This is a genomic window from Pseudomonas citronellolis (assembly GCF_900112375.1).
In the GTDB taxonomy this organism is placed as follows: domain Bacteria; phylum Pseudomonadota; class Gammaproteobacteria; order Pseudomonadales; family Pseudomonadaceae; genus Pseudomonas; species Pseudomonas citronellolis.
Map to the genome: position 1 here is coordinate 1 of NZ_FOLS01000037.1, position 54861 is coordinate 54861.

50 protein-coding genes and 1 pseudogene (1 of these 51 only partly in view) are annotated in these 54861 nt (G+C 68.2%); 17 read left to right on the forward strand and 34 right to left on the reverse strand.

Translation table 11 applies throughout. The features are described from left to right. Window positions 1-143: 143 nt before the first annotated feature. Window positions 144-358 (forward strand): annotated as a pseudogene (locus tag BM060_RS33410) (RHS repeat-associated core domain-containing protein); the annotation flags it as partial. A gap of 422 nt (window positions 359-780) precedes the next feature. After that, entirely contained in the window at window positions 781-1206 is a 426-nt protein-coding gene (locus BM060_RS32665) for a hypothetical protein (RefSeq protein WP_135499902.1), read from the forward strand. 966 nt (window positions 1207-2172) lie between these two features. On the opposite strand, the gene ppa is transcribed toward BM060_RS32665, so the two are convergent. The 3 genes from ppa to BM060_RS27365 all read right to left on the reverse strand — a co-directional run bounded on the left by ppa (window position 2173) and on the right by BM060_RS27365 (window position 4271). Continuing rightward, the gene (gene ppa, locus BM060_RS27355; RefSeq protein ID WP_009615962.1) at window positions 2173-2703 is read right to left on the reverse strand and encodes an inorganic diphosphatase; all 531 of its coding nucleotides are present in this window, start codon (window positions 2701-2703) and stop codon (window positions 2173-2175) included. 82 nt (window positions 2704-2785) lie between these two features. Beyond that, a complete protein-coding gene (locus tag BM060_RS27360) occupies window positions 2786-3604 on the reverse strand; it encodes a M90 family metallopeptidase (RefSeq protein ID WP_074984931.1) in 819 nt (272 codons plus the stop codon). Window positions 3605-3611: 7 nt separating this feature from the next. Continuing rightward, a complete protein-coding gene (locus BM060_RS27365; protein WP_074984933.1) occupies window positions 3612-4271 on the reverse strand; it encodes a DedA family protein in 660 nt (219 codons plus the stop codon). 191 nt (window positions 4272-4462) lie between these two features. On the opposite strand from BM060_RS27365, the gene BM060_RS27370 reads away from it, so the two are divergent. Beyond that, the gene (locus BM060_RS27370; protein ID WP_074984935.1) at window positions 4463-6043 is read left to right on the forward strand and encodes a PP2C family serine/threonine-protein phosphatase; all 1581 of its coding nucleotides are present in this window, start codon (window positions 4463-4465) and stop codon (window positions 6041-6043) included. Here the strand turns inward: BM060_RS27370 and BM060_RS27375 are convergent. The 5 genes from BM060_RS27375 to eat form a co-directional block, all read right to left on the reverse strand. Next, window positions 5939-6829, reverse strand: coding sequence for a substrate-binding periplasmic protein (locus BM060_RS27375; RefSeq protein WP_074984937.1), 891 nt, complete (start codon window positions 6827-6829; stop codon window positions 5939-5941). The two genes, BM060_RS27370 and BM060_RS27375, sit on opposite strands and share 105 nt — an antisense overlap. A gap of 92 nt (window positions 6830-6921) precedes the next feature. Further along, a complete protein-coding gene (locus tag BM060_RS27380) occupies window positions 6922-7386 on the reverse strand; it encodes a GNAT family N-acetyltransferase (RefSeq protein WP_009615966.1) in 465 nt (154 codons plus the stop codon). Window positions 7387-7924: 538 nt separating this feature from the next. Further along, a complete protein-coding gene (gene eutC, locus BM060_RS27385; protein WP_074984940.1) occupies window positions 7925-8737 on the reverse strand; it encodes an ethanolamine ammonia-lyase subunit EutC in 813 nt (270 codons plus the stop codon). A gap of 10 nt (window positions 8738-8747) precedes the next feature. Then, window positions 8748-10142, reverse strand: a complete 1395-nt coding sequence (locus tag BM060_RS27390) for an ethanolamine ammonia-lyase subunit EutB (protein ID WP_074984943.1) — start codon at window positions 10140-10142, stop codon at window positions 8748-8750. 52 nt (window positions 10143-10194) lie between these two features. Beyond that, window positions 10195-11559 (reverse strand): ethanolamine permease, encoded by a 1365-nt coding sequence (gene eat, locus BM060_RS27395; protein ID WP_074984945.1) that lies wholly within the window; start codon window positions 11557-11559, stop codon window positions 10195-10197. 283 nt (window positions 11560-11842) lie between these two features. Between eat and qhpR the strand changes: the two genes are divergently transcribed. Next, window positions 11843-12892 carry an AraC-like transcriptional regulator QhpR gene (gene qhpR, locus BM060_RS27400; protein WP_074984948.1) on the forward strand — a complete coding sequence of 350 codons (1050 nt, stop codon included), beginning with the start codon at window positions 11843-11845 and terminating at the stop codon, window positions 12890-12892. Between the two features lie 349 nt (window positions 12893-13241). Here qhpR and exaC read toward each other — a convergent pair whose 3' ends face one another. Continuing rightward, complete coding sequence (exaC, locus tag BM060_RS27405; RefSeq protein WP_009615972.1) at window positions 13242-14762, reverse strand: acetaldehyde dehydrogenase ExaC; 1521 nt, start codon at window positions 14760-14762, stop codon at window positions 13242-13244. A 304-nt stretch (window positions 14763-15066) separates the two neighbouring features. On the opposite strand from exaC, the gene BM060_RS27410 reads away from it, so the two are divergent. From BM060_RS27410 to BM060_RS27425, 4 genes are all read left to right on the forward strand, one after another. Continuing rightward, window positions 15067-16977 (forward strand): sigma-54-dependent Fis family transcriptional regulator, encoded by a 1911-nt coding sequence (locus tag BM060_RS27410; RefSeq protein ID WP_074984950.1) that lies wholly within the window; start codon window positions 15067-15069, stop codon window positions 16975-16977. 208 nt (window positions 16978-17185) lie between these two features. Beyond that, a complete protein-coding gene (gene mpl, locus BM060_RS27415; RefSeq protein WP_074984953.1) occupies window positions 17186-18538 on the forward strand; it encodes a UDP-N-acetylmuramate:L-alanyl-gamma-D-glutamyl-meso-diaminopimelate ligase in 1353 nt (450 codons plus the stop codon). A gap of 1 nt (window position 18539) precedes the next feature. After that, window positions 18540-19169 (forward strand): flavin prenyltransferase UbiX, encoded by a 630-nt coding sequence (gene ubiX, locus BM060_RS27420; protein ID WP_064584270.1) that lies wholly within the window; start codon window positions 18540-18542, stop codon window positions 19167-19169. Between the two features lie 16 nt (window positions 19170-19185). Continuing rightward, window positions 19186-19446, forward strand: a complete 261-nt coding sequence (locus tag BM060_RS27425) for a YceK/YidQ family lipoprotein (RefSeq protein ID WP_009615977.1) — start codon at window positions 19186-19188, stop codon at window positions 19444-19446. Window positions 19447-19853: 407 nt separating this feature from the next. Here BM060_RS27425 and BM060_RS27430 read toward each other — a convergent pair whose 3' ends face one another. From BM060_RS27430 to BM060_RS27440, 3 genes are all read right to left on the reverse strand, one after another. Further along, window positions 19854-20495 (reverse strand): oxidoreductase, encoded by a 642-nt coding sequence (locus BM060_RS27430; RefSeq protein WP_074984955.1) that lies wholly within the window; start codon window positions 20493-20495, stop codon window positions 19854-19856. A gap of 42 nt (window positions 20496-20537) precedes the next feature. Next, window positions 20538-22052: a C13 family peptidase gene (locus tag BM060_RS27435; RefSeq protein ID WP_074984958.1), complete on the reverse strand. Its 1515-nt coding sequence runs from the start codon at window positions 22050-22052 to the stop codon at window positions 20538-20540. Window positions 22053-22141: 89 nt separating this feature from the next. After that, complete coding sequence (locus tag BM060_RS27440) at window positions 22142-22597, reverse strand: MaoC family dehydratase (protein ID WP_009615980.1); 456 nt, start codon at window positions 22595-22597, stop codon at window positions 22142-22144. Window positions 22598-22749: 152 nt separating this feature from the next. On the opposite strand from BM060_RS27440, the gene BM060_RS27445 reads away from it, so the two are divergent. The 3 genes from BM060_RS27445 to BM060_RS27455 are packed head-to-tail and all read left to right on the forward strand — an operon-like array spanning window position 22750 to window position 24430. Continuing rightward, window positions 22750-23118 carry a CidA/LrgA family protein gene (locus tag BM060_RS27445; protein WP_009615981.1) on the forward strand — a complete coding sequence of 123 codons (369 nt, stop codon included), beginning with the start codon at window positions 22750-22752 and terminating at the stop codon, window positions 23116-23118. Beyond that, window positions 23111-23824: an LrgB family protein gene (locus BM060_RS27450; RefSeq protein WP_043273208.1), complete on the forward strand. Its 714-nt coding sequence runs from the start codon at window positions 23111-23113 to the stop codon at window positions 23822-23824. Before BM060_RS27445 ends, BM060_RS27450 begins: the two co-directional genes overlap by 8 nt. A 15-nt stretch (window positions 23825-23839) precedes the next feature. Continuing rightward, entirely contained in the window at window positions 23840-24430 is a 591-nt protein-coding gene (locus tag BM060_RS27455) for an LON peptidase substrate-binding domain-containing protein (RefSeq protein ID WP_074984961.1), read from the forward strand. 238 nt (window positions 24431-24668) lie between these two features. Here BM060_RS27455 and prpD read toward each other — a convergent pair whose 3' ends face one another. The 6 genes from prpD to BM060_RS27485 all read right to left on the reverse strand — a co-directional run bounded on the left by prpD (window position 24669) and on the right by BM060_RS27485 (window position 33289). Further along, window positions 24669-26153: a 2-methylcitrate dehydratase gene (prpD, locus tag BM060_RS27460; RefSeq protein WP_074984963.1), complete on the reverse strand. Its 1485-nt coding sequence runs from the start codon at window positions 26151-26153 to the stop codon at window positions 24669-24671. Window positions 26154-26465: 312 nt separating this feature from the next. Next, a complete protein-coding gene (gene prpF / locus BM060_RS27465) occupies window positions 26466-27653 on the reverse strand; it encodes a 2-methylaconitate cis-trans isomerase PrpF (protein ID WP_074984965.1) in 1188 nt (395 codons plus the stop codon). A 135-nt stretch (window positions 27654-27788) separates the two neighbouring features. After that, window positions 27789-30398, reverse strand: a complete 2610-nt coding sequence (gene acnD, locus BM060_RS27470; protein WP_074984967.1) for a Fe/S-dependent 2-methylisocitrate dehydratase AcnD — start codon at window positions 30396-30398, stop codon at window positions 27789-27791. 2 nt (window positions 30399-30400) lie between these two features. Continuing rightward, a complete protein-coding gene (prpC, locus tag BM060_RS27475; RefSeq protein WP_074984969.1) occupies window positions 30401-31558 on the reverse strand; it encodes a bifunctional 2-methylcitrate synthase/citrate synthase in 1158 nt (385 codons plus the stop codon). 127 nt (window positions 31559-31685) lie between these two features. Next, the gene (gene prpB / locus BM060_RS27480; RefSeq protein WP_009615988.1) at window positions 31686-32570 is read right to left on the reverse strand and encodes a methylisocitrate lyase; all 885 of its coding nucleotides are present in this window, start codon (window positions 32568-32570) and stop codon (window positions 31686-31688) included. Next, window positions 32567-33289, reverse strand: a complete 723-nt coding sequence (locus BM060_RS27485) for a GntR family transcriptional regulator (protein WP_074985029.1) — start codon at window positions 33287-33289, stop codon at window positions 32567-32569. The genes prpB and BM060_RS27485 overlap by 4 nt, the downstream gene beginning before the upstream one ends. A 195-nt stretch (window positions 33290-33484) precedes the next feature. Here BM060_RS27485 and BM060_RS27490 point away from each other — a divergent pair, with 195 nt between their 5' ends. Next, a complete protein-coding gene (locus BM060_RS27490; RefSeq protein ID WP_058070652.1) occupies window positions 33485-34096 on the forward strand; it encodes a class I SAM-dependent methyltransferase in 612 nt (203 codons plus the stop codon). A 7-nt stretch (window positions 34097-34103) separates the two neighbouring features. On the opposite strand, the gene BM060_RS27495 is transcribed toward BM060_RS27490, so the two are convergent. From BM060_RS27495 to ada, 11 genes are all read right to left on the reverse strand, one after another. Continuing rightward, window positions 34104-34343, reverse strand: a complete 240-nt coding sequence (locus tag BM060_RS27495; RefSeq protein WP_009615991.1) for a hypothetical protein — start codon at window positions 34341-34343, stop codon at window positions 34104-34106. Window positions 34344-34518: 175 nt separating this feature from the next. Further along, complete coding sequence (locus BM060_RS27500; RefSeq protein WP_009615992.1) at window positions 34519-34749, reverse strand: hypothetical protein; 231 nt, start codon at window positions 34747-34749, stop codon at window positions 34519-34521. A 111-nt stretch (window positions 34750-34860) separates the two neighbouring features. Continuing rightward, complete coding sequence (locus BM060_RS27505) at window positions 34861-35313, reverse strand: hypothetical protein (protein ID WP_069863417.1); 453 nt, start codon at window positions 35311-35313, stop codon at window positions 34861-34863. 275 nt (window positions 35314-35588) lie between these two features. Next, entirely contained in the window at window positions 35589-36917 is a 1329-nt protein-coding gene (gene aauR, locus BM060_RS27510) for a two-component response regulator AauR (RefSeq protein ID WP_074984972.1), read from the reverse strand. Continuing rightward, window positions 36914-38800, reverse strand: coding sequence for a sensor histidine kinase (locus BM060_RS27515; RefSeq protein WP_074984975.1), 1887 nt, complete (start codon window positions 38798-38800; stop codon window positions 36914-36916). Before BM060_RS27515 ends, aauR begins: the two co-directional genes overlap by 4 nt. A 157-nt stretch (window positions 38801-38957) precedes the next feature. Further along, window positions 38958-39692 (reverse strand): amino acid ABC transporter ATP-binding protein, encoded by a 735-nt coding sequence (locus BM060_RS27520; RefSeq protein ID WP_058070655.1) that lies wholly within the window; start codon window positions 39690-39692, stop codon window positions 38958-38960. Beyond that, a complete protein-coding gene (locus BM060_RS27525) occupies window positions 39689-40357 on the reverse strand; it encodes an amino acid ABC transporter permease (RefSeq protein ID WP_174672455.1) in 669 nt (222 codons plus the stop codon). The genes BM060_RS27520 and BM060_RS27525 overlap by 4 nt, the downstream gene beginning before the upstream one ends. Beyond that, complete coding sequence (locus BM060_RS27530) at window positions 40354-41100, reverse strand: amino acid ABC transporter permease (protein ID WP_074984980.1); 747 nt, start codon at window positions 41098-41100, stop codon at window positions 40354-40356. The genes BM060_RS27525 and BM060_RS27530 overlap by 4 nt, the downstream gene beginning before the upstream one ends. 186 nt (window positions 41101-41286) lie before the next feature. After that, a complete protein-coding gene (locus tag BM060_RS27535; protein ID WP_058070656.1) occupies window positions 41287-42195 on the reverse strand; it encodes a glutamate/aspartate ABC transporter substrate-binding protein in 909 nt (302 codons plus the stop codon). A 455-nt stretch (window positions 42196-42650) separates the two neighbouring features. After that, the gene (locus BM060_RS27540; protein ID WP_074984983.1) at window positions 42651-43292 is read right to left on the reverse strand and encodes a phosphatase PAP2 family protein; all 642 of its coding nucleotides are present in this window, start codon (window positions 43290-43292) and stop codon (window positions 42651-42653) included. An 81-nt stretch (window positions 43293-43373) separates the two neighbouring features. Beyond that, window positions 43374-44432, reverse strand: coding sequence for a bifunctional DNA-binding transcriptional regulator/O6-methylguanine-DNA methyltransferase Ada (gene ada, locus BM060_RS27545; protein WP_074984985.1), 1059 nt, complete (start codon window positions 44430-44432; stop codon window positions 43374-43376). A 122-nt stretch (window positions 44433-44554) separates the two neighbouring features. Here ada and BM060_RS27550 point away from each other — a divergent pair, with 122 nt between their 5' ends. From BM060_RS27550 to BM060_RS27570, 5 genes are all read left to right on the forward strand, one after another. Beyond that, a complete protein-coding gene (locus BM060_RS27550; protein WP_074984987.1) occupies window positions 44555-46918 on the forward strand; it encodes an ATP-binding protein in 2364 nt (787 codons plus the stop codon). 19 nt (window positions 46919-46937) lie between these two features. Then, a complete protein-coding gene (locus BM060_RS27555) occupies window positions 46938-48119 on the forward strand; it encodes a response regulator (protein ID WP_024128460.1) in 1182 nt (393 codons plus the stop codon). Window positions 48120-48211: 92 nt separating this feature from the next. After that, a complete protein-coding gene (locus BM060_RS27560) occupies window positions 48212-49105 on the forward strand; it encodes a PA4780 family RIO1-like protein kinase (protein ID WP_074984989.1) in 894 nt (297 codons plus the stop codon). Beyond that, window positions 49102-49653 (forward strand): nucleotidyltransferase family protein, encoded by a 552-nt coding sequence (locus BM060_RS27565; protein ID WP_074984991.1) that lies wholly within the window; start codon window positions 49102-49104, stop codon window positions 49651-49653. The genes BM060_RS27560 and BM060_RS27565 overlap by 4 nt, the downstream gene beginning before the upstream one ends. Before the next feature lie 89 nt (window positions 49654-49742). Next, entirely contained in the window at window positions 49743-50633 is an 891-nt protein-coding gene (locus tag BM060_RS27570; protein ID WP_074984993.1) for an EamA family transporter, read from the forward strand. A 298-nt stretch (window positions 50634-50931) separates the two neighbouring features. Here the strand turns inward: BM060_RS27570 and BM060_RS27575 are convergent, their stop codons facing one another. The 5 genes from BM060_RS27575 to BM060_RS27595 form a co-directional block, all read right to left on the reverse strand. Continuing rightward, window positions 50932-51258: a type II toxin-antitoxin system HicB family antitoxin gene (locus BM060_RS27575; RefSeq protein WP_074984995.1), complete on the reverse strand. Its 327-nt coding sequence runs from the start codon at window positions 51256-51258 to the stop codon at window positions 50932-50934. Further along, the gene (locus BM060_RS27580) at window positions 51255-51509 is read right to left on the reverse strand and encodes a type II toxin-antitoxin system HicA family toxin (protein ID WP_074984997.1); all 255 of its coding nucleotides are present in this window, start codon (window positions 51507-51509) and stop codon (window positions 51255-51257) included. Before BM060_RS27580 ends, BM060_RS27575 begins: the two co-directional genes overlap by 4 nt. Before the next feature lie 254 nt (window positions 51510-51763). Further along, window positions 51764-52165 carry a Cu(I)-responsive transcriptional regulator gene (cueR, locus tag BM060_RS27585; RefSeq protein ID WP_074985000.1) on the reverse strand — a complete coding sequence of 134 codons (402 nt, stop codon included), beginning with the start codon at window positions 52163-52165 and terminating at the stop codon, window positions 51764-51766. After that, window positions 52152-54575 carry a heavy metal translocating P-type ATPase gene (locus BM060_RS27590; RefSeq protein WP_074985002.1) on the reverse strand — a complete coding sequence of 808 codons (2424 nt, stop codon included), beginning with the start codon at window positions 54573-54575 and terminating at the stop codon, window positions 52152-52154. Before BM060_RS27590 ends, cueR begins: the two co-directional genes overlap by 14 nt. Window positions 54576-54684: 109 nt before the next feature. Beyond that, window positions 54685-54861, reverse strand: partial view of a hypothetical protein gene (locus BM060_RS27595; protein ID WP_058070664.1) — the final stretch only. 228 nt of this gene lie beyond the right edge of the window; only the last 177 of its 405 coding nucleotides appear in the window; its start codon lies beyond the right edge, outside the window — the gene reads right to left on this strand; it ends in the stop codon at window positions 54685-54687.

Consider the following 54861-nt stretch of genomic DNA (forward strand, 5'->3'; position numbering starts at 1 on the left):
GTTTTATATGCCTTGAATATAAGGATTTCACGTTCGACGCAAGACTAGCGTGGCTGCACTTACGGGGGGATATTCTAATATTTCAATTTTTCGAGACCTGCAAGAACGGAGTTATTTAAATCACTCGATATTACGCCTAGAGTAATGTCACCTGCTTAGAAGTGGCGGGAATTGACAGCATACCGCGATTCCTGGGGTGGTACAGCCTGCACTCCAACCGGCATCGTTACTACAATCCCAACCCGGCCGTTTCCTGACCCCGGACCCGATCAAGCTGGCGGGTGGGTTGAACCACTACCAGTACGTGCCTAACCCGACGGGGTGGGTGGATCCGTTGGGGTTGAACAATTGTCCGGGTAGCGATGGCCGTAAGCCTCGGGAGGGGGACGATCCGGCGGCGCTGGTTGTACCTTACGAAAATATCCCTGTATTGCCTGATGCGGAGCCTGGTGTATACCTCTATAGAGGCGTCTATAAAGGGCATCCTGCCGAAGTCGATGCCCAAAAAGGGAGGGTTGTTCCAGGGCGCGTCAATGGTGACGTTACACCTGAAACGCATAATCGTGGTGGAGTCTCGGCTGAGAGTCCATATACATCGTGGACGCACTCTCCCTCGGTTGCCAGAAGTTGGGCTAGGGAGGGTGGGCTAGTTCTAAGGGCTAGAGTTGGTGCCCCAAGACCTGGGGACAGTTGGTCATTGACTATGTCAGAAGATATATGGGGGGAGAGAGAGGTTCTCTTGAAGGGGGTTAGAGAGGGGGATATAGAGGTGTTTAGACCATGAATTTGCTTGATTTGCTCTTGAGAAGGTTCTTGCTGGCTTCGGAAATGATGAAATTTATTTCGGGGATTGATTTTAAAATCCGAGAAGGCTTTTCATTTCGAGATGGATATGTTGTCAGAAAAACTATTGGTCGTTTTCTAATCGAGTCTACCACTCAGAGGGATAATGCTGTTTCCACTGGTGTTGAAATTATTGGTTTTGATGTTTTGATTGATTCCTTATCTGAAAGGGATGGGGGTGAGTTGGTCAATATGATTGTGCTGGGGAGTGAAAGTTGGGGAGGGCAGGCTTATTTTTGTGATGATAATAGTTTGCTAGGTGTTGTGTTGGGGAGGAAGAGGCGAAGTGGTTGGGTTACTCCATCTAAATGGAATGGTTCTGAAGAGATGTTGGTTGAGCATAATGTAAATTTAAGTGACTAGGCGACTGGAGTTTTATCTGCGGATGATGAGCTTTCAACTAATTAGATCACTTAGATACCCGCAGGAACTGACCAGCTATGGCGGTGAAATCCTCTAGTCGGCCCGCTACCGCGCATAGCTTGCCTGGAAGTAGCGGAAATCGACAACCCGCTGTGGTTTCAGAAGCAGTATTACGCTGCTCATAGCGCAGCACGTCACTTACTGAAGCTTCTTTCCCGAATACTTCACTCTCTGCTTCCTTGGCGCTATTCGTCATGGCCATTGTCGCAATGAAACGAGCATCTTCCCTTCTGCTGGTTAGTCTGAAGGCCTTTACGGGCGCTCAGTGAGGGGAATCATGGGATGCGATCTTCAGGGGCGGGTGATCGCCGCCACCTGCGCATTCGGTAGCCTTGGCCTGGCGTTGGCCGAGGTGGCGCGGGTAGGAGCTGCCGGGGGGGCTGATGGGGGCGGCGCTCCTCGGGGCTAGGCGTGGTGATGCTGCTGGTACCGGACGGCTCGTCGCTGGCGGTAAACCTGGCGCTGCTGGCCATCGCCAGGGCCACTTTGTTCGCTGCGGCGGGACTGCTGGTGGAGGGCATGCGGCGGATGGTTCGGCGTGCAGCGTGTGGGTATCTTCCACCTGGGCTTGGCGCTGGCCGTCTGATGCTGAGGTTGAGCCGAGTTGAGCGGCCAGAGCAAAGCTGGCGCAAGGCCGGCGTTTCCCGCAGGCATTAAAAAAGCCGGCTTGTGGCCGGCTCTTCAGGGGGTGGCCCGTCCTTACTTCTGGTAAGCAGCGACCGCCTTTGAATTCTGTGGACGCGGCTCTGGGACCGGCGTCGTGGGCGCGCACTTTAGCAAATTCGGCCGGGCTTGCCTAATGGCTTTTCCGCCAGGCGCCGTCGTTGCGACGAGCGTGCCCGTCGCGCGCAGAAAAAAGCCCCGCGCGAGGGCGGGGCTTCTTCGTGGCGGGTTGCCCCGCGACCATCACTTGGCCTGGAAGGCGGCGACGGCCTTGGTGATGTAGGAGCGCGCTTCTTCGGCGTTGCCCCAACCTTCGACCTTGACCCACTTGCCCTTCTCGAGGTCCTTGTAGTTCTCGAAGAAGTGCTTGATCTGCTCCAGCAGCAGGGCCGGCAGGTCGGTGTATTCCTTCACGTCGTGGTACAGCACGCTCAGCTTGTCGTGCGGTACGGCGATCAGCTTGGCGTCGCCGCCGGCTTCGTCGCTCATGTTCAGCACGCCGACCGGACGGGCGCGGATCACCGAACCCGGGGCCACCGGGTAGGGGGTCACGACCAGCACGTCCAGGGGGTCGCCGTCGTCGGCCAGGGTGTTGGGGATGAAGCCGTAGTTGGCCGGGTAGAACATCGGGGTGGCCATGAAACGGTCGACGAACAGGCAGTCGGTGTCCTTGTCGATCTCGTACTTGATCGGCGCGTGGTTGGCCGGGATCTCGATGGCGACGTAGATGTCGTTCGGCAGGTCTTTGCCAGCCGGGATGCTGCTGTAGCTCATGGACGACTCCAAGGGGGTTGGTCGGGCCGAAAAAGTGCGGCGGATTATAGGCAGATTGCCGTGGCCAAGCCACAGACATCGCTCAGTGCGCCGGAGTTTCCTGATAGTCGGGGTGCTCGCGCTGCAGTCGTTGCAGGCGCGCAAGCGGATCTTGCCGGTAGAACAGCCCCAGTTGCTCGTAGACCTTCGGATAGGCCCGGTGCAGCAGGTCCGGGGCGGTGAAGAAGTATTCGCTGGTGACGGCGAAGAATTCCGCCGGGTTCTCCGCCGCGTAGGGATCGATGGCGGTGTGCGCCTCGGGATGGCGGTCGAGCTTGCGGTTCATCTCGTCGTAGGCCGATTTCATCGCCGCCGACCAGTCGCCGATGCGCATGTCGCGGTGCAGCGGCGGCAGGCCGTTGGCGTCGCCGTCGAGCATGTCCAGCTTGTGCGCCAGTTCGTGGATCACCAGGTTGTAGGCGTCCCAGCCGCCGCCGTTTTCCACCCCGGGCCAGGCCAGCACCACCGGGCCCTGCAGCGAGGTTTCGCCGCTGCGCTCGTCGTCGAACTCGTGGATCACCCCGGCCGGGTCGCGGTGCTTCTGCGGGCTGAGGAAGTCGTCCGGGTAGAGCACCAGCTCGTGGAAGCCGCCGTACCAGTTCAGCTCCGGCAGGTGCAGCAGCGGCAACTGGGCCTGGGCCGCCAGCAGCAGGCAGCGGAAGTCGTCCAGCTCGACGCCGGGCAGGGCGGTGAGGTGCTTGTCGCGCAGGAACAGCAGCGCCCGCTCGCCGAGCAGGCGCAGTTCCTCTTCGCTCAGGCCGTCGAGGATTGGCAGGCGCCGCAGCACCTCGGCCCACAGCTGGGCGTCCAGCGGGTGGCGGGCGAGGAAGCGCCGGCGGCGCCAGGCGCTGAACGACCACATCGCGGTATCAGCGCTCCGAGGCCTGCGGCTTGCCGTTGCGCGCCAGCTTGTGGCGGATCACGCCGATCAGCATGGGCACCAGGGAGAAGGCGATGATGGCGATGATCATCACCGAGAGGTTCTGCTTGATGAAGGGCACGTTGCCGAAGAAGTAGCCCAGGGTGACCAGGCCGCCGACCCAGGCGACGCTGCCGGCGACGCTGAAGAACAGGAAGCGCAGGTAGGGCATGTAGGCCATGCCGGCGACGAAGGGGGCGAAGGTGCGCACGATGGGCAGGAAGCGCGCGAGGGTCACGGTCTTGCCGCCGTGGCGCTCGTAGAAGGTGTGGGTCTGGTCCAGGTAGTCGCGGCGGAACACCTTGGAGTCCGGGTTGCTGAACAGGCGCTTGCCCAGGGTTCGGCCGATCACGTAGTTGGTGCTGTCGCCGCTGATGGCCGCGAACAGCAGCAGGCCGCCCAGCACCCACGGGTCCATGCCGCCGGTGGCGCAGATGGCGCCGGCGATGAACAGCAGGGAGTCGCCGGGGAGGAAGGGCGTTACCACCAGGCCGGTTTCGCAGAAGATCACCAGGAACAGGATGGCGTAGATCCAGGCCCCGTAGTTGTTGACCAGCAGCGAGAGATAGGTGTCGAGATGCAGAACGAGGTCGATCGGGTTGAAATCCATGAGGCGCCTTGAAAACCGCGTGGTGAACTGCCGAGCCCGGCATTATAGGCACCCCCGCGTTGCAGTGGGGCGCGCTTTGTCGCAGGCGTCTGCCTAGGACAGGTTGCAGGATATTACAGCGCGCGAGTGAAAAGACTGTCGGCATGAAGGCTGCAGTTCTGCAGTGGAAATCTCTGTCGGAACCTCGCCCCATGTCCCTGCGTCTTGCCCATTCGCCCCTGCCCGGTGTCGCCCTTGGCGCCGGGCCCGATCTGCCGGCCCAGGCGGCGCGGGTGCGCGCCGAGTGGCTGGGTGGGCGCCAGGGGCGGCCGGCGCTGTTCATGCTGGGGCTGCTCTGGGGGCGCGGCTGCCCCAATCTGGTGCAGGAGTTGGAGGTGCAGCTGGATGCGCTCTTCGCCGATTTCGCCTGCGCGCCCGACGCCTGGTCCGAGGCCCAGGCGGTGCGCCAGGTGCTGGCCTCGCTGAACATGCTGAATTTCCGCCGCGCCCGGGCTGGCCGGCCAAGCGCCGAACTGGCCGCGGGCGTGCTGTTGGTGCAGGGCGGGCAGGCGCATTTCCTGCGTTGCGGCAACATCGGCCTGCTGCGTTACCGCGCCGGTGAGCTGCAGGCCCTGCCCGGCCGGGAGGATGGCAGCCTGGGCGCTCAGGCCGAGCTGCCGCTGACCCAGCACAACCTGCCGCTGCAGGCGGGCGAGGCCTTACTGATGGCGCCGCAGCCGCTGCTCGAGGTGATCGATCGCCGGCCGTTGCTGGAGGGCCTTGGACGGTGTGCCGAGGCTGAGCTGCCGGTGCTGCTGGAGCCGCTGCTGCGGGCGCCCGGCGCCGCCGCGCTGGTGCTGCCGCAGCGCCTGGTGGCGCAGCCGGGCCTGCCCGTGCCCACCGGCTGGCCGGCGCCGCCGGTGCTGCGGCCGGGGATAGCGCTGGAAGGCTGGCGGCTGCTGGAGGCCTGCCCCTATGGGCCCGAGGGGCGGCTGTTCCGCGTGCGTCACGAGGATGGCCGCGAGGCCTGGCTGCTGGCCGCGGCACAGGCCGCCGACCAGGCCTTCTGGCTGCGCGAATGGGCGTTGCGCGGCTGCAAGGTGGCGAGCCTGCCCGACGTGCTCTCGCCCCGTGTGCCGCGCCAGCATGCCTACCAACTGTTCGCCCTGCCGGCGGGGCGCTGGCGCAGCCTGGCGGATTGGCGCGGCGCCTGGCGCAAGCCGGGCCCGGCGGAGCTGCTGGGCTTGCTGCGGCAACTGGTGGAGGCCCTGCGGGCTTTGCAGCGGCGGGGCATGCAGGGGCTGTGGATATCTCCGCGGCAGATCGTGGTGGATGAGCGCGGGCACTTGCTGTTGCTGCCAGAGCTGGCGGCGATCGTGCCGGGCTGCCCGCGTCAGGCGTTGCCGGCCGATGTGCTGCCGCTGGCGCCGGAGCTGCGCGCGGGTGGCGCGCTGGACAGCCGCGCCGAGCAGTTCGTGGTGGCCGCCTACGCCTACTGGCTGGCCAGCGGGCGCTGGCCCGAGCCGGCCTTGCCGGAGGCTGGCGCGGCAGTGCGTTATCAACCCCTGGCGGACCTCGGGGTGGCCGTGCCGCCCGGCTGGGATGGTTGCCTGGCGCGGGCCCTGGCGCCGGAGCCGGAAAACCGCTTCGAGGCGCTGTCGGAACTGGTCCAGGCCCTGGAGGCCGGGTTAGCGCAGGCTCGCCTGCCAGTCCAGGGTTGGCGCCGCTGGGCGGTTGTCGGCGCCTTCGCGGGCGCGGTCGTGGCCGGCGGCGCCTGGTACCTGCTCGGCTAGCGGGTGTTCGGCCACGGCGCGCATGCCCTGGGCGGTTTCCAGGTGGGCGTCGGCGATCAACTGTTGCAGGCGACCGCTTTGGCGCAGCGTACGCAGGCCGCGGTCGAGGTTGGCGGCCAGCGCCTCGCCGCCGGTGCGGGTCTTGGGAATCAGCACGTAGAGGGGCTTGACCTCAAGCGGCGGCTCGATGAATTCCAGCTGTTCGCGCAGCGCCGGGGCGTTGCGCGCCAGCAGGTGGTAGCCGGTGTAGCGGTCCACCACCGCCAGGTCGAGGCGCCCGCGCAGGAGTTTTTCCAGGTTCTGCCAGTCGTTGTTGACCACTTCCTTGGTGAGGAAGTCGGCCTTGTCGAAGTCCGCCTGGTTGACGTAGCCGCGCACCACGCCGATGCGGTAGGGGCGCAGGCTGTCGAGGTCGCCGGCGCGGTAGGCGATGGCGCGGTCGCGGCGGTGGAAGAAGCCCAGCTGCGAGTCCAGCAGCGGCATCGAGGTGTAGAAGTCGCGGCTGCGGTCGGCCGACAGGTAGGCCGGCATCAGGGCGTCGTAGTGGCCTTCGCGGGTTTCGTTGAGGGCCCGCTGCCAGGGCAGGAACACCCGTTCGGCGCGGTCGCCGTTGAGCGCCAGGGCCTCGTCGAGGATGCGGCTGGCCAGGCCCTGGCCGGGCAGGTCGGCGCCGACGTAGGGTTCCCAGTCGAGGGTGGCCACGCGCAGGGTATCGGCCTGGACGGTGCCCAGGCCGAACAGCAGGAGCAGGGTGAAGTGACGCAGTAGACGCTGGGGATTGCCCATGGAGCCCCTTAGCCGCCGAACGCCGGGCGGCACGTGCGATGCTTCACTGTAATGCTGGCGTTAAGCCATTGCCAGCGTAATGCGCCCTCGGCTTAGACGAGATCGTCACTGATGGGCAGGATGTAGTTCTTGAACTCGGTGTCCTCGCGGAAACCGATGGACTCGTAGACCTTCTGCGCCACCTCGTTGTTGGTGCTGGTGGACACGCGCATGCGCACGGCGTTGGTTTCCCGCGCCATCTGCCGGGCGTGCTGCAGCAGGTGGTCGGCCACCAGCTGGCGGCGGGCGTCCTCGGCGACGTAGATGTCGTTGAGGATCCACACGCGCTTGAGCGACAGCGAGGAGAAGCTCGGGTAGAGCTGGCAGAAGCCCAGCAGCTTGTCGTCGCTGTCGTCCGGCAGCGCCAGGTAGATCACCGACTCCTTGCGCTTCAGGCGCTTCTCGAGGAATTTCCGCGAGGATTCGGGGTAGGGCAGCATCCCGTAGAACTCACGGTACTTGACGAACAGCGGGGCGAGCAGGTCGAGGTGATCGAGGGTGGCTTGCACGATGCGCATGGGCGGATCTCTGCGTTCGGTGAATGGGCTGCTGTCACGATGCAGGTGCTGTGCCAGCACAGCACTGCCCGGATGCTGCACCAGAAATCGTTGAAAGCGCAATCCAAGCGAGCGTTTGATCGACAGTGGTGTTTCGGTGTGCGTGTGGGGTGGCGGTGTTCCGGCCAACGGCGGATAACCGCGAATGGTTATGCGCCCTACGTTCCATGGGCTCGGCCGTAGGAGCGGATTCATCTGCGATAGCCGGCCACGCACCCCGCTCCTACGCCCTCCGGCAAACACAAGACCCGTAGGATGGCGTTGAGCGAAGCGATACCCATCACCACGACCGCATGGGTTTCGCCAAGGCTCAACCCATCCTACGAAAAGCGCCTTGGCGCAGCCGGCAAGACAGTTGCTCCTACCGTACGGGCAGGCCCGGCTTCTCGTAGGAGCGAGCTTGCTCGCGAACAGACGCCGTGCCATGCGGTTCGCGAGCAAGAACTAGGCGTCCCCCTCGATCCTACGAAGGAAGAAGGGCGCTTCGGCGCAGCCGGCCTCAGCGCCCGGCCAGCAGGAAGTTGGCCCCCGGCCCCTGGCCTTCCAGCGTCGGCAGTTCCGCCTCGTCCTTCAGGTTCACCCCCGAGAGCTGGCGGCGGCAGGCTTCGCGCATCAGGTACAGCAGGCGGTGGGCGGCCATGCCGTAGCTCAGGCCTTCCAGGCGCACGTTGGAGATGCAGTTGCGGTAGGCGTCGTTCAGGCCCACCTTCGGCGCCCAGGTGAAGTACAGGCCGAGGCTGTCCGGCGAGCTGAGGCCGGGGCGTTCGCCGATGAGGATGACCACCATCTTCGCCCGCAGCAGTTCGCCCACCTCGTCCGCCACCGCGACGCGTCCCTGTTGCACCAGGGCCACCGGCGACAGGCTCCAGTTCTCGGTTGCGGCCATGTCCTCCAAGCGTTCCAGGAAGGGCAGGGCATGGCGCTGCACGGCCAGCGCGGAGAGACCGTCGGCCACCACCACGGCCAGGTCGTAGCCCGCGGGGTTGGTCTCGCCGTGCTGGCGCAGCAGGGTCGCCGAGTCTTCGTCCAGGCGGCGGCCCAGGTCGGGGCGCTGCAGGTAGGTGTGGCGGTCGGCGGCGGCGCTGTGCAGCAGCAGGCTTGCGCGCCCGCGTTCGGCCAGGGCGGCGCTCAGGCCGGCGTGGTCGAAGGGCAGGTGCACGGCGTCGCGGGCCTGGGCGTGGGCGAACTGGAAGTCCAGTTGCGCCCTGGTCGGCAGGCTGGTGCCGGCGCGGCCCAGGGCGATACGCGCGGGGGTCAGGCGGCGCAGTTCCTGCCAGGGGTTGGGGGTGGCGGTGGACTTCTCTTCGCTCATCCGCGCGTCCTCAGTTCAGTTGCGCCAGGGCCGGGCGGAACGCCGGCGGCAGTTGCTCGGCCAGGCGCACCTTGCCTTCGCGCTGCTGCAGGATGTGCATGCGTTCCAGCCATGCCTCGAACTCCGGCGCCGGGCGCAGGCCCAGGCTCTGGCGGGCGTAGAGGGCGTCGTGGAAGGAGGTGGTCTGGTAGTTGAGCATCACGTCGTCGGAGCCGGGGATGCCCATGATGAAGTTGATGCCGGCCACGCCCAGCAGGGTCAGCAGCATGTCCATGTCGTCCTGGTCGGCCTCGGCATGGTTGGTGTAGCAGATGTCGCAGCCCATGGGCACGCCCAGCAGCTTGCCGCAGAAGTGGTCCTCCAGGCCGGCGCGGATGATCTGCTTGCCGTTGTACAGGTATTCCGGGCCGATGAAGCCGACCACGGTGTTCACCAGGAACGGCTTGAAATGCCGGGCCACGGCGTAGGCGCGGGCCTCGCAGGTCTGCTGGTCGACGCCGTGGTGGGCGTTGGCCGACAGCGCGCTGCCCTGGCCGGTCTCGAAGTACATGAGGTTGTCGCCCAGCGTCCCGCGCTTGAGCGACAGGCCCGCCTCGTAGCCTTCCTGGAGGATCGCCAGGCTCACGCCGAAGCTGGCGTTGGCCGCCTCGGTGCCGGCGATGGACTGGAACACCAGGTCCAACGGCGCGCCGCGGTTGATCGCCTCGATGGAGCTGGTGACGTGGGTCAGCACGCAGGACTGGGTGGGGATTTCGTAGCGCTGGATGATGGCGTCGAGCATCTCCAGCAGGGTGCAGATGGATTGCAGGCTGTCGGTGGCCGGGTTGATCCCCAGCATGGCGTCGCCGTTGCCGTAGAGCAGGCCGTCGAGGACGCTGGCGGCGATGCCGGCCGGGTCGTCGGTGGGGTGGTTGGGCTGCAGCCGGGTGGACAGCCGGCCGCGCAGGCCCAGGGTGTTGCGGAAGCGGGTGACCACGCGGATTTTCTGCGCCACCAGCACCAGGTCCTGCACGCGCATGATCTTCGACACCGCCGCGGCCATCTCCGGCGTCAGTCCTGGCGCCAGGGCGCGCAGGCTGGCCTCGTCGGCGGCGTCGCCGAGCAGCCAGTCGCGGAAGTCGCCCACCGTCAGGTGGCTGACCGGGGCGAAGGCGGCGCGGTCGTGGCCGTCGATGATCAGGCGGGTGACTTCGTCCTGCTCGTAGGGGATCAGCGCCTCGTCGAGGAAGCGCTTGAGCGGCACCTCGGCCAGGGCCATCTGCGCGGCCACGCGCTCGGCGTCGCTGCCGGCGGCGACGCCGGCCAGGCAGTCGCCGGAGCGCGCCGGGCTGGCCTTGGCCATCAGCTGCCTGAGGCTGTCGAAGCGCCAGGTCTGGCCACCGACGCTGTGGGCGTATCCGGGCATGGGAACTCCTTGTGCTCAACGGCGCCGGACCTCGCGGCCCGGCGCGGGTGGATCAACCTTCGCTGGCGAAGCTGGCCGGCACGCCACGGCGCGCGGCGATCACCAGATTGCAGCAGATGAAGCCGGCGAGCATCAGCGCCAGGAACACCAGGGCGATCATCTGGTTGTACCACAGCATGGCAGCCAGGCAGACCAGCGCCAGGGCCAGGGCGATGCCCGGCACGATCGGGTAGCCGGGCGCGCGGAAGGTGCGCTCCAGGTGCGGCTCGCTGCGGCGCAGCTTGAACAGGCTGAGCATGCTCATGATGTACATGACGATGGCGCCGAACACGCTCATGGTGATCATCGCGGCGGTCAGGGTCATGCCCTGCAGGCTGATCAGGTTGTCGCTGAAGATCGCCGCGATGCCCACCACGCCGCCGGCGAGGATGGCCCGGTGCGGGGTCTGGAAGCGCGACAGCTTCGCCAGGCCCGCGGGCAGGAAGCCGGCGCGGGCCAGGGCGAAGAATTGCCGCGAGTAGCCGAGGATGATGCCGTGGAAGCTGGCCACCAGGCCGAACAGGCCGATCCACACCAGCATGTGCATCCAGGTGGAGTTGTTGCCGACCACCGCTTTCATGGCCTGCGGCAGCGGGTCGTTGATGTTCGACAGCTCGCGCCAGTCGCCGACGCCGCCGGCGAAGATCATCACGCCGATGGCCAGGGTCACCAGGGTGAGGATGCCGGCGATGTAGGCGCGCGGGATGGTGCGTTTCGGGTCCTTGGCTTCCTCGGCGGCCATGGCCGCGCCCTCGATGGCGAGGAAGAACCAGATGGCGAAGGGAATGGCCGCGAAGATGCCGCCGATGGCCGCGCTGCTGAAGGTGCTGGAGCCGGCCCAGCCGTTGAGCACGAAGTTGCTGAAGCTGAAGCCCGGCGCCACCACGCCCATGAACACCAGCAGCTCGGCCACGGCGAGCACGGTGACCACCAGCTCGAAGGTGGCGGCGATGCTCACGCCGAGGATGTTCAGCGTCATGAAGATGGCGTAGGCGCCGGTGGCCGCCCATTTCGGGTCCAGCGCCGGGAACTGCACGTTGAGGTAGGCGCCGATGGCCATGGCGATGGCCGGCGGGGCGAAGACGAACTCGATCAGGGTGGCGATGCCGGCGATGGTCGCGCCGTTCTTGCCGAAGGCCCGCAGGCTGTAGGCGAAGGGCCCGCCGGCGTGGGGGATGGCGGTGGTCAGCTCGGTGTAGCTGAAGATGAAACAGGTGTACATCAGGGCCACCATCAGAGTGGTGACCAGGAAGCCCAGGGTGCCGGCGGTGCCCCAGCCGTAGCTCCAGCCGAAGTACTCGCCGGAAATCACCAGGCCCACGGCCAGGCCCCAGAGGTGCAAGGTTCCCAGCGTCGGTTTTAGTTGTGATGCGCTCATTGCGGACTCCTCTGCCCCTCGGGGCGTGGACGGGTTGCCTGGCTTCGATGGTAGCGACGGCGGGGGCCCAGGACTTGACCCTGGAGCCCGCCGTGCGGCCTCTGCGGTCAAGTTGCAACGAGGTGTTACCCATCGCCCCAGGATGGCGCGAGGCCTGCACGGGAATGTCGCGCCCGCGGGCCGATGCGGCGGCTGTCATGGGGTATTTCGGGCCTCCGGGGCAAGGCACGGTAATTGCTACGTGGTTTTGTCGGATAAGCGATCAATAACAACGAGCGTGCCCATGAACCCGTCCCTGTTTTCCTGTGCCGTCGCCACGCCCTCGGCGAGCAACCTGGGCGTGCTGTCCGCCGCCGCCAGCGGACTGGATGGCTTCATCACCGCCCAGGGCGGCGACATCGACCGCGTCTTCGGCCGCGCCGGCATCGACCCCGAGCGCCTGCGCCACCCCACCCTGAGCCTGGCCCTGACCAACTATTGCCAGGTGCTGGAGGAGGCGGCGCGGCAGTCCGGCTGCGACAACTTCGGCCTGCGCTACGGCCAGCAGTTCCAGCCCCGCGCCCTCGGCCTGCTGGGCTACGTGGGGCTGTGTTCGGAAACCCTGGAAGACGCCCTGCGCAACTTCGCCGCGGCCTTTCCCTTCCACCAGCACAGCACCCTGATCCGCCTGGTGGATTGCGGCGAGTGCTTCCGCTTCGACTACCAGGTGCAGCACGGCGCCATCCTCGATCGCCGCCAGGATGCCGAACTGACAATGGGCATGGCGCTGAACCTGCTGCGCCACGCCCTCGGCCAGGACTGGTCGCCGCGCGCTGTGGGCTTCGAGCACGCCCGCCCGGAGGACTGGCAGGAGCACGCGCGGGTGTTCGGCGCGCCGGTGCATTTCCAGCGCGGCTGCAATTCGCTGCTGGTGCCCAAGGCCGACATCAAGGGGCGGCTGATGCCCGAGCGCGACGCCAACCTGCTGTTCCTGGTGCAGGACGTGATCCGCCGCCTCGGCGAGCAGGGCCGCGGGCCGGACCTGCTGGAAGACGCCGGCACCCATATCCGCCTGGCCCTGAGCGAGGGCGAACCGGTGCTGGAACTGATCGCCGAGCGCCTGGAACTGACCACCGCCGGCCTGCAACGGCGCCTGCGCGAGGCGGGGCTGAGCTTCAGCCAACTGGTGGAAAACACCCGCCGCGAACTGGCGGTGCACTACCTGCGCCAGCGCCAGCGGCCGATCTCCGAACTGGCGCCGCTGTTGGGCTACTCCGAGACCAGCGCCTTCTCCCGCGCCTTCCGCCGCTGGTTCGGCGTGAGCCCGCGGCAATGGCGCAGCGACGAAGCCTGATCTTCCCGGCCGCGCCGGCGCGCTCTTCGTAGGAGCGAGCTTGCTCGGGAACAGACCCCGCTGCGGGGCTCATTCGCGAGCAAGCTCGCTCCTACGAAAAGCCGTGCATGCCTGCAACGTAGAACCTTGACCGCGATAACCGGAGATTCCGGCGCGCCACCCGCGCCATTCCCATGTAGGAGCGCGCCCTGCGCGCGATTCGCGGGCAGGGCCCGCTCCTACAGGTTGACTGCGAATTTCCCATCCATGGCGGGAGATAACGGCGGGTAACCGCGAACGCTTACTTCTTCGAGACGAAAAAAAGCGCGGCCCGAAGGCCGCGCGGAAGAGAGTCGGAAGCTCGGTCGGATCAGAAGAAGCCCAGCGGATTGATGTCGTAGCTGACCAGCAGGTTCTTGGTCTGCTGGTAGTGGTCGAGCATCATCTTGTGGGTCTCGCGGCCCACGCCGGATTTCTTGTAGCCGCCGAACGCGGCGTGCGCCGGGTACAGGTGGTAGCAGTTGGTCCACACGCGGCCGGCCTTGATGCCGCGGCCCATGCGGTAGGCGCGGTTGATGTCGCGGGTCCAGACGCCGGCGCCCAGGCCGTACTCGGTGTCGTTGGCGATGGCCAGGGCCTCGGCTTCGTCCTTGAAGGTAGTGACGCCCACCACCGGGCCGAAGATTTCTTCCTGGAACACGCGCATCTTGTTGCTGCCCTTGAGCAGCGTCGGCTGGATGTAGTAGCCGGTGGCCAGGCTGCCTTCGAGCTTCTCGACCTGGCCGCCGACCAGCACTTCGGCGCCTTCCTGCTGGGCGATGTCGAGGTAGGAGAGGATCTTGTCGAACTGCTGCTGCGAGGCCTGGGCGCCGACCATGGTGTCGGTGTCCAGCGGGTCGCCGCGCTTGATCGCCTTGACCTTCTTCATCACCACTTCCATGAACTGCGGGTAGATGGATTCCTGTACCAGCGCGCGGGACGGGCAGGTGCACACCTCGCCCTGGTTGAAGAAGGCCAGCACCAGGCCCTCGGCGGCCTTCTCGATGAAGGTCGGCTCGGCCTGCATGATGTCTTCGAAGTAGATGTTCGGGCTCTTGCCGCCCAGTTCCACGGTGCTGGGGATGATGTTCTTCGCCGCGCATTCGAGGATGTGCGAGCCCACCGGGGTGGAGCCGGTGAAGGCGATCTTGGCGATGCGCTTGCTGGTGGCCAGCGCCTCGCCGGCTTCCTTGCCGAAGCCTTGGACGACGTTGAGCACGCCCGGCGGCAGCAGGTCGCCGATGATTTCCATCAGCACGCAGATGCCCAGCGGTGTCTGCTCGGCCGGCTTGAGCACCACGCAGTTGCCGGCGGCCAGGGCCGGGGCGAGTTTCCAGGCGGCCATCAGCAGAGGGAAGTTCCACGGGATGATCTGCCCGACCACGCCCAGCGGCTCGTGGATGTGGTAGGCCACGGTGCTGTCGTTGATCTCCGCGGCCGAGCCTTCCTGGGCGCGGATGCAGCCGGCGAAGTAGCGGAAGTGGTCGGCGGCCAGCGGGATGTCGGCGTTGAGGGTTTCGCGCACCGGCTTGCCGTTGTCCCAGGTCTCGGTGACGGCGAGCACTTCCAGGTTCTGTTCGATGCGGTCGGCGATCTTCAGCAGGACCAGCGAGCGCTCCTGCACCGAAGTGCGACCCCAGGCATCGGCCGCGGCATGGGCGGCATCCAGGGCCTTGTCGATGTCGGCGGCGTCGGAGCGGGGGAACTCGGCGATGGGCTGGCCGTTCACCGGCGAGGTGTTGACGAAGTACTGGCCGTTGACCGGCGGTACGAACTCGCCACCGATGTAGTTGCCGTAGCGGGACTTGAAGGAAACGACAGCACCTTGGCTACCGGGTTGGGCGTAACGCATGGTGGATCTCCTGGCTCTTGTGCTTGTTGGGGAGGACGCGTTTGCGGTCTGACAAGCGTAGAGCAAGGGCCGGGCCATGCCAGTGCGAACCGCGTGGTTGCTGGGCCGGCGGTCGGCTGGCAGGCGCGCGCCGACGGGCGGTGTGGCAGCGCTGGCACAGGCCTGGGTGACAGTTTGTCCCGCATCCGGTACAGCGGCTGACCGCCAGGTCACGCGGGCATTGCATTGCGCGGCGCGCTGGACGATGCTGCGGGAACGGTCGCCCCGGGACTGCCTGCCGTCCCTTCCGTGGAGAACCATAACAATGAGTGCGAACGCCATGAGTCGCCACGCCCGCCAGGTCATGACAGTGGCCCGCGGGCAGCAACCGGCCAGCGGCCCCGCCGCCGATCCGTCGATCGCCCGTTCCTGGCTGCGCTGCCTGGAGGAATACCACCTCGACCCGGCGCAGACGCTGCCGCCCACGGTGCTGGAGCACCGGCGCATGCTGGAGCGCCGCGAGGGCCTGCAGCAGGTGCTGGAGATCGCCAGCGGCGAGATGACCAGCCTGCGCCAGCAGCTCGCCGGCGCCGGCCACGCGGTGCTGCTCACCGACGCCCGCGGGGTGATCCTCAACCGCGTCTGCGACGAGGCCGAGCGCGCCACCTTCGAACACGCCGGGCTGTGGCTGGGCGCCGACTGGAGTGAGGCCCGCGAAGGCACCAACGGCATCGGCACCTGCCTGATCGAGCGCCAGGCGCTGACCATCCACCGCGACGAACACTTCCGCAGCCTGCACACCGGCCTGACCTGCTCGGCGAGCCCGGTGTTCGACCCCCACGGCGAACTGCTGGCGGTGCTCGACGTGTCCTCGGCGCGCCGCGACCTGTCGCGGCAGAGCCAGTTCCACACCATGGCGCTGGTCAACCTCTCGGCGAAGATGATCGAGAGCTGCTACTTCCTGCGCCGCTTCGAAGGCCAGTGGCTGCTGCGCTTCCACCTGCAAGCCGAGTACGTCGGGCTGTTCAGCGAGGGCCTGGTGGCCTTCGACGGCGCCGGGCGCATCCTCGCCGCCAACCAGGGCGCGCTGAACCTGCTCGACCGCCCGCGCGACGGCCTGCTCGGCCGATCGGTGGAGGACTGCTTCGACATCCGCCTGGACGAGCTGCTCGGCCGCGCCAGCACCCAGGCCGGCCTCAGCTGGCCGCTGCGCAGCCATGCCGGGCGCCAGTTCCACGCCCAGCTGCGGGGTGAGCCGCGGCCGCTGGCGATTCCCGTATCACGGCCGGCGCCTGTCGCGCCGGGGCTGTGCCTGGGCGACGAGCGCCTGGCCGCGGACTTCCGTCGTGCGCTCAAGGTCTACGCTCACGACGTGCCGCTGCTGCTGCACGGCGAGACCGGCTCGGGCAAGGAGGCCTTCGCCAAGGCCGTGCACCAGTCCGGCGAGCGCGCCGGCAAGGCCTTCGTCGCGCTGAACTGCGCGGCCATCCCGGAAAGCCTGATCGAGAGCGAGCTGTTCGGCTACCGCGGCGGCAGCTTCACCGGCGCGCGCAAGGAAGGCATGCGCGGCAAGCTGCTGCAGGCTGACGGCGGCACTCTGTTCCTCGACGAGATCGGCGACATGCCCCTGGCCCTGCAGACGCGCCTGCTGCGCGTGCTGGAAGAGCGCCAGGTGGTGCCCCTGGGCGATGGCGTGGCACAACCGGTGGACCTGCGTCTGATCAGCGCCACCCACCGCAACCTGGAGGAGCTGGTGGCCGCCGGCACCTTCCGCGAAGACCTCTACTACCGCCTCAACGGCCTGGTGCTGCAACTGCCGGCCCTGCGCGAGCGCGAGGACCGGCCGCAGCTGCTGGCGCAACTGCTCGCCGAGGAATCCCGGGGCCGGTCCATCGTGCTCGACGAGGACGTGCGCCAGGTCCTGCTCGACCATCCCTGGCCGGGCAACGTGCGCCAGTTGCGCAACGTGCTGCGTACCCTGGTGGCGCTCAGCGAGGGCGGCCGCGTGCACCTGGCCGACCTGCCGGTGGACATCCGCCGCGCTGCGCAACCCAAGCCCGCGCCCGAAGCGGAGGCGCCCGCCGACTGCCTGCTCGACGCCGAGCGCGGCGCGCTGCTGGCGGTGCTGGAGGCGCAGCGCTGGCACATGAGCCGCACCGCGCAGCAACTGGGCATCAGCCGCAACACCCTCTACCGCAAGCTGCGCCGCCACGGTCTGAGCCGGTCGGCGCCGTAAACGGCGGTTCGCGAGCAAGCTCGCTCCTACGAAGAGCAGCGTGGTGCCGTACCTGTAGGAGCGAGCTTGCTCGCGAACCGGATTTTCCCCGCGGAACCCCCGCCCAATGGCGCCGTCTGATGCATCCAGCCACCCCGCCGGCACCCGGCGCTGTGCTAATCTGCCGCCCATTCGAAGCGCCTTCCCAGGCTTGATTGCAGGAGTCTGCATGCATATCCACATCCTCGGCATCTGCGGCACCTTCATGGGCTCGCTGGCCGTGCTGGCCAAGGAACTGGGGCACCGCGTCACCGGTTCCGACGCCAACGTCTACCCGCCCATGAGCACCCAGCTGCAGGCCCAGGGCATCGAACTGATGCAGGGCTACGAGCCCGCCCACCTGGAGCCGGCGCCGGACCTGGTGGTGATCGGCAACGCCCTGTCGCGCGGCAACCCGGCGGTGGAATACGTGCTGAACAAGGGCCTGCCCTACGTTTCCGGCCCGCAGTGGCTGGCCGACCACGTGCTGCAGGGCCGCTGGGTGCTGGCCGCCGCCGGCACCCACGGCAAGACCACCACCAGCAGCATGCTGGCCTGGGTGCTGGAACACGCCGGCATGAGCCCGGGCTTCCTGATCGGCGGCGTGCCGCAGAACTTCGGCGTCTCCGCGCGCCTGGGCGGCACGCCGTTCTTCGTGGTGGAGGCCGACGAGTACGACAGCGCCTTCTTCGACAAGCGCTCGAAGTTCGTCCACTACCGCCCGCGCACCGCCATCCTGAACAACCTGGAATTCGATCACGCGGACATCTTCCCGGACCTGGCGTCCATCGAGCGGCAGTTCCACCACTTGGTGCGGACCATCCCCGGCGAAGGCCTGATCATCCACCCGGAAAACGAAACCGCGCTCAAGCGCGTGATCGGCATGGGCTGCTGGACCCCGGTGCAGACCACCGGCGAGGGCGGCCAGTGGCAGGCGCGCCTGCTCAGCGCCGACGGCTCGCGCTTCGAGGTGCTGTTCGACGGCGCCGCCCAGGGCACGGTGGAATGGGAACTGACCGGCCAGCACAACGTCGCCAACGCCCTGGCCTGCCTGGCCGCGGCGCGCCACGTCGGCGTGGTGCCGGAGCTGGGCTGCGCCGCGCTGTCGGCGTTCAAGAGCGTCAAGCGGCGCATGGAGAAGGTCGCCGAAGTGAAGGGCGTGACCCTCTACGACGACTTCGCCCACCACCCCACCGCCATCGCCACCACCCTCGACGGCCTGCGCAAGCGCGTCGGCGACGCCCCGGTGATCGCCGTGGTCGAGCCGCGCTCCAACTCCATGAAGCTCGGTGCCCACCGCGAAGGCCTGGCGGACAGCGTCACCCAGGCCGACCGGGTGTTCTGGTACGCGCCGCCGAACCTGGGCTGGGACCTGGCCGCCACTGTGGCCGGCTCGACCGTGCCGACTCAGGTGTGCGATTCCCTGGAGGCCATCATCGAAGGCGTGAAGGCCGTGGCTACCCCGGGCACCCAGGTGGTGATCATGAGCAACGGCGGCTTCGGCGGCCTGCACGGCAAGCTGGCCAAGGCCCTGGAGGACTGAGATGGCGGGAGCCGAACGCGTCACCCTGGCGATGACCGGCGCTTCCGGCGCGCAGTATGGCTTGCGCCTGCTCGACTGCCTGGTGCAGGAAGACCGCGAGGTGCACTTCCTGATCTCCAAGGCCGCGCAACTGGTGGTGGCCACCGAGACCGACGTGACCCTGCCGGGCAAGCCGCAGGCGATGCAGGCCTTCCTCAGCGAATACACCGGCGCCGCGCCGGGGCAGATCCGCGTCTACGGCAAGGAAGACTGGATGGCCCCGGTGGCTTCCGGTTCCGGCGCGCCCGGCGCCATGGTGGTGGTGCCTTGCTCCACCGGCACGCTGTCGGCGATCGCCAGCGGCGCCTGCAACAACCTGATCGAGCGCGCCGCCGACGTCGCCCTGAAGGAGCGCCGCCAACTGATCCTGGTACCGCGCGAGGCGCCGCTCTCCAGCATCCATCTGGAGAACATGCTCAAGCTGTCCAACCTGGGCGCGGTGATCCTGCCGGCGGCGCCGGGTTTCTACCATCAGCCGCAGACCATCGACGACCTGGTCGACTTCGTGGTCGCGCGCATCCTCAACCAACTGGGCATCCCCCAGGACATGCTGCCGCGCTGGGGCGAACACCACCTTGTCAGTGACGAATAAGCTCCTCGCCGCCCTGATGCTGCTGCAGCTGGGCGGCTGCGCCACCGTGAAGACCCTCAACGCCAACAAGCCCGGCGCCCCGCTGATCTATGCCGGTACGCGGCTGGACTGGTATTCCATCAACGGCGGTTGTTGCCCGCAGGATCATTACGGCACCGAGGCGCCGAAGTATCCGCGGCTGGACCTGCCGGGTAGCGCGTTGCTGGACACCGTGCTGTTGCCGCTGTCGATCGCCGCCGAGTTGGGGATCGGTCTGCAGGTGTGGGGCGGGAATTGACGCCGCGGGCCTTGCCCGCGAATCGCGCGCAGGGCGCGCTCCTACAGGTGGGCGTCGCGTAGGAGCGGATCTCATCCGCGAACCGCGCCGGAGTCCCCGGCCATCGCTACATTGCAGGCGAACACCGCTTTTCGTAGGAGCGAGCTTGCTCGCGAACAAACTCTGCTGCGGGGCTCATTCGCGAGCAAGCTCGCTCCTACGAAGAGCATCTCGGCGCAGCCTTTGAGGGAATGCCATGCCCCATGCCGAACTGTAGGAACGGGCCCTGCCCGCGAAATCGCGCGCAGGGCCAACAGGAAACACCGTCGTAGGATGGTGTTGAGCGAAGCGATACCCATCGCCACGGCAGCATGGGTTTCGCTGAGGCTCAACCCATCCTACGAAGAGCATCTCGGCGCAGCTGGGGGTTATTTACCGAGCCTGCGCAGCTCATCCGACTCGACGAACCGCACACCCTTGCCCGTCTCCAGGGCCAGGCGCCAGAGGGCGCGGGCCAGGGCGCAGGCTTCGATGCCGTGCAGCTTGCCGGGGAGGATGCGGGCGAAGGGCGCGGCGAGCAGTTCGGCCAGGCGGATTTCCTCGCGCTGGCCCAGCAGCAGGGACGGGCGGGCGATGGTCAGTTGCGCCCAGCCCTGTTTCTGCAGGGCTTCTTCCAGCTCGCCCTTGACGCGGTTGTAGAACAGCGAGGACTTGCTGTCCGCGCCCAGCGCGCTGACCACCACGTAGTGCCGCGCGCCGAGCTTGAGCGCGTGCTCGCCCAGGGCCAGCGGCAGGTCGTGGTCCACCGCCTTGAAGGCCGCTTCGGAGCCTGCCTCCTTGAGCGTGGTGCCCAGGCAGCAGAACACCGTGTCCACCGGCCCGGCCAGGCCGGGGATGAGTTCGGCCAGCGGGCCGATGGGGTTCTCCAGGCGCGGGTGGGCGGCCAGTGGCCGGCGCGTCGGCGCCAGCACGCGCTTGACCGTCGGCTCGCTGAGCATGCGGTCGAGCAGGTGTTCGCCGGTGAGGCCGGTGGCGCCGGCGAGAATGACATGCGTCGGTGTTGAATACATCCTGGTTTCTCCGCTGACACAGTTACAAGCGTAGTTGCCGGGCTATCGTTTTTCCTGCACGTGCCCCGCATCGGCGCTCAGGGCCCGGCTGGCCTGGCCTGCGCGCAAGGCGTTCCAGCGCTGCAGGACGGCCGGCGGCGCCCACAGCTGCGGCTCGGAGGCGTCGAAGCCGTCTGCCGTCTCGCGCCGGGCGACCTCGCTGCTGGCCAACTGGAAGGCCTGCTGCAGGTCGTCGGTGGCGTTCAGGGCGTTGGCGAACAGGGCTTGGCCGAAGTAGGTGAAGTCCGCTTCCTCGGAACAGCCGAAGGACACCCGGTCGCTGCGCGCCGCCGTCATGATCAGAGTCCTGTCGTCCTTCAGAGGTTCGATGAAGCCGCCGCTGTAGCAGGCCGAGATCACCAGCACCTTGTAGCGGTCTTTCAGCGGCGCGAGGAGTTCGGCGAGGTCGGCGGCGGGCAGGTTGTCCAGGCGGATGCCGGGCATGTCGAGGATCAGCTGGTGGTCGTGGCTGCCATGGCTGGTCAGGTAGATGAACACCAGGTCCTCCGGGCCGCTGCTGCGCGCCAGGGCGCGGATCGCCCGCGCCAGGCTCTCGCGGGTGGCCATGGGGCGGTCGTCGGCATGGTTGCGGTTGTTCACCAGGGTGACCACGCCGCGCGCGCCGAAGCGCTGGCCGAGCAGGCGGGCGACGTAGTCGGCCTCGCGCAGGAACACGCTCTGCTTGCCGTCGCCGCCCACGCTCAGGGCATACAGCTCCACCTGCGGCGTGGAAGGCGGCAGCGCGGCCAGGGCGCGGTCGAGCAGGCGGCCCTGTTCCAGCAGGCCGACTTCCACCGGGTTGGGCAGGCGCCGGCCCTGTTCGTCGCGGCGCAGCAGGCCGTTGCTCCAGGTGCCGGCCTGCAGGCGGCCGTCGGCGCCGCGCAGGCTGCCCTTGCCGGCGAACTTGCCGTCGGCGAACTGGCCACGGTAGACCTGGCCGTCGGCCTGGGTCAGCACGCCTTCGCCGGCGAAGCGCCAGTCCTTGAAGCCACCTTCGTAGCGGCTGCCGTCGCGGCCCTCGTACTTGCCCTGGCCGTTCAGCGCGCCCTGGCTGAACTGGCCGCTCCACACGTCGCCGTCGGCGTTGACGAAGCGCCCCTGGCCGCTGAACTCGGTGTTCTCGAAGCCGCCCTCGTAGCGGTCGCCGTCGGCGTCGCTGAAGCTGCCCTTGCCGCGCAGCTGGCCGTTCTCGAAGGTGCCGGCGTATTCGTTGCCCTGGCCGTCGTCCAGCTGGCCCTGGCCGTGGTAGAGGCCGGCGCGGAAGCCGCCCTGGTAGTGGCTGCCGTCGGCGCCGTGCCATTCGCCCGGGCCGTCGAACAGGCCCTTGGCGAAGCGGCCCTGGTACCAGGCGCCGTTACCATGCTCCAGGCGCCCCTCGCCGTGCAGGCGGCCGTCGACGAGAGCGCCGTGGTAGCGCGCGCCGTCGGGCAGCACCAGGTCGGCCGAGGGCTGGGCGGGGCCCTGGTCGCAGGCCGCCAGGGCCAGGATCAGGGCGAGGAGGGGAAGGTGCAGGCGCATGCGGCAGGTCGGTCACGGTGGTTTTGCACCAGTGTGACGCAAAAAAGCCCGCGGGCGCGGGCTTTTTTACCGGGGGCCGGGCGCCGGCGTCAGACGAAGGCCAGGCTCAGCGATTCGGCGATGTAGGCCGGCTTGGGCAGGCCCTCGATCTCCAGGGTGCAGCGTGCCTTGATCAGCCACTGGCCGGGGTTCTTCTCGCTGACGTCGAGGATGGTCACCTGCAGGCGCACCCGCGAATCCACCGGCACCGGCTGGATGAAGCGCACGCTGTCGAGGCCGTAGTTGACCACCATCTTCGGGTTCTCCGGGAGCACCAGCAGGCCCTCGCAGAGCTTGGGAATCAGCGACAGGGAGAGGAAACCGTGGGCGATGGTGCCGCCGAACGGGGTCTTCTTCGCCTTCTCCGGGTCCACGTGGATGAACTGGTGGTCCTCGGTGCACTCGGCGAACTGGTTGATGCGGTTCTGGTCGATGGTGAGCCATTCGGAATGGCCCAGGTCCTTGCCAATGTAGTCCTTGAGGGTGCTGACGGGAACGAACGGCATGTTTTCCTCCGCGAACGCGTGTTGTTGTTTTTTGCGTGCGATGCAGCATGGCACAGGTCGATGACGGCTGCGCACCTATGCTTGAAGCGAATGCCATGCCATAGGCCGGGCGTACTTGGGCATAATGTCGGGCTTTTTCACAGGAGGTTGCCATGCTGCTCCGCGGCCTGACCTGGCTGGTGCTGTTCCAACTGCTGGGCACCGGCCTGAATGTTCTCATCCTGCCGATGATCCCCGGCCCGATCATTGGGCTGGTGCTGCTGCTGGCGTTCCTGCTGGCGCGCGGGGAAGTGGGCGAGCCGATCACGCTAGCGGCCTCCTCGCTGCTGCGCTACCTGCCGCTGCTGCTGGTGCCGCCGGCGGTGGGGGTGATGGTCTACGGCCGCCAGCTGCTGGCGGACTTCTGGCCGCTGGCCGGGGCCCTGGCGCTGTCGCTGCTGGGTTCCTTCCTGTTCGCCGGCTGGCTGATGCAGAAGCTGATCGACCGCCAGCGCGGCCGCAAGGAGGCCCGCGATGCTTGACTGGCAAGGCGCCTGGCAGGCGGTCACCCATCACCCGCTGTTCTGCATCGGCATCACCCTGGCGGCCTACCAACTGGCCCTGGCGGCCTACGAGCGCACGCGCTGGGTGTTCCTGCAGCCGGTGCTGGTGTCCATGGCCATGGTGATCCTGGTGCTGCTGGGCACCGGCATCGATTACCAGGCCTACAGCGCCGGGGTCAGCGTGCTGACCGTGCTGCTCGGCCCGGCCACCGTGGCCCTGGCGGTGCCGCTGTTCCTCAACCTCAAGCGCATCCGCCAACTGTTCTGGCCGACCCTGGTCACCCTGCTGGTGGCCGGCGTGCTGGCCACCGTGGCCGGCATCGGCCTGGGCTGGCTGTTCGGCCTGCGCGGCGAGCTGCTGATGAGCCTGGCGCCGAAGTCGGTGACCTCGCCCATCGCCATGCTGGTGGCCAGCCAGATCGGCGGCGTGGCGGCGCTGGCGGCGGTGTTCGTGCTGATCACCGGGGTGCTCGGCGCCATCCTCGGCCCGGAGCTGCTGCGCCGCATCGGCGTGCGCCACCCGGCCGCCCAGGGCATGGCGCTGGGCATGACCGCCCACGCCGTGGGCACCTCCCGAGCCCTGCAGGAGGGCGAGGAATGCGGCGCCTTCGCCGCCCTGGCGATGAGCCTGATGGGCGTGGCCACCGCAGTGCTGCTACCGTTGGCGGTAGCGTTGATCGCCTGAAGCAGGAAGATTCACATGAAGTTGCCGCTCTTCCCCCTCAACACCGTGCTGTTCCCCGGTTGCCGCCTGGACCTGCAGATATTCGAGGCGCGCTACCTGGACATGATCGGCCGCTGCATGAAGCAGGGCGGCGGCTTCGGCGTGGTGTCCATCGTCGAAGGCCGCGAAGTGGGCGAGGCGCCGCAGGTGTTCAGCCAGGTCGGCTGCGAGGCGCTGATCCGCGACTGGCAGCAGTTGCCCAATGGGCTGCTGGGCATTCGCGTCGAGGGCGGCCGGCGCTTCCGCGTGCTGGATACGCAGGTGCAGCCGGACCAACTGCTGGAAGCCGAGGTGAGCTGGTTGGAGGAACAGCCCGACCAGCCGCTGACCGAGGAACACGACGACCTGGCCGCGCTGCTCGGCGCGCTGTCGCTGCACCCGATGGTCGCCACCCTGGAGATGGGCGGCGAGGTCAACGGCCAGCAGGAGCTGGCCTGCCAACTGGCCTACCTGCTGCCCTTCGAGCCGGAGCAGAAGCAGGTGCTGCTGGAGATGGACGACCCCACGGTGCGCCTGGCGCGCATCCAGGTGCTGCTGGAGCAGTTGCAGGGCGATCTGTTGGCCTGAGCGTTGTGGCCGCCCTGTAGGAGCGGATCTCATCCGCGAATCGTGCCGTTGGTTCCGGCTATCGCGGACAAGGTCCGCTCAAGGGAAATGCCATGCCTCATGCCGAACTGTAGGAGCGGGCCCTGCCCGCGATTCGCGCGCAGGGCGCGCTCCTACAAGGGAATGGCGTAGCGCAGCGATACCCATCGCCATGACCGCATGGGTTTCGCCAGGGCTCAACCCATCCTGCAAAAGCGCTTCAGATCACCAGCAAATCCATGAAGCGGTGCACCGGCGTGGCTTCCAGCTGCGCGGGGTCGTCGCACAGCGCGGTTATCTGCGCGCAGCGCTGCGGGGCGAAGCGGGTGGCCAGGGCGTTGCGGAATTTCGCCTCCAGCAGCGGGATGCCCTCGGCGCGGCGGCGGCGGTGGCCCACCGGGTATTCCACCTCGATCTTCGGCGTGCTGCTGCCGTCCGAGAAGAACACCTGCACGGCGTTGGCGATGCTGCGCTTGCCCGGCTCCAGGTATTCGCGGCTGTAGCGCGCGTCTTCCACCACTTCCATCTTGTCGCGCAGGCGGTCGATCAGCGGGTGCGCGGCGTGGAAGGCATCCTCGTAGTGCTCGGCTTCCAGGGTGCCGTAGATCAGCGGCACGGCGACCATGTACTGGATGCAGTGGTCGCGGTCGGCGGCGTTGGCCAGCGGGCCGGTCTTGGAGATGATGCGGATCGCCGATTCCTGGGTGTCGATGACGATGCGGGTGATCTCGCTGATGCGGTTGCGCACCAGCGGGTGCAGCTGTACCGCGGCTTCCACGGCGGTCTGCGCGTGGAACTCGGCGGGGAAGCTGATCTTGAACAGCACGTTCTCCATCACGTAGCTGGCGAAGGGCTGCGGCAGGCGGAAGCGGCGCTGGTCGTCGGGCTTGAGCGCCAGGTCCTTGTTGGTGTGGCTGAACAGCACGTCGTAGAAGCCCCATTGCGGCGCGGTCAGCACGCCGGGGATGCCCATCTCGCCGCGCCGGGCGATGTCCGCCAGGCGCAGGCCGCGGCTGCTGGCGTCGCCGGCGGCCCAGGATTTGCGCGAGCCGGCGTTGGGCGCGTGGCGGTAAGTGCGCAGCGCTTGGCCGTCGACGCAGGCGTGGGAGAGGGCGGAGAGCAGTTGCTCGCGGTCGGCGCCGAGCAGCCGTGCGCTCACCGCCGTGGAGGCGAGCTTGACCAGGAACACGTGGTCCAGGCCGACGCGGTTGAAGGCGTTCTCCAGGGCGAACACGCCCTGGATCTCGTGGGCCAGGACCATGGATTCCAGCACGTCGCCCATGCTCAGCGGCGGTTCGCCATTGGCCTGGGCGCGCTGCGCCAGGTGGTCGGCGAGGCCGAGGATGGCGCCGAGGTTATCCGACGGGTGGCCCCATTCGGCGGCCAGCCAGGTGTCGTTGTAGTCCAGCCAGCGCACCAGCGCGCCAATGTCCCAGGCGGCCTTGACCGGGTCGAGGCAGAAGCGCGTGCCCGGCACCCGCGAGCCGTGGGGCACCACGCTGCCTTCCACCTGCGGGCCGAGCAGCTTGGTGCATTCGGGGAAGCGCAGGGCCAGCAGGGCGCAGGCCAGGCTGTCCATCAGGCACAGCCGCGCGGTGTCGCGGGCCTCGGCGGAGTCGACGCGGTAGGTCAGGACGTAGTCGGCGATCTGCTGCAGGACGCCGTCGTAGTCGGGGCGGGTGTTCGGATCGGCGTTGGTGCTCATGGCGTGCTCCTGCGCGGTAATCCGGGAGAGTCTAGACGCTGGGGTTGTCTACTGGGTTCCCGCGTTCGCGGGAATGACTCCGGGAAACACGACACTCGATCCCGTCATTCCCGCGAACGCGGGAACCCAGAAAACAACGTAAGAGCAGCTGTCTTGCAGGTCGCGCCGGGGTGTTCTTCGTAGGAGCGAGCTTGCTCGCGAACCGCATGGCACCGCGTTTGTTCGCGAGCAAGCTCGCTCCTACGAGAAGCCGGGCCTCCCCGACGGCAGGAGGGGCCATCGCGGACGGAGTCCGCTCCTACGCGGCAGCGCTCAGAAGGCGTCGCCCGGCACCCGCACCCAGCCTTCCATGAGGATGCGCGCGCTGCGGCTCATGATGGCCTTGGTCACGGTCCATTCGCCGTCCACCTGCTTCGCCTCGGCGCCCACGCGCAGGGTGCCGGAGGGGTGGCCGAAGCGCACGGCGCTGCGTTCGCCGCCACCAGCCGCGAGGTTGACCAGGGTGCCCGGCACGGCCGCGGCGGTGCCGATGGCCACGGCGGCGGTGCCCATCATCGCGTGGTGCAGCTTGCCCATGGACAGCGCGCGCACCAGCAGGTCGACGTCGCCGGCCTGCACCTGCTTGCCGCTGGAGGTGCGGTAGTCCTTGGGCGGCGAGACGAAGGCGATCTTCGGCGTGTGCTGGCGGGTGGCCGCTTCTTCGGGTGTCTTGATCAGGCCCATGCGCAGGGCGCCGGCGATGCGGATCTGCTCGAAGCGCGCCAGTTGCTCGGGATCGGAGTTGATGTCCTCGCGCAGCTCGGTGCCCTTGTAGCCGATGTCCTCGGCGTTGACGAACACCGTGGGGATGCCGGCGCTGATCATGGTCGCCTTGAAGGTGCCGACGCCGGGCACTTCCAGGTCGTCCACCAGGTTGCCGGTGGGGAACATCGAGCCACCTTCTTCGCCGTCGTCGGACGGGTCGAGGAATTCCAGCACGATCTCGGCGGCGGGGAAGGTCACCCCGTCCAGTTCGAAGTCGCCGGTTTCCTGGACCTGGCCGTTGGTCACCGGCACGTGGGCGATGATGGTCTTGTTGATGTTGGCCTGCCAGATGCGCACCACGCAGGTGCCGTTGTCCGGGATGCGCTCGGGGTCGACCAGGCCGGCGTGGAGGGCGAAGGCGCCGGCGGCGGTGGAGAGATTGCCGCAGTTGCCGCTCCAGTCGACGAAGGCCTTGTCGATGGAGATCTGCCCGTAGAGGTAGTCGACGTCGTGGCCGGGCTGGCTGCTTTTCGACAGGATCACGCACTTGCTGGTGCTGGAAGTGGCGCCGCCCATGCCGTCGATGTGCGCCGAGTAGGGGTCGGGGCTGCCGATCACGCGCATGAACAGCTTGTCGCGCGCCGCGCCCGGCACCTGGCAGCGCTCGGGCAGGTCCTGCAGGCGGAAGAACACGCCCTTGCTGGTGCCGCCGCGGATGTAGGTGGCGGGGATTTTCACTTGGGGTACGTGGGGCATGGGTCAGGTCCTGTGGGCTTTTCGTAGGAGCGAGCTTGCTCGCGAACGGCCCCGCAGCGGGGATGGGTTCGCGAGCAAGCTCGCTCCTACAGGATTGGTGCCGGCCCGCCGCTCGTGCGGGCCGGAGCCGTTAGATCACGCCGCAGACGACTCGAGGAAGTCCTTGGCGAAGCGCTGCAGCACCCCGCCGGCCTTGTACACGCTGACGTCGGCGGCGGTGTCGAGGCGGCAGGTCACCGGTACCCTGAGCACTTCACCGTTGCGGCGGTTGACCACCAGGGTCAGGTCGCAGCGCGGCGACAGTTCGCCTTCGATGTCGTAGGTCTCGGTGCCGTCCAGGCCCAGGGTCAGGCGCGTGGTGCCCGGCTTGAATTCCACCGGCAGCACGCCCATGCCCACCAGGTTGGTGCGGTGGATGCGCTCGAAGCCCTCGGCCACGATCACCTCGACGCCGGCGAGGCGCACGCCCTTGGCCGCCCAGTCGCGGGACGAGCCCTGGCCGTAGTCGGCGCCGGCGACGATGATCAGGTTCTGCTTGCGGTTCATGTAGGTCTCGATGGCTTCCCACATGCGCATCACCTTGCCTTCCGGCTCCACGCGGGCCAGCGAGCCCTTCTTCACCTGGCCATCGACCACGGCCATCTCGTTGATCAGCTGCGGGTTGGCGAAGGTGGCGCGCTGCGCGGTGAGGTGGTCGCCGCGGTGGGTTGCGTAGGAGTTGAAGTCCTCCTCCGGCAGGCCCATCTTCGCCAGGTATTCGCCGGCCGCCGAGCTGGCGAGGATGGCGTTGGACGGCGACAGGTGGTCGGTGGTGATGTTGTCCGGCAGGATCGCCAGCGGCAGCATGCCCTTGAGCGTGCGTTCGCCGGCCAGCGCGCCTTCCCAGTACGGCGGGCGGCGGATGTAGGTGGACATCGGGCGCCAGTCGTACAGCGGGCTGTCGGCTTCCTTCACGCTGCCCAGGTCGAACATCGGGATGTACACCTGGCGGAACTGCTCGGGCTTCACACTGGCCGCGACAATGGCGTCGATCTCTTCATCGGACGGCCACAGGTCCTTCAGGGTGATCGGGTTGCCTTGGCTGTCGGTGCCCAGCGGGTCCTGCTCGATGTCGAAGCGCACGGTGCCGGCGATGGCGTAGGCCACCACCAACGGCGGCGAGGCGAGGAAGGCCTGCTTGGCGTAGGGGTGGATGCGCCCGTCGAAGTTGCGGTTGCCCGAGAGCACGGCGGTGGCGTACAGGTCGCGGTCGATGATCTCCTGCTGGATCTTCGGCTCCAGCGCCCCGGACATGCCGTTGCAGGTGGTGCAGGCGTAGGCGACGATGCCGAAGCCGAGCTTTTCCAGCTCGGTCAGCAGGCCGGCTTCTTCCAGGTACAGCCTGGCGACCTTGGAGCCCGGCGCGAAGGAGGTCTTCACCCAGGGCTTGCGCACCAGGCCCAGCGCGTTGGCCTTCTTCGCCAGCAGGCCGGCGGCCACCACGTTGCGCGGGTTGGAGGTGTTGGTGCAGCTGGTGATGGCGGCGATGATCACCGCGCCGTCGGGCATCAGGCCGTGGGCTTCTTCGTCGCGGCCGGATTCCAGCTTGGCCTCGTCGGCGATGCCGCGCTCGGCCAGCGCCGAGGTCGGCAGGCGGCGGTGCGGGTTGGACGGGCCGGCCATGTTGCGCACCACGCTGCCCAGGTCGAAGCTGAGCACGCGCTCGTACTCGGCGGTCTTCAGGGCGTCGCCCCACAGGCCGAGGGTCTTGGCATAGTTCTCCACCAGCGCCACCTGCTCCGGCTCGCGGCCGGTGAGCTTGAGGTAGTCGATGGTTTGGCCATCGATGTAGAACATCGAGGCGGTGGCGCCGTATTCCGGGCACATGTTGGAGATGGTCGCACGGTCGCCGATGGACAGGCTGTCCGCCCCCTCGCCGAAGAACTCGACGTAGGCGCCGACCACGCGCTCCTTGCGCAGGAACTCGGTGATCGCCAGGACGATGTCGGTGGCGGTGATGCCGGGCTGGCGCTTGCCGGTCAGCTCGACGCCGACGATGTCGGGCAGGCGCATCATCGACGGGTGGCCGAGCATCACGGTCTCGGCTTCCAGGCCGCCGACGCCGATGGCGATCACGCCCAGGGCGTCCACGTGCGGGGTGTGCGAGTCGGTGCCCACGCAGGTGTCGGGGAAGGCCACGCCGCCGCGCGCCTGGATCACCGGGCTCATCTTCTCCAGGTTGATCTGGTGCATGATGCCGTTGCCGGCGGGGATCACGTCGACGTTCTTGAACGCGGTCTTGGTCCACTCGATGAAGTGGAAGCGGTCCTCGTTGCGGCGGTCCTCGATGGCGCGGTTCTTCTCGAAGGCCTCGGGGTCGAAGCCCGGGGCTTCCACGGCCAGGGAGTGGTCGACGATCAGCTGCGTCGGCACCACCGGGTTGACCTTGGACGGGTCGCCGCCCTGGTCGGCGATGGCGTCGCGCAGGCCGGCCAGGTCGACCAGCGCGGTCTGCCCGAGGATGTCGTGGCAGACCACGCGCGCCGGGTACCAGGGGAAGTCGAGGTCGCGCTTGCGGTAGATCAGCTGTTCCAGCGCAGCGGTCAGCAGTTCCGGCTCGCAGCGGCGCACCAGCTGTTCGGCCAGCACGCGCGAGGTGTACGGGAGTTTGTCCCAGGCACCAGCCTGGATCTCTTCGACGGCCGCACGGGCGTCGAAGTAGTCCAGTTGTGTGCCGGGCAGGCTTTTACGGTATTGGCTGTTCATGATTATTTACGGTCCTTGAGCGGCACGAACTTCAGGTCTTCGGGACCGGTGTAGTTGGCGCTCGGGCGGATGATCTTGCCGTCGATGCGCTGCTCGATGACGTGGGCGGACCAGCCGGCGGTGCGGGCGATCACGAACAGCGGGGTGAACATGGCGGTGGGCACGCCCATCATGTGGTAGCTCACGGCGCTGAACCAGTCGAGGTTGGGGAACATCTTCTTGATTTCCCACATCACGCTTTCCAGGCGCTCGGCGATGTCGTACATCTTGCTGTTGCTCTGCTCTTCGGAGAGCTGGCGGGCGACTTCCTTGATCACCTTGTTGCGCGGGTCGGACACGGTGTAGACCGGGTGGCCGAAGCCGATCACCACTTCCTTCTTCTCGACGCGGGCGCGGATGTCGGCCTCGGCTTCGTCCGGGTTGTCGTAGCGCTTCTGGATTTCGAAGGCCACTTCGTTGGCGCCGCCGTGTTTCGGGCCGCGCAGGGCGCCGATGGCGCCGGCGATGCAGGAGTACATGTCCGAGCCGGTGCCGGCGATGACGCGGGAGGTGAAGGTGGAGGCGTTGAACTCGTGCTCGGCGTACAGGTTCAGCGAGGTGTGCATGGCGCGCACCCAGGACTCGCGCGGCTTCTCGCCGTGCAGCAGGTGCAGGAAGTGGCCGCCGATGGAGTCGTCGTCGGTCTCCACGTCGATGCGCTTGCCGTTGTGGCTGAAGTGATACCAATACAGCAGGGCCGAGCCGAGGGAAGCCATCAGCTTGTCGGCGATGTCGCGGGCGCCGGGGTGGTTGTGGTCGTCCTTCTCCGGCGACAGGCAGCCGAGCACGGACACCGCGGTGCGCATCACGTCCATCGGGTGGGCCGACGGCGGCAGGGTTTCCAGGGCGGCCTTGACGCCCGCCGGCAGGCCGCGCAGGGCCTTCAGCTTGGCCTTGTAGGCGGCCAGTTCGGCGACGTTGGGCAGCTTGCCGTGGACCAGCAGGTGGGCGATTTCCTCGAATTCGCAGCGGTTGGCGAAGTCGAGCACGTCATAGCCGCGGTAGTGCAGATCGTTGCCGGTGCGGCCGACGGTGCACAGGGCGGTGTTGCCGGCGGCGGTGCCGCTCAGGGCCACGGATTTCTTCGGCTTGAAGGCGGTGGTGGTTTCAGTCGCGCTCATCGGTGTTTCCTCATCTCTATTGTTCTGGGCTTCAAGAGCCGATAAGAGCGCTGGAGGCTGTAGGCTGGACGAAGGGCATCCGCTCTCGTCGTTCAGCCTCCAGCGCTTTTTTCGGCCTTTATCGGCTTTATTTCTTACTGGCGAAGAGCGCGTCGAGCTTCTGCTCGAAGGCGTGGTAGCCGATGCGGTCGTACAGCTCGGCACGAGTCTGCATCAACTCGATGACGTTCTGCTGGTGGCCTTCCTGGCGGATCGCGGTGTACACCGCTTCGGCGGCCTTGTTGGCGGCGCGGAAGGCCGACAGCGGGTAGAGCTGGATGGCCACGCCGACCGAGGCCAGCTCGTCGCGGGTGAACAGCGGGGTGGCGCCGAACTCGGTGATGTTGGCCAGCACCGGCACGTTCAGCGCGTCGACGAAGCGCTTGTAGGTCGGCAGGTCGTAGGCGGCCTCGGCGAAGATGCCGTCGGCGCCGGCTTCCACGTAGCGCAGGCAGCGCTCGATGGCGGCGTCCACGCCCTCGGCCTGGATGGCGTCGGTGCGGGCGATGAGGAAGAAGTTCGGGTCGGTCTTGGCGTCGGCGGCGGCCTTCACGCGGTCGGCCATCTCCTCGGTGGAGACGATTTCCTTGCCCGGACGGTGGCCGCAGCGCTTGGCGCCGACCTGGTCCTCGATGTGCGCGGCGGCGGCGCCGGCCTTGATCAGGCTCTTGACCGTGCGCTCGATGTTGAAGGCGCTGGGGCCGAAGCCGGTGTCGATGTCCACCAGCAGCGGCAGGTCGCAGACGTCGGTGATGCGGCGCACGTCGGTGAGCACGTCGTCCAGGGTGTTGATGCCCAGGTCCGGCAGGCCCAGGGAGCCGGCGGCGACGCCGCCGCCGGACAGGTAGATGGCCTTGAAGCCGGCGCGCTTGGCGAGCAGGGCGTGGTTGGCGTTGATCGCACCGATCACCTGCAGCGGTTTCTCTTCGGCAAGGGCGGTACGGAAACGCTGGCCGGGGGAAAGCAGACTCATGACTCACCTCGTTCGTTGGCTGTCTTGGCTTGGGCGTCCAGGTAGTGACGCTCGATGTTGCGCTTGGAAGCGCCGATGTGACGGCGCATCAGCAGTTCGGCCAGTTCGCCGTCACGGTCGGCGATGGCATCGAGAATGCGGTGGTGCTCGGCGAAGGCCTGGCGCGGCCGGTTCGGCACGGCGGAGAACTGCAGGCGGTACATGCGCACCAGCTGGTACAGCTCGCCGCAAAGCATCTGGCTCAGGGTGCGGTTGCCGCTGCCCTGGATGATCCGGTAGTGGAAGTCGAAGTCGCCTTCCTGCTGGTAGTAGCCGCGCCCGGCCTGGAAGGCCTCGTCGCGCTCGTGGGTGTCGAGCACCCGGCGCAGCTCGTCGATCTCGGCCTGGCTCATGCGCTCGGCGGCCAGGCGGCAGGCCATGCCTTCTAGGGACTCGCGGATTTCGTACAGCTCGATCAGTTCGGCATGGCTCAGCGACACCACCCGCGCGCCGACGTGGGGCACGCGCACCAGCAGCTTCTGGCCCTCCAGGCGGTGGATCGCCTCGCGCAGCGGGCCGCGGCTGATGCCGTAGGTGCGTGCCAGCTCCGGCTCGGAGATCTTGCTGCCGGGGGCGATCTCGCCCTTGACGATGGCCGACTGGATCTTGCGGAACACGTGTTCCGAAAGCGTCTCGCCGTCGCCTTCGATGTCGTTGGGCAGGAGCAGGGATTCGTTCATGGTGTCGACAATCCACATCAGGTGCGGCGAAAACTAACCCCCCTTGTTCGTGTGGTCAAGGGGATTGTCGACAATCGTCTAATGGGCCGACGAGTTATGCACAAAGGTTCCCAGGAATCCGGCGGATGGCGGAAAAGCCCGCGCGGCGCGGCCTGGGCTGCGCTAGGCTGGGCGAAACCGCCAGGGGAGACACGTATGGGAGTCTACGACCGCTACCTGCTGCCACGGCTGATCGACTGCGCCTGCGGCATGGGCGAGGTGATGAAGCAGCGTTCGAAGCTGGTGCCGCGGGCCCGTGGCCGGGTGCTGGAGATCGGCATCGGCACCGGGTTGAACCTGGGTTTCTACGATGCGGGGAAAGTGTCGACAATCGTCGGCGTCGACCCGGCGGCGCAGATGCAGGGCCTGGCGCGCAAGCGCGCGGCGGGGATCGGCATCCCGGTGGAGATGGTGGCGCTGGAGCTGGGGCAGATTCGCGCCGACGCCGGCAGCTTCGACTCCATCGTCTGCACCTTCACCCTGTGCAGTATTCCGGACGTGCTGGCGGCGCTGCGGGAGATGCGCCGGGTGCTCAAGCCGGGCGGCGAGTTCCTCTTCTGCGAGCACGGCCTGGCGCCGGACGCTGGCGTGCGCGCCTGGCAGCACCGCCTGACGCCGATCTGGAAGCCGCTGGCCGGCGGCTGCCACTTGGACCGCGACATCCCGGCGCTGATCGAGGCCGGCGGTTTCCAGGTGCGCGAACTGAGCCGCGAGTACCTGCCGGGGCCCAGGCCGATGACCTATGTCTACAAGGGAATGGCCGACTGAAGGCGCTTCAGGCCGGCACCGGGCCCAGGGCCATCACCCGCAGGATGTGCACGCTGCGGATGAACAGGTCGGCCACCGGGCCGCGGCGGTCGGCGCGGCAGTCGTCCAGGCGCACCAGGCTGGGGGCGCAACCGGCCAGCAGGTCGAAGTAGTCACGCAGTTGCATGCGTCCGCGCAGGCGGTGCGGGCGCTGGGCGTTGTCCAGGGTTTCCAGTTCGACCCAGAGGGTGTCTTGATCCGGTTGCATGGTGGGCTCTCGCACGGCGCTGCTGCCGAAGGCTGCGTAGGAAATTGCCGAAGTACCTTTCGTATTCCCTTGGGACTGACGCCGCGCCGCCCGGTTCCCCGGGCGCCAATGAATCGTGGCGATATTCAGCTTCGGTTCAGTTAGCCCCGCGCCCGGGCACGTTTCGGCGTGGCGCCTAGGCGGCTGCGTCGCTGTCGTCGGTGCGGACCACCCAGCGGATGTTCACCCCGCGGATGAACAGGTCGCTCTGGCCATGCAGGTCCGTCAGGCGCACCAGGGCGGGCGTGTCGCCCAGCAGCAGGTCGTGGTAGTCGTTCAGGCTGATGCGCCCGCGCAGGATGCGCGGGGCGTGGTTGGGCAGGTGGGTTTCGAGTTCCACCGGCAGGCTGTCGTGATCGTGGGGCATGGCGGGCGCCGCTGGGTGCAATGAGCCCGCAACTGTAGGTTCGGCCCGGCGCCCGGCCTAGTGGAGATTCACCGCTGCTTCTGTAGGAAAAAGCCTGGGTTGCGTGTCGGCTCAGAGACCTTCGTCGTCGCGCACCAGCACGCAATGGCAGCCGTCTTCCTCTTCGTGCCAGTCGTGCAGGAAGTACATCTGCACCTTGTCGGGGCTCGGCATCACGGCGACGAAATCGCCGATCTCCGGGACGAAGAAGGCCTTGCTGCCGGGCGCGGCCTCGCACTCCACCAGGGCGCTGAAGAAGGCCGCCGGGTCGGCGTCCTCGAAGAACGCCTCGCGCTCGGCGGCGTCCCAGTCGGCGGGCGCCTCGAAGGGGCCGAGAATGAGTACCCTGGCGTCGCCCAGGTCGAGTTCCTCGGCGTCCGGGTCGGCGTCATCGGGGCGGTAGAAGCAGGCATCCACCGCCTTCGCGTCGGCCAGAATGGCCTGGCGCGCGGCCAGGCGCCGCTGCGGATCGACGCCGGCGTCGGCGCAGAGCTGGTTCCAGAAGGCTTCGGATTTGGCGGACATGGGGCGGCTCCGGCGGGGCGGCGATGGGAAAGGCGGCTAGTGTAGCGTAGGGCGTATAACCGTTCGCGGTTATACGCCGCCTGACCTTGGCCATGCCCCGCTCGGAGCCGACCTTGGCCGTTTCCGCCGACGGAAGAGGATCGCCCCGGTTCGACCCCGGCGTTGGCGGGGGCATGGGTGTAGCGGCGTATAACGCGGAGCGTTATACGCCCTACGACCGTGCTTCCCCGGAACCGTAGGAGCGAGCTTGCTCGCGAACCCCGTAGGGATTGGCGTTACGCCAGGCCGTACTTCTTCACCTTGTCGAACAGCGTGGTCTTGGCCATGCCCAGGGCCACGGCGGCCTGGCTGAGGTTGCCGGCGTGGCGTTCCAGGGCGCTTTGCAGCAGGCTGCGCTCGAAGGCTTCCACGGCTTCGGCGAAGCGCGGTTCGCTGGCGTCCGGGCCCTGGCCGCTGCTGGTCAGCACCGGCAGGCCGAGGGCGAAGCGTTCGGCGACGTTGCGCAGTTCGCGCACGTTACCCGGCCAGTCGTGGGCCATGAGGCTGGCGGCGGTGGCGTTGTCGATGGCCGGCGCCGGGCGGTCGAAGCGCAGCGAGGACTGCTGCAGGAAGTGCTCGAAGAGCATCAGGATGTCCTCGCGTCTTTCCCGCAGCGGCGGCAGTTGCAGGGTGATGACGTTGAGGCGGTAGTAGAGGTCGCTGCGGAAGCTGCCCTCGCGGCCCATGGCGGCGAGGTCCGACTTGGTCGCGGCGATCACCCGGCAGTCCACCGGGATCAGCTGGTTGGAGCCCAGGCGTTCCAGCTGGTGTTCCTGCAGCACCCGCAGCAGCTTGATCTGCAGGTTCAGCGGCATGCTCTCGATCTCGTCGAGGAACAGGCTGCCGCCGTCGGCGTGTTCGATCTTGCCGATGCGCCGCTTGCCGGCGCCGGTGAAGGCGTGGGCCTCGTGGCCGAAGATTTCGCTGTCGATCAGGCTTTCCGGCAGGCCGCCGCAGTTCAGCGCGACGAAGGCCTTGGCCTGGCGCCGGCTGTAGTCGTGCAGGCAGCGGGCGACCAGCTCCTTGCCGGTGCCGGTCTCGCCTTCGATGAGCACGTTGGCCGAGGTGTCGGCGACGTTGGCGATCAGCTCGCGCAGCGCCTGCATCGCCGGCGAACGGCCGATCAGCCGGGCTTCCAGGGCCTGGCGCCCGGCCAGTTGGCGGCGCAGCTGGCCGATCTCGCGGCTGAGCTGGCGGTGTTCCAGGGCGCGCCGCGCCACGTCCACCAGGCGCTCGGGGGCGAAGGGTTTTTCCATGAAGTCGTAGGCGCCGTCGCGCATGGCCTGCACCGCCATGGCGATGTCGCCGTGGCCGGTGATCAGCACCACCGGCAGCTGCGCGTCCTTCTCGCGCAGGCGGGCCAGCAGTTGCAGGCCGTCCATGCCGGGCAGGCGGATGTCGCTGATGACGATGCCGGGGAAGTCGGCGCCCACGCGCCGCAGCGCTTCCTCGGCGCTGGCCACGCCGTCGCTGTCGAGGTCTTCCAGGGCCAGGGCCTGCTGGCAGCCGAGCAGCACGTGGGGGTCGTCCTCGACCACCAGTACGCGGAGTTTTTCGTCGCTCATGGCGTGGGTTCCTGAGTGGGCAGCAGTGGCAGGCTGAGTTCGAAGGCGGTGCCGCCGGCCTCCGGGTGGGCCACGCCGAGGCTGCCGCCGGCGGCGGTGGCGAGGCTGGCCGAGAGCGTCAGGCCCAGGCCCAGGCCGTGCTCGCCGGGCTTGGTGGTGAAGAAGGGTTCGAACAGGTGCTCGCGGGCATCCGGCGGGATGCCCGGGCCGTTGTCGCGCACCGTCAGGTGGTACTGCGCGCCCTCGGCGCGGCCGCTGAGCCAGAGCTGGCGGTCGGCCTGCGCGCTCATGGCGTCGAGGGCGTTGGCGATCAGGTTGACCAGGATCTGTTCCAGGCGCGTCTGGTCGATGCCCAGGCACACGTCGTCGAATTCGCGGTGCAGGGCCAGCGGGCAGTCCTTCAGGCGCACCTGCAGCACCCGCAGCGCGGCGTCCACCGCCTTGCCCAGGCGCGCCTGGCCGTGGTCGTCGGCGCGCCGGGCGAAGGCGCGCAGGCTGGCGGTGATGCGGCCCATGCGGTCGACCATTTCGTTGATCGCCTCCAGGTTGCTGCTGGCGATGTCCAGGGCGCCGCGCTGGAGGAAGCGCACGGTGTTGCCGGAGAGGGTGCGCAGCGCCGCCAGCGGCTGGTTCAGCTCGTGGGCGATGCTGGTGGACATCTGCCCGATCACCGCCAGCTTGCCGGCCTGGACCAGGCGGTCCTGGGCCTTGCGCAGGGTGTCCTCGGCCTGGCGGCGCTCGCGGATCTGTTCGCGTAGATGCTGGTTGCTGGCGCGCAGGTCGGCGGTGCGCTCGGCGATGCGCCGCTCCAGTTCGTCGTTGGCCTGTTCCAGCGCCTCGCGGGCGGCCAGGCGGGTGGCCAGGACCTTGCGCCGCTCGTTCCAGGCGATCAGCAGAAACGCCAGCAGGGCGAAGCCCACCGCGGCCAGCACGCCGTGGATCATGGCTTCGCGGCGCACGTCCTGCAGCGGGCTGAGCAGGGTGAAGTCCCAGGGGGTGTCGTTCAGGCGGCGGCTCTGCTTCAGGTACAGGCGCTCGGCGTGCTGCTCGCCGCTGGCGTCGCGGTCGCGGAAGCCGATTTCCTCCACGCCCTCGCCCAGGGCCCGGCGCGAGCTGGGCTGCCATTCGTTGAGCGCCCACCAGTAGTACTGCAGGCTGCGCGCCAGGCGCTCCTTGTCCGCGGCGCTGAGCGGGCGCACCGCCTTCAGGCGCAGTTGCGGGTTGCTGGAGAGGACGATGATGCCGTTCTCGTCGCTGACGAAGGCCTGCAGCTGGGCCTTCTCCCAGCGTTCCTCCAGGGCCTCCATCTTCACCTTGACCACCGCCACGCCGACGATGCGCCCGCCGTGCACCAGGCCGTGGGCCAGGTAGTAGCCGGGCTCGCCGACGGTGCTGCCGATGCCGTAGAAGCGCCCCGGGCGGCCCTGCACGGCGTCCTGGAAGTAGGCGCGGAAGGACAGGTCCTCGCCCAGGTAGCTGTCGGCGTCCTGCCAGTTGCTGGTGGCCAGCACGCGGCCGGAGGTGTCGAGCAGGTAGATGGCGCGGCTGCCGGCGCGGCGGTTGAGGCCTTCGAGGTAGGCGTTGACCAGGTCGCGGCGGTAGGGCGTGGGTTCCAGCAGCAGGCGGGTGACGTTGTTTTCCAGCTCCAGCAGGCTGGGCAGGTAGGTGTAGCGGCTGATCTCGCTTTCCACCCCGCGGGCGTGCAGTTCCAGCTGGCGCTCGCCGCTGGCGACCAGGGCGCGGGTGCCGGCGCCGGCGCTGACCAGGTAGCCGCCGTAGCCGAAGCCGAGCATCAGCAGGATCAGCGGAATCGGCAACAGCAGGTTGCGCACGAGGCTCGGCTTCACGTTCGGCGGTGGCAGGGTCAATGGCTGGGCGGGCATTGCATCACAGTCGTCGGAAGCGGACCAGCCCGGCGCCGGGCCGGGCCGATGGAGAGGTGCCAATGCTGCTCTTCGTAGGAGCGAGCTTGCTCGCGAACAGACGCCGCAGCGGGGCTCGTTCGCGAGCAAGCTCGCTCCTACGAGAAGCCATGCGGCTTCAGTGGGTGAGGATCTTGGCCAGGAACTGCCGGGCGCGCTCGGAGCGGGCTTCCAGGTCGCCGAAGAACTCCTCCTTGGCGCAGTCTTCGACGATCTGCCCGCGGTCCATGAAGATCACCCGGTCGGCCACCTTGCGGGCGAAGCCCATCTCGTGGGTCACGCACATCATGGTCATGCCTTCCTGGGCCAGCTGGACCATCACGTCGAGCACTTCGTTGACCATCTCCGGGTCCAGCGCCGAGGTCGGTTCGTCGAACAGCATCACGATCGGGTCCATGGCCAGAGCGCGGGCGATGGCCACGCGCTGCTGCTGGCCGCCGGAAAGCTGGCCGGGGTGCTTGTGGGCGTGGGCCTTGAGGCCGACGCGGTCGAGCAGCGCCAGGCCCTTCTCGGTGGCCTCGTCCTTGCCGCGGCCGAGCACCTTGACCTGGGCGATGGTCAGGTTCTCGGTAATGGTCAGGTGCGGGAACAGCTCGAAGTGCTGGAACACCATGCCCACCCGCGAGCGCAGCTTCGGCAGGTTGGTCCTGGGATCGGCGATGGAAGTGCCGTCGACCACGATGTCGCCCTTCTGGAACGGCTCCAGGGCGTTGACGCACTTGATCAGCGTCGACTTGCCCGAACCGGACGGCCCGCAGACCACCACCACTTCACCCTTGGCGACCGAGGTGCTGCAGTCGGTGAGGACCTGGAAGTCGCCGTACCACTTGTTGACGTTGTCGATGGTGATCATAGGGCTAACCCTTTCTGCAGGCGCTTGACCGCGAAGGAGGCGGTGAAGCTGACGATGAAGTAGACGAGACCGGCGAAGATCAGGAATTCGTGGGGCTGGCCGATGATGTCGCCGCGCGAGCGCGCCGCGTTGAGGAAGTCCATCAGGCCGACGGTGTAGACCAGCGAGGTGTCCTGGAACAGGATGATGCTCTGCTGCAGCAGCAGCGGGGTCATCTTGCGGAACGCCTGGGGCAGGATGATCAGCCGCATGCACTGGCCGTAGGTCATGCCAAGGGCTTGCGCCGCGCCCATCTGGCCTTTCGGGATGGCCTGGATGCCGGCGCGGACGATCTCGCAGAAGTACGCCGCCTCGAACATCACGAAGGCCACCAGGCAGCTGGTGAAGGCGCCCACCGGGGTGTCGCTGCCGGTGATCCAGCGCAGGATGTAGGGCACCGCCAGGTAGAACCAGGTGATCACCAGCAGCAGCGGGATGGAACGGAAGTAGTTGACGTAGAAGCCGGCGAGGTTACTCAGCAGGCGGTTGTGGGACAGGCGCATCAGCGCCAGCAGGGTGCCCAGCACCACGCCGCCGAGCACGCCCAGGCCGGTCAGCTGCAGGGTCATGGCCATGCCGTCCCACAGGCCCGGCAGCGCCGGGACGATCGAGCTGAAGTCCATCATTTGCCTCCCACGGAAATCAGCCCGGGCAGCGCGACCTTGCGCTCGACCAGGCGCATGAACAGCATCAGGCTCATGTTCAGGGTGAAGTAGATCGCCGTGGCCAGGGTGAAGGCCTCGAACAGGTTGGCGCTGAACTCGGCAGTCTGCTTGGTCTGCGCCAGCAGCTCCATGAGGCCGATCAGCGAGGCCACCGAGGAGTTCTTGAAGATGTTGAGGAACTCCGAGGTCAGCGGCGGGATGATGATGCGCAAGGCCTGCGGCAGCAGCACGTAGCGGTACACCTGCGGCAGGCTGAAGCCCATGGCGCGGCCGGCGGCGACCTGCCCCCCGGGCAGCGCCTGGATGCCGGTGCGCACCTGCTCGCAGACGCGCGCGGCGGTGAACAGGCCCAGGCACACCACGACGCTGACGAAGGCCGAGGTCTCCGGCGCCAGGCCGAGCTTGAACCAGTCCTGCAGCGGCTGCGGCAGCAGGTCCGGGACCAGGAAGTACCAGATGAACAGCTGCACCAGCAGCGGCACGTTGCGGAACAGCTCGACGTAGCCGGTGCCGATGGCCGACAGCCAGCGGTTCGGCACGGTGCGCAGCACGCCCAGCAGCGAGCCCAGCGCCAGCGCGAGGAGCCAGGCGCTGAGGGCGACGGCGATGGTCCAGCCCAGGCCGGTGAGGTACCAGTCCAGGTAGATCTCGTCGCCGATCCCGGTGGACTTGAAGAACACGCCCCAGTCCCAGTTGTAGTTCATGAAGGTTGCCCTCGATGGCCCCGTGCGGGGCGTCGAAACGGCCGGAACGCGGCGCGCAGGCGCCTGCGCCCGTGGGTGGCGGGCGTGTTCCGGTGGTGGATCAGGAAGGAAGGGGAGGCCGGGAGCGCCGCTGGCGCTCCCGTTCCCCGCCCAACCGCGCCTCGTGAGCGCGGCGGGGCGCCACCGTTACATCTGCTCGGCAGACTTGTCGGTGGGACTGGCGATCAGCTTCTTGAGCGTGTCGCTCATCGGGAATTCGAGGTTCAGGCCCTTGGGCGGCACCGGCTGGGTGAACCACTTGGCGTAGATGTCGTTGATCTGCCCGGAGGCGAAGGTATCGGCGATGGCCTTGTCGACCACTTTCTTGAAGCCCTCGTCGCCCTTGCGCACCATGCAGCCGTAGATTTCGTAGGACTGCGGGGTGCCGACCACCGCCCAGTCGTCGGGCTTGCGGGCCTTGGCCATTTCGCCGTAGAGCAGCGCGTCGTCCATCATGAAGGCCACGGCGCGGCCGGATTCGAGCATCAGGAAGGACTCGCCGTGGTCCTTGGCCGAGATGATGTTCATGCCCATCTTCTTCTCGGCGTTCATCGACTTGAGCAGGCGCTCGGAGGTGGTGCCGGCGGTGGTCACCACGTTCTTGCCCTTGAGGTCGGCGAAGTCGCTGATGCCGCTGGTCTTCCTGGTCAGCAGGCGGGTGCCGACCTCGAAGATGCCGAGGGAGAAGTCGACCTGCTTCTGGCGCTCGAGGTTATTGGTGGTGGAGCCGCACTCGATGTCCACGGTGCCGTTCTGCACCAGCGGGATGCGCGTCTGCGAGGTGACCAGGTTGTAGCGCACCTTGAGGTCGGGCATGCCCAGTTCCTGCTTGACCGCCTCGACCACTTTCAGCTGCAGGTCGTGGGAATAGCCCACCGGCTGGCGCGGGTCGTCGGCCAGGTAGGAGAAGGGAATGGAGGCGTCACGGTGGCCGAGGACGATGGTGCCGGAGTCCTTGATCTTCTTCAGGGTGCCGGTGAGTTCCTCGGAAAGGGCCGGAGTGGCGAACAGGGCGGCGACGATGGCCACGCCCAGCACACGGGGTGCGATACGCATTGATGCTTCCTCGACTTGTTCTGGTTGTTGTCGATCCTGCGGCAGGCGTACCCGGCGGCGGGCCCTCCTGGCGGCCGGCGGGCAAGCGCGGCGCTGCCGCATGCTCACGGGAAGCACTGGAGCAGGGACCGTGCCAGTCCCTGGGATTTATTTCAAGTAATTGAATTTAAAGGATTTATATTCGGGGTCGGCGGGCCGTTGGCGAGACGGGTGTTCGGACTGCCGAATAGACGCCGTTCGTGTGTTCGGTTTTCCGAACGCGCACGCCGCTCCCTTGTAGGAGCGCGCCCTGCGCGCGAATCGCGGGCAGGGCCCGCTCCTACGAAGAGCACTCCGGCGCGGTCTGTAAGGGAGGCAGGGTATTTCACCGTAGGATGGGTTGAGCGAAGCGATACCCATCACCACGACAGCATGGGTTTCGCAGGCTCAACCCATCCTGCGAAGCGCATCTCGGCTCAGGCCGCCGGCGCCCGCTGCCCGTCGAGGCGATGGAAGCCGCCCCACTCGCCGCGCTTGAACGGCTTGTCGCGGTCGGCCATGTAGGCGGCGATGCGTTCCAGCATCTGGTGGGTGGGGGCGCGCACGCCCGTCACGCCCTGCAGCGAGGCCAGCAGCAGGACGAGGGCCAGCAGCACGGGCGACAGCGACGGCAGGCGGCGCTGCGTCAGGCAGAGGAAGGCGCCGCTGGCGGCCAGGCCCACGGCCAGCCCGCCGTACACCTCCGCCGGCGAATGGACGTTGATCTGCAGCCGCGACACGCCCACCAGCACCGCCAGCACGGCGCCGCCGGCCGCGGCGGCCAGGCGCCAGGCGGGGCGGGCGGGCAGCAGCAGGCTGCAGAGCACCGGCAGGACGCTGGCGGCCATCATGCTGTGGCCGGACAGCCCGGTGAAGTTCCACGCCGGAATACCGATGCCCCAGCCCATGAAGGCCAGCTTGGAGACCAGGGTTACGCTGGCGGCCAGGCCGAACAGCAGCAGCCAGCAGTGGGCGTTCTGGCTTTCCCGGCGCAGCAGCAGCCAGGCATAGATGAACAGCGCGCAGGGCAGCAGCAGCGAGCTGTCGCCGAAACGGGTGATGAGATTCCAGAGGGTCATGGGGCTTGCAGGCGGTCCTTCGAGGGGCCGAACCATAGCACAGCGACGGCTCTGCCATGGGCCTGGCCGATCGGAGGCGGCTCAGGCCGGTTCGTCCTGCTGCGCCGCCTGGTCCTCGCGGCGCAGCAGCTCGCGCTTGCGCTCCAGGCCCCAGCGGTAGCCGCCGCTGCCGCCGTCGGCGGCCACCACCCGGTGGCAGGGCACCAGCAGCCCCACCGGGTTGCTCGCGCAGGCGCGGGCGATGGCCCGGGGATGGCTGTGCAACTGCTCGGCCAGTTCGCCGTAGCGCCGTGTCTGGCCGCTGGGAATCTGCGCCAGGGCGAGCCAGACGCGCAGCTGGAAGGCGCTGCCGTGCAGGTCCAGGGGCAGGCCGGCGGCGCGTTCGGGCTGCTCCAGCTGGCGCAGCACCCGGCCCAGCCAGTCGCCCAGGCCGGCGTCGTCGCGTTGCAGTTCGGCGGCGGCGAAGCGCTGGCGGAGTTCCGCCTCCAACTGCTCCGGCGCGTCGCCGAACAGCAGGGCGCAGACGCCCCGCGGGCTTGCCGCCAGCAGCACCTGGCCGAGCGGGCAGGGGGCAATGGCATAGCGCAGGCGGGTGCCGGCGCCTTTCTGCCGGCGCTGCGCCGGGCTCAGTGCGGTGGGCGCCTCGTAGAGTGCGCGGGTGCCGGAATAGCCCGCTTCCAGGGCGGCATCGAGCACCGAACGCGCCTGCGGCAGGGCGGCGGCCAGGCGCTGCTGGCGGCGGGCCTCGGCCCAGGCGCGGGGCGTCAGGCCGGTACGGGCCTTGAAGGCGCGGGCCAGGTGCGAAGCCGAGAGACCGATGCGCGCGGCCAGTTCGTCCATGGTCAACGGGCGCTCGGCCTGCTCCAGCAACAGGCAGGCGGCGGCGACCAGCGCGTCCAGGCGCTGCGCCGGGCTTTCGCCGTCGGGCGTGCAGCGCTTGCAGGGGCGGAAGCCCGCGGCTTCGGCGGCCGCCGCGTCGGCGTGGAAGCGCACGTTGGCGCGGCTTGGCCGCCGCGCCGGGCAGCTCGGCCGGCAATAGACGCCGGTGGAGCGAACGGAAAACACGAAACGCTGGTCGAAGCCCGCGTCACGCTCGCAGACCGCCTGCCAGCAGCGTTCATCATCGGGAAGTGGGGGCATGGCGCTCTCCAGGGAGGACCGGGTACATGGGGAAATTGTCGGCGTCACCCGGCGGGCGGGCAATCCGTAATCGCTTTTCAAACTGCCGGCTACGCTTGCAGGAGGTCCGTCGAGAGCCCGCCATGCCCTGCCGCCGACTCCTCAGTCATTGCCTGCTGCTTTGCCTCCTGCTGTGCCCACCGCTGTGGGGCGCGGAACTGGCGCTCAGCGGCCACGAACGCAGCTGGCTGGAGGCCCACCCGACGCTGCGGGTGGGCATTTCCCGCGATGGCTGGCCGCCGTTCGAGATGGTCGACGCCCAGGGCAGGTTCCAGGGCATCAGCGCCGACTATCTGAACCAGGTCGCCCAGCGCCTGGGCCTGCAGTTGCAGACGCAGACCTTCGACGACTGGGCGCAGGTGATCGAAGCGGCGCGCAAGGGCGAGGTCGACCTGCTGCCGACCGTGGCGCGCTCGCCCGAGCGCGAGAGCTTCCTCGCCTTCAGCCAGCCCTACCTGAGCACCAGCAGCCTGATCTTCGCCCGCCGCGACAGCAATGTGCGGGTGCTGGACGACCTCTCCGGCAAGCGCGTGGCCGTGGAGCGCGACTTCGCCGTGCACGACCTGCTGCGCACGGCGGTGCCGGGGGTGGCCTTCGTCATCGTCGACGACACCACCGAAGCCCTCAAGGCCGTGGCTTCCGGGAACGCCGACGCCTACGTGGGCAATCTCATCTCGACCAACTACCTGATCGGCCAGCTCAACCTGAGCAACCTGGAGGTGCGCGGCGACAGCGGCCTGGACAACAGCCAGGTGCGCTTCGCCGTGCGCCGCGAGCTGGCGCCCCTGGTGCCGCTGCTCGACCGCGCCCTGGCCAGCATCGACGACGACGAGCAGGAGCGCATCCGCCAGCGCTGGCTGCCGCAGATCGACGCCTTCGACTGGATGCAGCTGCTGCAGGCGGCCTGGCCCTACGTGGCGGGCTTCTTCGCCCTGCTCGCCTTCGTCCTGGTCTGGAACCGCCGCCTGCAGATCCAGGTGGCCGAGCGCGCCCGCGCCGAGGCCGAGGAGCACCGCCAGCGGCGCACCCTGCTGGCGCTGATCAACGCCATCCCCGATCCCATCTGGTTCAAGGACACCGAGGGCCGCTACCTGGGCGCCAACCACGCCTTCGCCGAATGCCTGGGGCTGCCGGCCGAGGACGTGATCGGGCGCAGCGACGCCCAGCTGTTCAGCGATGCCGCCAGCGCCGGCCGCGGCGAGCGCGACCGCCAGGCGCTGTCGGCCAGCCAGCCGTTCGCCAGCGAGGGCTGGGTGGTCTACCCGGACGGCCGGCGGGTGCTGTTCGACACCCTGCGCAGCGCCTTCCACGACGACCACGGCGCCCTGCTCGGGCTGGTGGGGGTGAGCCGCGACATCACCGCGCGCAAGGCCACCGAGGAGGCCCTGGCCCAGGCCCGCGACCTGGCCGAGCAGGCGGCGCGGCTGAAGAGCGAGTTCCTGGCCAACGTCAGCCACGAGATCCGCACCCCGCTGAACATCATCATCGGCCTGGCGCACCTGCTCGAACAGACCGCCCTGGACCCGCAGCAACGCGACTACCTGGGCAAGATCCAGGGCTCGGGCCAGTACCTGCTGGAGCTGATCAGCGACATCCTCGACCTGTCCAAGGTGGAGGCCGGGCGCCTGGAGTTCGAGCACCTGGACTTCGACCTGGAGCGCCTGCTCGGCGAGCTGGTCGACCTGCTGGCGATCCGCGCCGCGGGCAAGGGCCTGAGCCTGGACTGCCACATCGACCCGCGGCTGCCCTCGCACCTGCTGGGTGACTCGCTGCGGCTGCGGCAGATTCTGATGAACTACGGCAACAACGCACTCAAGTTCACCGAGCACGGCGGGCTGGAGCTGGAAGTGCGCCTGGACATGCAGGCCGGCGACGAGGACTGGCTGTACTTCGGCCTGCGCGACACCGGCATCGGCATCAGCCCGGCGCAGCAGGAGCGTCTGTTCGAGTCCTTCCGCCAGGCCGACAACTCCATCACCCGGCGCTATGGCGGTTCCGGCCTGGGCCTGGCGATCTGCAAGCGCCTGGCCGAGGCCATGGGCGGCGAGGTCGGGGTGGACAGCGAGCCGGACAAGGGCAGCCTGTTCTGGTGCCGCCTGCCCCTGGGCCATGTGGAGGACGCGCGGCCCATCGACCTGTCGCGCATCCTGCGCTCGCCCTCGACGGCGCCGCCGCTGCTGGAGGCGCCAGAACCGGCGGGGCCGCCGGCGGTCGAACTGCCGGCGGCCGAGCGCCAGCAGGCCGAGCAGGTGGTGCGCCGCCTGGCGCACCTGCTGGCCGCCGACGACCCGCGTGCCGGACGGCTGGTCGGCGAGCGCGCGGGCCTGCTGCGCAGTATCTTCAATGACGGGTACGACGAAGTCGCGGCGAGCATCCGCCGCTTCGAATTCGAGCGGGCCCTGGAAAAACTGCTGGTGTTGTCGCGCGAGCGCGACATCCGCATCTGAGCGCAAGAGGGGTGGAACCTTGGACAGCATGCTGGACCGACCGGACCAGGAAGTGATCCTGGTGGTCGACGACCAACCGGACAACCTCATGCTCATGAGCGAGCTGCTCATGGGCCAGTACCAGGTGCGCGTCGCCGGCAGCGGCGCCAAGGCCCTGCGCCTGGCCGCCAGCGAGCCGCGGCCGGACCTGGTGCTGCTCGACATCATGATGCCGGAGATGGACGGCTACGAAGTCTGCCGCCAGCTCAAGGCCGACCCGCTGACCGCCGAGATCCCGGTGATCTTCCTCACCGGCATGGTCAGCACCGCCGACGAACAGCGCGGCCTGGACCTGGGCGCGGTGGACTACATCACCAAGCCGATCAGCCCGCCGGTGACCCTGGCGCGCATCCGCGCGCACCTCAAGCTCAAGGCCAACGCCGACTTCCTGCGCGACAAGAGCGAATACCTGGAGCTGGAAGTGCGTCGCCGCAGCCGCGAACTGCAGGCCGCCCAGGACGCCACCCTGGAGGCCATGGCCACCCTCTGCGACCTGCGCGACAACCCCCACAGCCGCCACCTGCTGCGCATCGAGCAGTACATGCGCCTGCTCGCCGACGCCCTGGCCCGGCGCGAGGGCGAGGCCGGCGGCCTGGACCTGGAGCAGATCGAACTGCTGGCGCGCTCGGCGCAGCTGCACGACATCGGCAAGGTGGCGGTGCCCGACCGGGTGCTGCTCAACCCCGGCCAGCTCAGCCCCGAGGACCAGTTGCTGATGCAGAGCCACACGCGCATCGGCCACGATGCCCTGGCCGCCGCTGAACGCCGCCTGGGCAGCCCGGCGGAATTCCTGCGCTACGCCAAGGAGATCGCCTACGGCCACCACGAACGCTGGGACGGCAGCGGTTATCCACGGGGCCTGCGCGGCGAGCAGATTCCGTTGTCGGCACGGCTGCTGGCGCTGATCGACTGCTACGACGAGCTGACCAGCCGCCATCCCTACCACGCGACCCTCGCGCCGGACGAGGCCCGCCAGCAGATCCTCGCCGCCAGCGGCAGCCACTTCGACCCGCAGGTGGTGGAGGCCTTCGCCGAGGTCGCCGACGGCTTCGCCGCCATCGCCATCCGCTACGCCGACGACGCCCAGGCCCTGGGCAGCGAGATCGAACGCATGGCCGACGCCCTGGGCGAAAGCATCGAAATGACCACGACGCCACCATGATTCCGGCGGTCGGTGCTGGGCGTCACCCGGCGCATGTCGTATAAGGAGCGGCTGCGGCCGCATGGGCCGGATAAGAACGACGACGGAGCCTGATGAAGACACCCAAACGCATAGAGCCGCTGATCGAGGACGGCCTGGTCGACGAAGTGCTGCGCCCGCTGATGAGCGGCAAGGAAGCGGCGGTCTACGTGGTGCGCTGCGGCGAGCAGCTGCGCTGCGCCAAGGTCTACAAGGAGGCCAACAAACGCAGTTTCCGCCAGGCCGCGGAATACCAGGAGGGCCGCAAGGTGCGCAACAGCCGCCAGGCCCGGGCCATGGCCAAGGGCTCGCGCTACGGCCGGCGCGAGCAGGAGGAGGCCTGGCAGAACGCCGAGGTGGCGGCGCTGTTCCGCCTGGCCAACGCCGGGGTGCGGGTGCCCAAGCCCTACGACTTCCTCGACGGCGTGCTGCTGATGGAAATGGTCGCCGACGAAGACGGCGACGCCGCGCCGCGCCTCAACGACGTGGTGCTGGAGCCGGAGCAGGCGCGCGAATACCACGACTTCCTCATCCGCCAGATCGTCATGATGCTCTGCGCCGGGCTGGTGCACGGCGACCTCTCGGAGTTCAACGTGCTGCTCGGCCCCGACGGCCCGGTGATCATCGACCTGCCCCAGGCGGTGGACGCGGCGGCCAACAACCACGCCTTCCGCATGCTCGAACGCGACGTCGGCAACATGGCCGCCTACTTCGGCCAGTTCGCCCCGGAGCTCAAGGACACCCGCTACGCCAAGGAAATGTGGGCGCTGTACGAGGACGGCAAGCTGCAGCCGGACACCCCGCTGACCGGCCTCTTCGACGAGCCGGAAGAGGAAGCCGACGTCGATGCGGTGATGCGCGAGATCGCCGCCGCCCTGCGCGAGCAGGAGCGCCGCGAGGCGGCCCGCGCCGAGCAGGATGGCCCGCCGCGCGCCGAGGAGCCGCCGCCACCTCCGTGGCTGCAGTGAGCCCGCAGGCGGCGCGCCTGATCGCGCTGCTCGCCGCCTGCCCGCAACGCCTGGGCCTGCTGCGCGCCCTGCGCGAGTACGGCCCGCCCGGCGCCTGGATCGGCGCCGGCTTCGTGCGCAACGCCGTCTGGGACCATCTGCACGGGCTAGCCCCCGGCGCGCTGGCGGACGTGGACGTGTTGTACTTCGACGCCCGCTGCTTGCAAGCCGAGGCCGACGAAGCCTTCGAGCGACGCCTGGCCCGGGCCTGCCCGCAAGCGCCCTGGTCGGTACGCAACCAGGCGCGCATGCACCTGCGCAACGGCGATGCGCCCTATGCGGACGTCGCCGACGCCATGCGCCACTGGCCGGAAGTTTGCACCGCGGTGGCGGTGCGCCTCGCCGACCAGGGCCTGGAGCTGCTGGCGCCGCTGGGCCTGGACGACCTGTTCGAACTGCGCGTTCGCCCCACCGAACATTTCCGCGGCAAGCCCGAGGTCTACCGCCAGCGCCTGCGGGGCAAGGACTGGACACGGCGCTGGCCGCAGTTGCGTATCGAACTGCCCTGACGCTGTATGCGCCATTTGCGCGGCAACTGTGTACATACAGCCCGCCGCGGCCCTGCTAGCGTGGCCCGATCCCACCCGGAAGCACCGCCATGCCCTTGCCGCACATCCTCCTCGCCCTGCTGGTCACGCTGATCTGGGGCGTCAACTTCGTCATCATCAAGGTCGGCCTGCACGACTTCCCGCCGCTGCTGTTCTGCGCCCTGCGCTTCGCCCTGGCGGCGCTGCCGCTGGTATTCCTGCGCGGGCCGCTGCCGGCGCCGTTCTGGCGCATCGTGCAGATCGGCGTGCTGCTGGGGGTGGTCAAGTTCGGCCTGCTGTTCGTCGGCATGCACCTGGGCATGCCCGCCGGGTTGTCGTCCCTGGTGCTGCAGAGCCAGGTGTTCTTCACCGTGCTGATCGCCGCCGCCTTCCTCGGCGAACGCCCCAGCGCCCGCGCCCTGGCCGGCCTCGCCCTGGCCGCCGGCGGCCTGCTGCTGATCGGCCTGGAACGCCCCCTGGGCGACAGCCTGCTGGCCTTCGCCCTGGTGATGGCCGCGGCCCTGGCCTGGGCCTTCTCCAACATCGCCACCAAGCGCTCCGGGGCCAGCGACATGCTGCGCCTGATCAGTTGGGTGAGCCTGATCCCGCCGTTGCCGCTGCTGGTCCTGTCGTGGATTTTCGAGGGCCCGGAAGCCATCTCGACGGCGCTGACCGGCATCAGCTGGGAAGGCATGGGCGCGCTGTTGTACATCGCCTTCCTCGCCACCACCGTGGGCTTCGGCCTGTGGAGCTTCCTGCTGCGCCGCTACCCGGCCAGCCAGGTCACTCCCTTCGCCCTGGCGGTGCCGGTCTCCGGACTGCTGTCCGGCTGGCTGCTGCTGGGAGAGCAACTCACCGCCCAGGATTGGCTGGCCTGCGCGCTGGTCTTCGTAGGGCTGGCGGTGACGGTGTTGCCGGCGTCGCTGTGGCGGCGCGGGGCGGTGGTGCAGGTGCGTGGCTGACCTTGGTTCAGGGCCAGGCCTTATGGTGATGGTGTGGTGAGGTTGCTCTGGTGCTGGCCCTGAAGAGCGCCCTCTCCCTAACCCTCTCCCTGAAGGGAGAGGGTTAGGGAGAGGGTGCGGAGTCAATCCGAAACACAGCTGCTGCCGGTAAACACCGTTCGCGAGCAAGCTCGCTCCTACAGGGAAGTGCCGTGCTTCACGGGCGCGTAGGGCGAATTACGCCCTACCGCCGATCAACCACAGGAGAAACGCCGTCGTAGGATGGGTGGAGCGGAGCGATACCCATAGCCGTGACTAATCACACCGCTTCGCTCAGCCGCTCCGCCACCCACTGGTTGATGCTCTTGTTGCTCAGCTCCGCCTTGAGCGCGACGCGGGCATGCAGTGCCGGGTCCAGGCGCAGGCTGAGCTTGCCGGAGTAAGGCTTCTGTGGCTCGCGACCAAGCTTGGCGCAGGTGTCGAGGTAGTCGTCGACGGCCTCATGGAACAACTGGCGCAACTCGCTCACCGACTCGCCATGGAAACCGATGACGTCCTGGATGCCGGCGATATGGCCGATGAACAGCCCGTCGTCGTCGCTGTACTCGATGCGTGCGACATAGCCTTTGTATTTCATCGGGCTCATGGTGCGTATCCCGCTCGTTCGATGAAGGCCCGCGCATCGCGGACCTGATAGGGTTTGGCTTCCTTGGCCGGGTGCGGGCGGTGGAAGCTGGCGATGACGCCATTCAGCTCGAAGCGCACGCGCGAGCCGTTGCCTTCGATAAGCCTGGCGCCCAGCGAGAGCAGCAGGGATTCAATGCGTGCCCATTCCAGGTTGCATGGCGTAGGGACCGCGTAGAGCGCTTCCAGGGTCGCCCGCTGCCGGCTATTCATCCGTGATGCCTCTTGTTGGTATCGGATTATGATACCGTCGTAGGCGTTTTGCCAGCCGAATGAGCTTTCCCGACAGGGTGTGGGATGTTTCGTAGGGCGCATAACGCCAACGGTGTTATCCGCCGATCGGACTACTGCTCAACCGTAGGAGAACTGCCGTCGTAGGATGGGTTGAGCGAAGCGATACCCATCGCCATGACTGCCGGTAAACACCATTCGCGAGCAAGCTCGCTCCTACGAAAGACTCGCTGCGCTCAGTGACAGCAACTCCCCGACTCCAGGTCCTTGAGGATCGGGCAGTCCGGGCGGTGGTCGCCCTGGCAGTGGTCGTGGAGTTCCTGCAGGGTGTCGCGCAGGGCGGTGAGTTCGGCGATCTTGCGTTCCAGTTCGGCGATGTGCTGGCCGGTCAGGGCCTTGACGTCGGCGCTGGCGCGCTGGTGGTCCTGCCAGAGGGCTAGCAGGCGGCCGACTTCTTCCAGGGAGAAGCCGAAGTCCCGCGAACGGCGGATGAAGGCCAGGCGGTGCAGGTCCTGCTCGCTGTAGTGGCGGTAGCCGCTGGCGCTGCGGCCGGCCGGGGCGAGCAGGCCGATGGATTCGTAGTAGCGGATCATCTTCGCCGACAGGCCGCTCTTCTTCGCCGCTTCACCGATGTTCATCGCCATCTCCCTTTGCGTTCGCGCCGTGCGTCGGCTTCCAGCGCTTGAGCAGCAGGGCGTTGCTCACCACGCTGACGCTGGAGGCGGCCATGGCGGCGCCGGCGACCATCGGGTTGAGCAGGCCGAAGGCGGCCAGGGGCACGCCGACCAGGTTGTAGATGAAGGCCCAGAACAGGTTCTGACGGATTTTCGCGTAGGTGCGCCGGGCGATGTCCAGGGCTTCGGGGACCAGCCGTGGGTCGCCGCGCATCAGGGTGATGCCGGCGGCGTGCATGGCCACGTCGGTGCCGCCGCCCATGGCGATGCCGACGTCCGCCGCGGCCAGCGCCGGGGCGTCGTTGATGCCGTCGCCGACCATCGCCACCACCTTGCCGCCGGATTTCAGCTGCGCCACCACCGCGGCCTTGTCCGCCGGCAGCACTTCGGCGTGGACGTCGTCCAGGCCCAGCGCTTCGGCGACCACCCGCGCGCTGCCGCGGTTGTCGCCGGTGATCAGGTGGCTGCCGATGCCGCGCTCGCGCAGCGCCCGCACCGCCTCGGCGGCGCCGGGCTTGAGGCTGTCGCCGAAGGCGAACAGGCCGAGCAGGCGCGGTTGCGGCTGCAGTTCGAGCAGCCAGGACAGGGTGCGGCCCTGGCCTTCCCATTCCGTGGCCTTGTCTTGCAGTTCGCCGGCGGCCAGGCCCTGTTCGTCGAGCAGGCGGCGGTTGCCCAGGGCCAGCAGGCGCTCGCCGACCTGGCCCTGGATGCCGCGCCCGGCCAGGGCCTGGCTGTGGCTCACGATGGGCACGCGCAGGTGCTGCTCGGCGCAGGCGCTGAGCACCGCCTTGGCCAGCGGGTGCTCGCTGCCGCGCTGCAGGGCGCCGGCCAGGGCCAGGGCGGCGTCGGGTTCGCCTTCGGCCACGGCGAAGTGGACCAGGCTGGGCGTGCCCGAGGTGAGGGTGCCGGTCTTGTCGAAGGCCACGGCGCTCACCGCGTGGGCGACTTCCAGGGCCTCGGCGTCCTTGATCAGGATGCCGTGGCGCGCGGCCACGCCGGTGCCGGCCATGATCGCCGTCGGCGTCGCCAGGCCCAGGGCGCAGGGGCAGGCGATGACCAGCACGGCCACGGCGTTGATCAGCGCGGTTTCCACGCCGGCGCCGGCCAGCAGCCAGCCGGCCAGGGTGACCAGGGCGATGCCGATCACCACCGGGACGAAGACGTTGCTGACCTTGTCCACCAGCTTCTGGATCGGCGCCTTGGCCGCCTGGGCGTCTTCCACCAGGCGGATGATGCGCGCCAGCACGGTTTCCCCGCCCAGGGCGGTGGCGCGGATGGTCAGCAGGCCCTCGCCGTTGATGGCCCCGCCGGTCACCTTGTCGCCCGGGGCCTTGGGCACCGGCAGGCTTTCCCCGGTGATCAGCGCCTCGTCGGCGTGGCTGCGGCCGTCGAGCACCTTGCCGTCCACCGGGAAGCGCTCGCCGGGGCGCACCAGCAGTTCGTCGCCCAGGCTCAGCTCGGCGATGGCGACGTCTTCCTCGTGGCCGTCGCGGATGCGCGTGGCGCGTTCCGGGCGCAGCGCCTCCAGGGCGCGGATGGCCGTGGCGGTCTGGCGCTTGGCGCGGCTTTCCAGGTACTTGCCGAGGAGGATCAGGGCGATCACCACGGCGCTGGCCTCGAAATACAGGTGCGGCATGGCGCCGGGGGCGGCGCTCAGCCACAGGTACAGGCTCAGGCCGTAGCCGGCGCTGGTGCCCAGGGCCACCAGCAGGTCCATGTTGCCGCTGCGGGCGCGCACCGCCTTCCACGCCGAGACGTAGAAGCGCGCGCCGATGATGAATTGCACCGGGGTGGCCAGGGCGAACTGCACCCAGGCCGGCAGCATCCAGTGCAGCCCGGCCCATTCGGCGAACATCGGCAGCACCAGGGGCACGGCCAGGACGATGGCCGCCAGCAGGAACCAGCGCTCGCGGGCCAGGCGCGCCAGGGCCGGGTCCTCGGCCGGGCGTTCGGCCTGCAGCAGGCGGGCGTGGTAGCCGGCCTTGTCCACCGCGGCGATGAGGACGGCCGGGTCAACCGGGCCGAGCAGGTCCAGGCGGGCGCGTTCGCTGGCCAGGTTGACGCTGGCCTCGCGCACCCCGGGCACCTTCTTCAGCGCGCGCTCCACGCGGCCCACGCAGTTGGCGCAGGTCATGCCGTCGATGGCCAGCTCCAGGCTGTGGCTGGGCACCTGGTAGCCGGCGTTCTCCACCGCGGCCACCAGGGCCGGCAGCTGTTCGGGCGAGTCGACGCTCACCCGCGCCTGTTCGCTGGCCAGGTTGACGCTGGCCGCGAGCACCCCGGGCACCTTCTTCAGGGCCCGTTCGACGCGGCCGACGCAGGATGCGCAGGTCATGCCGGTCACCGGCAGGTCGAGCTCGATGGGGCTGTTCATGTGGACGATCCTCCTGATGTCCGCCGCCCGCTTCCGGCGGGCGCGGCGGTCACGATCCGACGATGCTGCGAGGATGAACCTTGCCACGAGGGCAAGGTCAAGCCCTCGCTCAGGGATCGTTGACCGGCGTCAGGAACAGCCCGCCCTCGCGGTAGCCGATGCGGTAGCTGCGGATCTCCCCGGCGCGCAGGCGCAGGGTCTGCGCCTGCAGTTGCTGCATGCCGTCGCGGCAGGCGCCGGTGGCGGAGACGGCGAGGCGGATGGGCACCTCGCCGGGGGACAGGTT

Bases quoted from the DNA above. Each gene is read 5' to 3' on its own strand.
- BM060_RS32665 (WP_135499902.1), top strand. From the start codon at position 781: ATGAATTTGCTTGATTTGCTCTTGAGAAGGTTCTTGCTGGCTTCGGAA.
- ppa (WP_009615962.1), bottom strand. From the start codon at position 2,703: ATGAGCTACAGCAGCATCCCGGCTGGCAAAGACCTGCCGAACGACATC.
- BM060_RS27360 (WP_074984931.1), bottom strand. From the start codon at position 3,604: ATGTGGTCGTTCAGCGCCTGGCGCCGCCGGCGCTTCCTCGCCCGCCAC.
- BM060_RS27365 (WP_074984933.1), bottom strand. From the start codon at position 4,271: ATGGATTTCAACCCGATCGACCTCGTTCTGCATCTCGACACCTATCTC.
- BM060_RS27370 (WP_074984935.1), top strand. From the start codon at position 4,463: ATGTCCCTGCGTCTTGCCCATTCGCCCCTGCCCGGTGTCGCCCTTGGC.
- BM060_RS27375 (WP_074984937.1), bottom strand. From the start codon at position 6,829: ATGGGCAATCCCCAGCGTCTACTGCGTCACTTCACCCTGCTCCTGCTG.
- BM060_RS27380 (WP_009615966.1), bottom strand. From the start codon at position 7,386: ATGCGCATCGTGCAAGCCACCCTCGATCACCTCGACCTGCTCGCCCCG.
- eutC (WP_074984940.1), bottom strand. From the start codon at position 8,737: ATGAGCGAAGAGAAGTCCACCGCCACCCCCAACCCCTGGCAGGAACTG.
- BM060_RS27390 (WP_074984943.1), bottom strand. From the start codon at position 10,142: ATGCCCGGATACGCCCACAGCGTCGGTGGCCAGACCTGGCGCTTCGAC.
- eat (WP_074984945.1), bottom strand. From the start codon at position 11,559: ATGAGCGCATCACAACTAAAACCGACGCTGGGAACCTTGCACCTCTGG.
- qhpR (WP_074984948.1), top strand. From the start codon at position 11,843: ATGAACCCGTCCCTGTTTTCCTGTGCCGTCGCCACGCCCTCGGCGAGC.
- exaC (WP_009615972.1), bottom strand. From the start codon at position 14,762: ATGCGTTACGCCCAACCCGGTAGCCAAGGTGCTGTCGTTTCCTTCAAG.
- BM060_RS27410 (WP_074984950.1), top strand. From the start codon at position 15,067: ATGAGTGCGAACGCCATGAGTCGCCACGCCCGCCAGGTCATGACAGTG.
- mpl (WP_074984953.1), top strand. From the start codon at position 17,186: ATGCATATCCACATCCTCGGCATCTGCGGCACCTTCATGGGCTCGCTG.
- ubiX (WP_064584270.1), top strand. From the start codon at position 18,540: ATGGCGGGAGCCGAACGCGTCACCCTGGCGATGACCGGCGCTTCCGGC.
- BM060_RS27425 (WP_009615977.1), top strand. From the start codon at position 19,186: ATGCTGCTGCAGCTGGGCGGCTGCGCCACCGTGAAGACCCTCAACGCC.
- BM060_RS27430 (WP_074984955.1), bottom strand. From the start codon at position 20,495: ATGTATTCAACACCGACGCATGTCATTCTCGCCGGCGCCACCGGCCTC.
- BM060_RS27435 (WP_074984958.1), bottom strand. From the start codon at position 22,052: ATGCGCCTGCACCTTCCCCTCCTCGCCCTGATCCTGGCCCTGGCGGCC.
- BM060_RS27440 (WP_009615980.1), bottom strand. From the start codon at position 22,597: ATGCCGTTCGTTCCCGTCAGCACCCTCAAGGACTACATTGGCAAGGAC.
- BM060_RS27445 (WP_009615981.1), top strand. From the start codon at position 22,750: ATGCTGCTCCGCGGCCTGACCTGGCTGGTGCTGTTCCAACTGCTGGGC.
- BM060_RS27450 (WP_043273208.1), top strand. From the start codon at position 23,111: ATGCTTGACTGGCAAGGCGCCTGGCAGGCGGTCACCCATCACCCGCTG.
- BM060_RS27455 (WP_074984961.1), top strand. From the start codon at position 23,840: ATGAAGTTGCCGCTCTTCCCCCTCAACACCGTGCTGTTCCCCGGTTGC.
- prpD (WP_074984963.1), bottom strand. From the start codon at position 26,153: ATGAGCACCAACGCCGATCCGAACACCCGCCCCGACTACGACGGCGTC.
- prpF (WP_074984965.1), bottom strand. From the start codon at position 27,653: ATGCCCCACGTACCCCAAGTGAAAATCCCCGCCACCTACATCCGCGGC.
- acnD (WP_074984967.1), bottom strand. From the start codon at position 30,398: ATGAACAGCCAATACCGTAAAAGCCTGCCCGGCACACAACTGGACTAC.
- prpC (WP_074984969.1), bottom strand. From the start codon at position 31,558: ATGAGCGCGACTGAAACCACCACCGCCTTCAAGCCGAAGAAATCCGTG.
- prpB (WP_009615988.1), bottom strand. From the start codon at position 32,570: ATGAGTCTGCTTTCCCCCGGCCAGCGTTTCCGTACCGCCCTTGCCGAA.
- BM060_RS27485 (WP_074985029.1), bottom strand. From the start codon at position 33,289: ATGAACGAATCCCTGCTCCTGCCCAACGACATCGAAGGCGACGGCGAG.
- BM060_RS27490 (WP_058070652.1), top strand. From the start codon at position 33,485: ATGGGAGTCTACGACCGCTACCTGCTGCCACGGCTGATCGACTGCGCC.
- BM060_RS27495 (WP_009615991.1), bottom strand. From the start codon at position 34,343: ATGCAACCGGATCAAGACACCCTCTGGGTCGAACTGGAAACCCTGGAC.
- BM060_RS27500 (WP_009615992.1), bottom strand. From the start codon at position 34,749: ATGCCCCACGATCACGACAGCCTGCCGGTGGAACTCGAAACCCACCTG.
- BM060_RS27505 (WP_069863417.1), bottom strand. From the start codon at position 35,313: ATGTCCGCCAAATCCGAAGCCTTCTGGAACCAGCTCTGCGCCGACGCC.
- aauR (WP_074984972.1), bottom strand. From the start codon at position 36,917: ATGAGCGACGAAAAACTCCGCGTACTGGTGGTCGAGGACGACCCCCAC.
- BM060_RS27515 (WP_074984975.1), bottom strand. From the start codon at position 38,800: ATGCCCGCCCAGCCATTGACCCTGCCACCGCCGAACGTGAAGCCGAGC.
- BM060_RS27520 (WP_058070655.1), bottom strand. From the start codon at position 39,692: ATGATCACCATCGACAACGTCAACAAGTGGTACGGCGACTTCCAGGTC.
- BM060_RS27525 (WP_174672455.1), bottom strand. From the start codon at position 40,357: ATGATGGACTTCAGCTCGATCGTCCCGGCGCTGCCGGGCCTGTGGGAC.
- BM060_RS27530 (WP_074984980.1), bottom strand. From the start codon at position 41,100: ATGAACTACAACTGGGACTGGGGCGTGTTCTTCAAGTCCACCGGGATC.
- BM060_RS27535 (WP_058070656.1), bottom strand. From the start codon at position 42,195: ATGCGTATCGCACCCCGTGTGCTGGGCGTGGCCATCGTCGCCGCCCTG.
- BM060_RS27540 (WP_074984983.1), bottom strand. From the start codon at position 43,292: ATGACCCTCTGGAATCTCATCACCCGTTTCGGCGACAGCTCGCTGCTG.
- ada (WP_074984985.1), bottom strand. From the start codon at position 44,432: ATGCCCCCACTTCCCGATGATGAACGCTGCTGGCAGGCGGTCTGCGAG.
- BM060_RS27550 (WP_074984987.1), top strand. From the start codon at position 44,555: ATGCCCTGCCGCCGACTCCTCAGTCATTGCCTGCTGCTTTGCCTCCTG.
- BM060_RS27560 (WP_074984989.1), top strand. From the start codon at position 48,212: ATGAAGACACCCAAACGCATAGAGCCGCTGATCGAGGACGGCCTGGTC.
- BM060_RS27570 (WP_074984993.1), top strand. From the start codon at position 49,743: ATGCCCTTGCCGCACATCCTCCTCGCCCTGCTGGTCACGCTGATCTGG.
- BM060_RS27575 (WP_074984995.1), bottom strand. From the start codon at position 51,258: ATGAGCCCGATGAAATACAAAGGCTATGTCGCACGCATCGAGTACAGC.
- BM060_RS27580 (WP_074984997.1), bottom strand. From the start codon at position 51,509: ATGAATAGCCGGCAGCGGGCGACCCTGGAAGCGCTCTACGCGGTCCCT.
- cueR (WP_074985000.1), bottom strand. From the start codon at position 52,165: ATGAACATCGGTGAAGCGGCGAAGAAGAGCGGCCTGTCGGCGAAGATG.
- BM060_RS27590 (WP_074985002.1), bottom strand. From the start codon at position 54,575: ATGAACAGCCCCATCGAGCTCGACCTGCCGGTGACCGGCATGACCTGC.